Here is a 57,671-nt window from a genome sequence, read left to right as displayed (position 1 = left end):
ATTTTAGGATTAATTTATAACTGCCATTAGTTGCATTTTTGCAATCAAAGACATATAATGGTATTCTAGGAGTGAAATTATATGAAAAATTTATTAAAAATTGAAAGCAAGGAAGATATAGTAAGTAGAGTAAATGTATTAAGAGTAAAGCTAAATGAAGCATATGAAAAACAAGGAAATACAAAGGAAGTAATAAAGATAAGCCAAGAATTGGACAGATATATTTATATTGCACAACAGTTGAAACTGATGGAGAAGATCAAAAAAGAGAATAAAAGCTAGGTTATTGAAGAAAATGTTTGGACACAAGGGGACGGTTCTTTTGTGTTGACATCATCTTTAGTATATGTTAATTTTAACTAGAGGTGATTTTTTATGCCAAGAAGAGCAAGAGATAAAAGCAGTACAGGAATATACCATGTAATGTTAAGAGGAATAAACGGACAAAAAATCTTTTTGCTGTCATGACTTTGACAAATGGAGTATTTAGAGTCCTGTCATAGCATTATTATACAGTAAATCCTAAAGGACTATTATTATTGTAACCAGACTTATACTAATGATATAATGTAGCTATAAAGAGAATGGGAAACAGGGGTAAGTGTAATGGATGATAATATTTTTGGATTACTGGAAAAAATGTATTTTGAGATGCAAAAGGGGTTTAAAGAAGTAAGAGGCGATATTAGGGAAATAAGAGGCGATATTACAGAAATAAGAGGCGATATTACAGAAATAAGAGGCGAGATTAAAGAAGTGAAAAGCGAGCTTAAACAAGATATAGTAAGACTTGAGAATAAAATGGATAATCATTTTAAAGCCCTATATGATGGCTACAAGCAGAATACAGAAAAGCTTTGTCAGGTAGAATCTATAATTACTGATTTGAATAATAAGGTAGAACTGCATGAAGTCGAAATAAAAGTGATTAAAGGTGGAAAATAGTAAAGACAATGATGACCTTCAATAAGAAAAAACCCTTTGAAGAATTCGATTCATCAAAGGGATCTTTGTTGATGAGGGTTTTTGTTGTTGTTAGAAATTGAATAAAAATGATATACTATATGCAAAGAATATGTGTTATAGAAAAGCAATAAGAAGAATAGAGAAAGGTAGGCGATGGAGCTATGGCAGAGAGATATGGACTCAGCAAAAAAACTTTTTACCATATAATTAACATATTAAAGAAATATTCAGTATGTGTTGAAAAAGCCATTTTATTCGGCTCCAGGGCCAGAGGAGATTATAAGAAAAGCTCTGATATAGATATTGCAATAAAGTTTAGGAAAGATGATTTAAGGCTGTACCAAATTAAAGATGAGCTTTTACAGCAAAATATAGTATATACCTTAGATATTATTGATTATGATAAAGTTAGTAACAACAAGCTTAAAAGTGATATTATAAAAGAAGGTAAGGTTATATTTTCTTCAGATGCTGAGGGAGGGATTGTTGTGAATATTAATAAAATTAAAGACAAAATAGATGACTTGGAGAGAGCCATCAAAAAGCTACATGATAGTTTAAGTAGAGATCACACCCAGGATGATATTGTTATAGATGCCACCATTCAGAGATTTGAATTTACATATGAATTATCTTGGAAGTTAATGAAGGCTTATTTGGAGTATAATGGGAACCTGGAAGGAACCAGTCCAAGAAAAGCAATTCAAGAATCCTTTAAGGAAGGTATAATAGAAGATGGTGAAGGATGGCTACAGATGCTTCAAGATAGAAATCAAACCTCCCATACCTATGATGAAGAGACAGCGTTAGAGATTTATGAACACATAAAGCAGAAGTATATATTGTATTTTAATGAATTTCTTAATAATATTAAAAATCAAGTGTAGAACACAAACACAAAGGGACGGTTCTTTTGTGTTGACATCACCTTTAGTTTATGTTAATTTTAACTAGAGGTGATTTTTATGCCAAGAAGGGCAAGAGATAAAAGTAGTACAGGAACATACCATGTAATGTTAAGAGGAATAAACGGACAAAAAATCTTTGAAGATTATGAAGACTATAGAAAATTACTTGATATAATTAAAGAGTATAAAGAAAAGAGCGGCTATGAAATTTATGCCTACTGTCTTATGAGTAATCATATACATTTACTGATAAAAGAAGGGAAAGAAGACTTAGGTATTATTTTTCGAAGAATAGGAGCCAAATATGTATACTGGTATAACTGGAAATATAAAAGAAGAGGACATCTATTTCAAGATAGATATAAAAGTGAAGTGGTAGAGGATGATAGTTACTTCTTAACAGTATTAAGGTATATACATCAAAATCCCCTTAAAGCAGGAATTGAAAAAGATATAAAAAAGTATCTATGGACTAGTTATAAGGAGTACATAGAAGGAGAAGAGCTTTGTGAAACAAAATATGTGTTAACTCTATTTTCGAGGGATAAAAAAAGAGCAATACCATTATTTGAAAGCTTTCATGCACAAAAAAATAATGATAAGTGTTTGGATTATTACGAACAAATTAGATTGAATGATATAGAAGCAACAGAAATAATAAAAAAAACAGCAGATGTTATAGATTTAAATGAAATTCAGAATTTTGAAAGTGAAAAGAGAAATGAGTTAATTAAGCAATTTAAAAATAAAGGATTATCAATAAGACAAATTGAAAGACTAACAGGAATTAGTTTTGGGGTAATAAGAAGATTATGAAGAATTACATGTTTAACACTACGCCAATGCAGCAGGAGGATATTAAATGGAAAAGACAGTTAAAGGAGTTAAAAGAACAAGTAAGGATCAAGCACTGCTGCTTATTAAAGGTATTATTTTAGGTATAGGAATTATAATTCCCGGCATGAGTGGCGGAACAATTTTAGTTATTTTTGGTATATATGAAAGATTAATAAAGGATATATTAGAGCTTCACTTTAAGCCATATCTCACTATGGGGTTTGGTGTAGTGATAGGAGTATTTATGGGGGGGACTATTCTCTCATATTTATTTCAGGTATATAGGGATCCCACCTATACCTTTATTTTAGGATGTCTTTTAATGTCTATTCCCTTTGTACTAAAACGCAGTAACGGCAATAGTGTTGTAAATTTGCTATTATTGATTTTCGGTGGAGTAGTATCCTTAAGTTTAGTAAGCATGCCTCCCTTAATGGAGGGTGGAAGCTTATCTATAGGGAATACTTTTTTGGCTGGTTTTATCTCCAGTAGTACAATGATGATTCCAGGTATATCCGGGAGTGCTGTTTTAATAGTATTGGGAATATATGAAGAAATGCTTTTGTTGATAAAAGAAATACAAATCGCTAATCTTTTAATTTTTGTTATAGGTGCATTTTTTGGAGTGTTTATTTTAGCAAAGGTATTAAATACTCTATTTTCAAAATATCAGTCTCAGATTCTATACTTTTTTTCAGGCTTAATTTTAGGCTCATCGCGACTGCTCTTTCCCAGTGAAATAGGAGTGTTAACTATTATTACCTTTATTTTAGGAGGGGCTATAGTATTTAAGTGGGGGAATTTTAAGTATAAATAAAGAGAAGAAAAGGAACAGATTATGACTATTAGTAAAAAATCAATTTTAGTACTCTCCTGGACAACAGTCATCCTATGGATGGGGTTAATATTCCATCTTTCAGCCCAGCCTGCTGCCCAATCTAGAGAGCTAAGTAAAGGTGTAGTAGATACTGTTGTGGAGACGGTTGAACGGGTTTCCCCAAATAGAGCTGAAAGGCTGGATATATCAAGGTTACATTTCTTAATAAGAAAAAATGCTCATTTCTTTGCATATCTCATTTTAGGAATGCTTACTATAAATGCAGTTGGAAAAAGTGGCATAAAGGGAGCTAAAGGCTTTGCTTTAGCTTTATTAATTTGTGTCCTTTATGCCATTAGCGATGAAATACATCAGATATATGTCCCAGGCCGCAGTGGCGAGCTTAGAGATGTATTAATTGATAGTTCAGGCGCTGCTATTGGTATTGGCATATATTGTATTGCTGGTTTATTGATGAGAAGAAGGAAGGTTAAATTTGATCTATAATTTCATGTAATACTTTTGTAACCTTAAAAAGCTATTGTTAAATGTATTTTGATGATATAATATTTATAGTACAGATGCATTTACATATAAAAATATTAATTATAAAGCTTTGGTGGTGAATATATGAAAAAGAAAATGATAGGGGTTTTCCTTATTGCTTGTGACGTCATTCTTGTTAATCTAGCAATATTTCTTGCCTTCTATTTACGTTTTGATGGAGCTTTTAACACAGGAATTGCATCCCCCTATTGGGATGTGTATAAAGATAATATATTTTCATTAACAATGCTTAAAATATTTATATTTTATGTTTTTGGCATGTATAAAAACCTTTGGAAATATGCAAGTATAGAAGAACTCTTTCAAATAGTATTAACCTCCTTCGTAGCCAATGCCGGTGTTGTAACCTACATGGTTATTTCGCAGCAGGTTCTCCCTAGGGGCATCTACATACTTGCCTTTATTATGGATGTAATTTTAATTGGTAGTATGCGCCTTAGCATTAGAGCCACTAGAGGCATAAAGGAAAACTCTTTATTTAGCTTTGGTAGGAGGAAAGAATTTAAAAGAGTAATGATTATCGGTGCAGGACAGGCGGGGGCTTTAGTTATTAAGGAGCTTAAAAACCATGATAACCTACATAGTAAAGCTGTTGCAATTATAGATGACGATGATTCTAAGCTGGGGGCAAGAATTAATGGAGTTCCTGTTTTGGGTGATAGATATCATATTAAAAAGGTGGCAGAAGCTAAAAAGATTGACGAAATCATTATAGCTATACCTTCCTCTTGTAAAAAAGAAATTAAAGAAATAGTTGAAGAATGTAGTAAAACCAAATGTAGGTTAAAGATCGTACCAGGCATCTATGAGCTAATCGATGGACAGGTAAGCATTAAAAAGATCAGAGATGTAGATATTGAAGACTTACTTGGACGAGATCCTGTAAAGGTAGACCTAGATGAGATAAGTGATTATCTGCAGGATAGAATTGTTCTGGTAACTGGTGGTGGTGGCTCAATAGGTTCAGAGCTTTGTCGACAAATTGCAGGCTTTAATCCTAAAAAGCTAATAATTTTAGATATTTATGAAAACAATGCCTATGATATTCAAAATGAATTATTAAGAAAGTATCCAGACTTAAACCTGGAGGTATTAATTGCTTCTGTTAGGGAAAAAACCCGTATTGAAGAAATCTTTAAACAATATCTTCCCGAAATGGTTTTCCATGCAGCTGCCCATAAGCATGTGCCTTTAATGGAAAATAATCCTCAGGAGGCAATTAAGAATAATGTTTTTGGTACAAAAAATGTAGCAGAATGTGCCCATGAATATGGAGTAAAGCGCTTTGTCTTAATTTCCACCGATAAAGCTGTTAATCCAACCAATATAATGGGGGCAACTAAAAGGGTTGCAGAAATGATAATACAGTCATTAAATATAATTAGTAAAACAGAATTTGTTGCAGTACGCTTTGGAAATGTATTAGGTAGTAATGGAAGTGTTATTCCTCTTTTCCGTAGACAGATTGCAGAAGGTGGACCTGTTACGGTTACACACCCGGAGGTAACCCGATATTTTATGACAATTCCAGAAGCAGTACAGCTGGTTATTCAAGCCGGAGCAATGGCCAAGGGTGGCGAAATATTTGTTTTAGATATGGGAGAACCAGTCAAAATTATTGATTTAGCAAGAAACTTAATCAGATTATCTGGCTTCGACCCTGAAACTGATATGCCTATTAAAGTAACTGGACTAAGACCCGGTGAAAAGCTTTATGAAGAGCTTTTAATGGAGGAAGAAGGGCTTGAGTCAACAAAGCATGAGAAAATATTCATCGGCAAACCCGTGTTCACAGACCTAAAGCTCTTGCATAGGGAATTGGATATTTTAAAGGAACTTATAGGTGAAAATAGAGAAGAAATAAAAGAATACATGGTTAAGATGGTACCGACATATAAAAGAACCAGCTAGATAGTATTTGTGAAATATAAAATGTAAAAGCATCTGATGAATAAAGATGAAGGACAAAGTAGCCCACTATGTTAATGTGTAAATATTTATACATTCACTCAGTGGGTTTTCCTTATTTAAACATTAGAGCTACAGCAGGAAATGATACAAAATTTGTCGAATTATGAAATAATAAGACAATGCTGTTGGTGAAACTGCATTTGTAGTTAAAAACCATTAAGAAAGGAAGAAAAAATTGAAAAAATTAGCTTTTTTCCTTTTAATTATAATTATGCTTGGTTCTTTGATTCAGTTTGCTTATGCAGAAAACAAACCGGAGGCTGTAAACGATAATAAACGCATGCTGATTATAGGAGGAGATAAAAATTTTCCTCCCTATGAGTTTGTAGATGATGATGGAGAATACAGGGGATTTAATGTGGATCTAATGCGGGCTTTAGCCTTAGAGTTAGGTGTTGAAGTAAAGCTTCAGCCTATGGAATGGTTACAGGCACATAGAGCTTTGCAAAGCCAAGAGATAGATGCGGTACAGGGTATGAATTTCAATAAGCAAAGAGAAGAGATTTATAATTTTTCAACTCCTTTCCTTCTAAATTCATCAGTAATTTTTGTTAAGAAAGATACAGAAAATATTTCTCAGCTAAGGGATTTAATGGGGATGAAGGTAGCAGTTCAAAGAAGCGATGCTGCCGCCTATATTTTAGCAGAGATTGGTGAAATTGAAGTTATGTTTTTTTCCGATTTAGAGGTTGCATTTAGTGAATTAACAGCAAACAGAATAGATGCTGTTGTTGGAAATAGATTAACAGGCCTACATATTATGAAACAAAAAAAACTAAATAATATGAAAATTGTAGGTGGTGAATTAAATCAAACTGATTATGGAATTGCTGTAAAAAAAGGCAATGAAGAGCTTTTGAAAGAATTAAATGACGGACTTCAAAGGCTTAAGAAAAATGGAACATACAATAAAATATATGAAAAGTGGTTTGGAAAAGAAGACGTACCTCCATGGAAAAACCTTAAATATATTACTAATTTATTATTTATAGTACTATTGGTTACTGGTTCGATAATATTAATATCCTTTAAGTGGAACCAATCACTGAAGAAAAAAGTAATTCTTAGAACTCAAGAACTGGACTTAATAAATAAAGAACTAGAAACCAAACAGAAAATAATTAAAGATAGCGATGAATTTAAGCAACAAATAATAGATAGTTTAAGAGTCGGTTTAATTACCTTTGATAAACAGTGCAGAGTAACAGCATTAAACTCAATGGCTGAGAGCATCTTTAATATTAATAGAACAGAAATTATAGGTAAAAGCCTTCAGGAACTTGGATTAAATGAATATTTCAATAAAGAGGATATTGATAATTGTATTGAATATAACAAGGGCTCCAGTATGGAAGAGAGGGTTTTCAATATAGGGGGAAGGGAATATATATATAGCTATTTAATATCTCCATTAGAAGGAAACCTTTTATTGCATCAAGGGGGAGTGCTGACATTTAGAAATATTACAGAAGAAAAAAAGCTAAGGGATTCATTGGCACAAAAGGATAAAATGCAGTCTTTAGGAAGGTTAGTTGCAGGCATTGCACATGAAATTAGGAACCCATTAACTTCAATAAAAACTTATATTGAACTTTTACCTACTAAATATGACAACAGAAAATTTAGAGACAATATATCACTGCAAATTCCACAAGAAATATCTAGACTTAACATCCTTATAAGTGATTTGCTTGATTATGCAAAGCCTAAAAAAATGAAGAAACAAAGCTTTCTTTTGAATGAATTGATTATCAATACTGTGGAGCTTTTTAAAGTTGAGTTTGATAAAAATAGTGTTAATATTGCTATAAATTGTGATAGCAGCTTAACTATATATGCTGATAAGCAGCAAATAAAACAGGTGGTAATAAACTTACTTTTAAATAGTGCAGAATCTATAGCCGACAATGGAAGTATAGAAATAAGTGGATTTGAAACCTCAGATAAAACTTATTTAGTTATTAACGATAATGGAAAAGGAATCGATGAGAAGGATGCAGATAAAATACTAGAACCCTTCTATACAACCAAGTCTAACGGAACTGGTCTGGGGTTATCTCTATGCTATCAATATATAAAAGAAAATGATGGAGAGATAACAATAGATAGCAAGAAAGGCATAGGTACAAAGGTAAAGCTTGTATTTAATAAAAAGGATAGAGAGGTATGTGGGTATGAACAAAGTACTTATTATTGATGATGAGTCGGCTATATGTAATTCTTTAGAGTTTGCTCTGGAAGATCATTATGAAATATACGCTGTCCAAGATGTTGCAATGGGTATGGGAATATTGGATGATACAGCTATTGATATTGTACTGCTTGACTTGAAAATTGGTAATATTAGTGGTCTTGAGGTTCTAAAAAAGATTAAAAGTATAAAAGAGGATACTCAAGTAATAATGATGACTGCTTACGGAAATATTGAATCCTCTGTAGAAGCAATTAAAGAAGGGGCATTTCATTATTTAACTAAACCATTAAATACTGAAGAGCTTATTATATATATAGAAAAAGCTTTAAAGTATAAAAGAATGAGTAACTCTTTAACTAATTTAAGGCAGGTAATTGATAAAGAATATTCCATACAAGGGATTGTGGGAAACTCAGCTGCCCTAAAACACATACTGACAAAAATAGAAAAGGTTAAAGACATAGACACCACAATTTTGATTACCGGTGAAAGTGGTACGGGAAAGGATATGATAGCCAAGGCTATACATTTTCAAGGAAAAAGAAGAAATGAGCCACTTGAGATAGTTAATTGCGCTGCAATACCTTCAAACTTATTGGAAAGTGAGCTATTCGGTTATGAGAAAGGTGCCTTTACAGGTGCCGACAAAAAAAAGCTTGGTAAAATAGAATTAGCTCATAAAGGAACACTGTTTCTAGATGAGATAGGGGATATGGATTTACAGCTTCAGGCAAAAATCCTTAGAATAGTTGAAGACATGCAGGTAACTCCTTTAGGTAGTGAAAAATCAAAGAAGGTTGATGTGAGAATAGTTGCAGCCACCAACAAGGATTTACTTCAAGAAGTAAAAAATAATAAATTCAGAGAAGATTTATATTATCGTTTAAATGTTATTTCTATAAAGATGCCTTCTTTAAAGGAACGAAGAGAAGATATTCCAGTACTGTTAAAGTGGTTTATAAATAAATATAATGTAAAGCTAAAAAAATCTATTGAAGGATTTACACCTGAGGCTCTGAAAGCATTGGAGAACTACGAGTATCCAGGGAATATTAGAGAGCTTGAAAATTTTGCTGAAAGGGCTGTTGCACTAGCTGATCAACGGTTAATATCAATAGATGATTTGCCAGAGATAGTCACATTTAATAAGATACCATCCAAGGTAAACTTAAAGGATAGAATTGAGATTAGCATAGGGACTAATCTTAAGGAGTCAGAGAAAATAATAATTCTTAATACACTGGATTATTATGATGGAAATAGAAGAAAAACTGCCAATTGTTTAGGAATTAGTGAAAGGAATCTGCAGTATAAAATTAAGGAGTATAATAATTAGAAGACTCTGCAAAATTTGCACATCTGCAAGGTTTGCAGAGTTTTACTATAAAAGACAATATAAGTGAGCGGGTAGTTTAGCTTAATTGCTGCTATTATTAACTTGGCACTATATTTGCAATAATACAAAGATGAATCGAAGGTACAAACTAAGATTAAAGGGAGGATACTAATATGTTTAAGGAGAAAAAGATAGCTTTAGGATTAGTAATACTATTAATAGTTTCTATTGTTAGCCTTTCAGGCTGTGGCAAGGAAGATGCTGGTGATGCCAGTGCAGTGGACCAAGATGAAAAAGTGATTGAAATAAGCTACGGTCACGGATTTATGCCAGAAACACCTCACCATAAAGCAGCTATAAAATTTAAAGAGGATGTAGAAGCCAAATCTAATAACAGAATAAAGGTAAATCTTTTCCCATCAGGTCAATTGGGTAGTGCCCGTGAAATGTTTGAAGGGTTACAAATGGGGACACAGGAGATTGCTCTAGTACCCACTGCCAGAATAAGTGGTTTTGCACCTGAGTTACAGCTTTTTGACCTGCCTTTTTTATTTCCTACTAGAGAAATTGCATATCAAATAATGGATGGTAAGGTTGGAGATGAATTGTTGCACAATCTAGAAAGTCAACAGGTTAAAGGTATTGCCTTCTACGAAGATGGATTTAAGCATTTTACTGCAAATAATGAATTAAGGAGTATAGAAGATTTTAGAGGTGTTAAGTTTAGAACTATGGAAAGTCCAATAATCATGAATCAGTTTAGGGCTCTTGGGTCAAATCCTGTACCAATTGATTTTTCAGAGCTTTATAATTCTCTACAACTTGGTGTAGTTGACGGACAGGAAAATCCCCTTGTTACTATTTTAAATATGAAATTTTATGAGGTACAAGATTATTTAATGATAAGCTCACATGCTTACCTGGGTCACGTATTAATATTCAGTAACAGCTGGTTTAATTCTTTACCAGAAGATATTCAAGAAATTTTAGTAAGCACAGGAAGAGATGTTGCACAATGGCAAAGGGCAGCTGTTCAAGAGGAAGAAGTAGCTTACTTAAAAACTATTGAAGAGTCAGGTACAACCATTATTCATTTAACAGAGCAGGAGCGAAATGTAATGAGAGATGCTACACGCTCTGTCCATGATGAATATAGAAAGCTATTTGGTGATGATATTCTGGATAAAACATATGAAGAAATCGATAGATTAAATAATTAGATTAAAAGGATGACTGGAGGCATTCTAGTCATCCTTTTTTATTTAATAGGAAAGTCCTACTTTCCTATTAAATACGGGGTTGTTAAGGGGGCGGTCCCCCTTATGATTAATGAGGAGGATACAGCGAAGCGTCCTAAGGAACTCAGGGGTTCCTTTGGAAAACAAAAGCATTTTATCCATTGATAATTAACGCATGAAATGCTTTTGTTCATTACAATAGCCTAGCAAAGGAGGAGAATAAATGAAGTCATTAAATAGGATATTAAGCACGATCGAACAGTGGTTTATTGGATCATTGTTATTAACAATCACATTTATTCTATTTATAAACGTTATATTAAGACGAATAAATATGTCTTTGGATTGGGCTGAAGAATTTGCCAGGTATGGTATTGTATGGGTAACATTTGTTGGTGCCAGTGTATGTATCTATAAAGGAGCACATATAGGAGTAGATGCAATTACGGCTTTTCTACCTAAAAAAGGGAAAAACATACTTTCATCTATAGTTATACTAATTTCAATAATTTTCACAGCTTTATTTACATATCAAGCCTTCAAGATAACCTATAGGGTATATTCTACAGGGCAAATTAGTTCTACTCTAGGAGTACCAATGATCTATATCTATGGGGCAATGCCTTTGGGTGGGCTATTAATGCTTATTAGATATTCAGAAAAATTAGTTGATTCTATTAAGTGTATTAGAGGAGGGAAGGAATAATGGTTACTGCTTTATTTTTGATTTTAGCTTTTTTGCTGGTTTTTACTGTCCCAGTATATATTGCCCTTTCCTTTTCTACTGCTATAACATTGAGCTTGTTTACATCTATTCCGTTGGAGGTAGTTCCCCAGAGAATGTTTGCCGGTATAGATAAGTTTTCTTTGATGGCGGTACCCTTCTTTATATTAGCTGCCAATGTTATGAAAAGCGGAGGATTATCTGCTAGAATACTTAAACTGGCAAATGCTGCAGTAGGACATTTTAAGGGCGGTCTTGCCATGACAGTGGTAGTAGCCTGTATGTTTTTTGGAGCTGTTTCTGGTTCAAGTCCTGCTACAGTTATAGCAATTGGAGGGTTGATGATTCCAGCACTAACTCGAGCAGGCTATGAAGAAAAATTCTCTGTAGGATTAATTAGTTCTAGTGCCGCTGTGGCTGTAATAATACCACCAAGTATAGGAATGATTGTATATGGTTCAGTAACAGGGGTTTCTGTAGGAGATTTGTTTATGGCTGGAATAGGGCCAGGAATTTTATATGGACTTGCATTTATAGGCTATAGCTACTACTATGCAGTTAAAAATAACCTGAAGCCGGAAAAATCCTCTTCTCCTAAAGAGCTATGGCTTGCATTTAAAGATTCATTTTGGGCATTAGGAATACCAGTAGTGATAATTGGTGGAATCTATGGTGGGTTTTTCACACCAACAGAGGCTGCTGCGGTGGCTGCAGTATATGCCATATTTGTATCACTATTTATATATAAAGATTTAAATATTAAATCACTAATGAAAGAAGCTATTGAATCTGCCGTTGGAACAGCACAGGTAATGGTTCTATTAGCTGCAGCCTCTGTATTTGCCTGGTTACTTACTAGACAACAAGTGCCTCAGGCTCTGGCGGAAACTCTAATAAGCATCAGTAACTCTAAAATTGCTATTTTACTTATGATGAATATAATATTATTGATTGTAGGTATGTTTATTGATCCTGCATCATCCACTATGATTTTAGCACCGTTATTTTTACCTTTAGCCTTGGCATTTAGCATTGATCCAGTTCACTTAGGTATAATTATGGTGGTTAATGGAGCAATAGGTATGTTTACACCTCCCTTTGGGCTAAACCTCTTTGTTGCATCAGGTGTTTCAAAACTACCGATAAGTAGAATAGTTTCAGGTGTAATTCCTTTTATCATTCTTAGCTTGATTACACTTATGCTGGTTACATTTGTGCCACAAATATCTTTATGGTTACCTAATATTTTAAGATAAAAAGCAAAGGGAACTATTCAGGGGAATTGAAAAAAATTACTAGTCTATTGATTTTCATGTGATAAAAAGGATCTAATAATTAGGTAAACCTAAACTATTAGATCCTTTTAATGTCTGACGAAGTCAAGTTTATGAATGAAAAGGGTATATATGAATAATTACTGTGCAAAGTCTGTGCAACAATTTGGTATTTTGAAATTTCAGAAGGAATAGTATGCTTAATAAAAGGAGAATTAAAATGAAGGAAAGAGATCGAGAAATTCTAGAGGAAATTCTTAACAAGGAGGGGATGACACTAAAAAAACTACTGGAAATCTTTAAGATTTCTAAACGAACCCTCTACTATTCCATTCAGGAGATCAATGATTATATTAGAGTCGCTGGTATGGTCAAGCGGGTGGATAAAAAAATCACTTTCGTTGGAGATATGAAAAAGCTTAAAGAGATTATAGAGGCACCGCCACAGGATATGTATTTTGACTACGTAAAAAGAAAAGCATTTCTATTGAAGAAAATATTTATGGAGGAAGAGTTTACCATAGATCAAATGGCGGAGGAGCTTCTGGTCAGTAAAAACACCATATTTAATACTATAACTGCTATAAAAGAAGAACTATCCTCCCAGGGAATTACCTTGCGTAACGATGGATATTATCGTCTGGAGGGGGATGAAAATAAGATTCGAGAGCTTTTTATAGTTCATCTGGATACCCAAGACTTTTTTGTGGTTCAAGATCTAAAAATCCTGACATTCGATCATGGCTTTAAGCTCCATTTGACTGATATTTCATTGTTTTATCTATCAATGCTGTTGGATTTTATTTCCCTTAGAATAGAAAGAGGTGCTGCTTTACAAAGGTATGATTTTTGTACTGAAGCTAAAAAATTACCATATTTTCATGATGTTGAAAAACTTTTATATATAGAAATTAATGAATATGAAAAAGCCTATCTATCTGCATATATTAGCTCCCTGTCCAATCGGAATCCCCATATAAAGGAAAATTTAATTATAAAAATCGTTGCAAGGCTGGTGGAGCAATTCAAACAAAAGACTTCCATATATATTGAGAATGAAGAAAAATTAAAGCAAAACTTAATTGGGCATTTTCTTGCCTCCTATAACCGTATACGCTTTCAAATACCGGTGGTCAACCCCCTATTGGAAGAGATTAAAGAAAAGTACCAAAATCTTTTTACAATGACTAAGCTAATTTTGGAAGACTTAGAGTTATTTCCAGAGCTTAAGGGGATTCGAGAGGATGAGATTGCTTATATTAGCACCTACTTTGGAGCCTACTTTAAAGAGGACACCATCAAAGAGAAGAAACAGCAAAAAACAGTATTAATTGTTTGTCATAAGGGAGTTATTCTATCTAAAATTTTAGAAAGTCAGATAAGGGAATACTTCCCCTTTATTCAGATTATAGCAGCAGTACCCATCAAAGATATCATAAGGTATAACAATAAATACGATTTTATTATTTCCACTGTGGACTTAGAGGAGAAGGAAAAGGTAATTGTGGTGAATCCCATCTTCACTAAATATGATTTACAGCTTCTCTATGAAAAGCTAATGGGCTATGGAGGAGAAGGAATCAAAATTGATATTAATTTATTGATGTCTATTGTGGGAGAGTATGCCACCATCCACAATGAAAAAAAACTCAAACAAGAAATTTTACAAAAAATATATAAATTAAAGAAAAAGGAGTCAGAGGAGCCCATGTTAAAAGAACTGTTGACAGCAAATCATATTATACATAGAAAGAGGGCTGATGATTGGGAAGAGGCCATTAAAACAGCAGCAGCTCCCTTGGTTGAAGATAAATCTGTGGACACTTGCTATGTGGATGCCATGATTAAAAGTGTGTATAAACATGGACCCTATATTGTTTTAACAGATTACTTTGCCTTGCCTCATGCAAGACCTGAAGATGGAGTACAGCGGTTAAGCATGTCAATGCTGATATTACAAGATCCAGTAGATTTATTGGGTAAACCAGTGCACATTTTTGTGGTATTGGGATCCATCGATAATTCCTCACATTTAAGGGCCTTAGCTTCTTTGACGGAGTTTATGGGAAAGGAAGAGAACATTAAAAATGTAATTGCCAGCAGGACTACCCAGGAAATTATACATATGATTCATAAAAATGAAGAGGAGGTGTAGTATGAAAATTCTGGCGGTTTGTGGTTTTGGTGTGGGTTCATCAATGGTTTTGAAAATGACCTTAGATCGAGTGTTTAAACAATTGGGAATAGATGCAGAAGTGGAAAACACCGATCTTACCTCAGCAAAAGGCAGCAGTCCTGATGCTATTTTTACCTCAAAGGAAATTGCAAAGGACCTTGAAGGAGCCACAAAGTCACCTGTATACGGTATTACAAAGTATATGGATCAGGAGGAAGTAAAGAAATCTGTGGTGGCATTTTTAGAAAATTATAAATAAAGGGGGAGTATCAAATGAATTATATTATTGATAATGTCTTTCGAAACCCTCCTGTCCTACTTGGACTAATTGCAGCTGTAGGACTGGGTTTACAAGGGAAAAAGATTGGAGATGTCATCAAGGGAGGATTATTGGCAGCCATAGGAATGTTTATTTTACAACAAGGAGTTGGCATTTTAGTAGGGTCAATTGCTCCCATTAATAATCTCTTCCAGGAGCTTGCCGGGGCAGAGGTAGCCGGTGGTCTGAATGATGGCACCTTCACGGCAGAATTTGGCGGGGAAATAGGCATGGCCATGCTATTGGGGCTGGCACTTCATCTTCTCATTGCTCGATTTACCCCCATTAAAACTATATTTTTAACAGGACATTTCCTATGGTGGTTTCCATTCATCTTTGTAGCCGCTGGAGTCGAGGGTAAACTCAGTGGAATAACATTAATAGTGTTTGCTGCAATTTTATCTGCCCTATATTGGTCTATAGTACCCTGGATTTTACGACCCTACGTCAATGCTGTTACAGAGGATAACTCCTTTACCTTAGGCCATCCCTCAGGGATTCTGGCATTAATATCCGGTGTGCTGGCCCGTAGGTTTGGAAATAAAGAAAGGTCAACCGAGAGTCTTAAAATTCCACAGGGATTATCCTTCTTTAAGGAGGTTTCTATAACGGGTGGAATGGTTGTATTTTTAATGTTTGCATTTTTAGGATACACTGTGGAAGGGGCATTTGCAGATGCTGGGCAACCTGTATTCTTTTATGCCATTAATCAGGGATTAATGTTTGGTGCAGGTCTGGTCATTCTGTTGCAAGGGGTACGTATGCTGGTTAATCAGATTTTACCAGCCTTCCAGGGGATTTCAGAAAAGCTTATTCCTAATTCTGTTCCTGCTTTAGATGCTCCTATTTTATTTAACTACAAGCCCAATGCAGCTATTCTTGGTTTTATTACTGCAATGATAGTTTCCACAATAGGTGTGATGCTTGCCAATAGCTTTAATATTTTTGGAATTATGCTTATTCCCTTAGTAATCACCAGCTTCTTTGAATGCGGTGCTGCTGCTGTAATAGGAGAAGGTCAAGGGGGCTTGAGGGGTGCTATTATTGGAACATCAGTCTCTGGAGCTGTTATGGTGGGATTAGTAGGGATTTCTGCTTTAATTTATTCCAATACCATTCAAAACTGGATACTAATATTCGGTGGAAATGATCTTTCCCTATGGGGGACTGTCAGCCAGTATATTGCTAGATTATTAGGAGCTTTTTAAAGGGAGGTTCTGATGAAGGCGCATCTTACTTATTTCAGTAAAATAATAGAAATTCTTGAAAAAGTACAATCAGAAGAAAAGGAAAATATTGAAAAGGCAGTATCATTATTTTGTGAAGCCGTTGAAAATAAACAAAGTATATTTGTATTTGGGGCATCCCACGCAGGAATTCTCACAGAGGAACTATTCTACAGAGCTGGTGGGCTGGCAGTTATTAATCCCATTTTAGAGTCATCCCTTATGCTGAATACTCGCCCAATTACCTTTACCAGTAGGATGGAGCGGCTTATAGGATATGGTGAAGCCATAGCAGAAAAAACTCCCCTTCGGAAGGGGGATGTGATTCTTTGTCACTCCGTATCCGGCAGAAATCCAGTAATGATTGATTTTGCATTAAAGGCCAGGGAGCAGGGTGCTAAGTTGATTGCCATAAGCAATGTGGCCTATTCCTCTGGGGTAGAGTCCAGGCATCCCTCTGGAAAAAAGCTTATGGATTTGGCCCAGGTGGTCATCGATAACCATGGGGAAAAGGGAGATGCTTGTGTAGAAATTAAAGGATTGCCACAAAAGGTAAGCCCAAGCTCTACTGTGGTTGGTGCTGCCATAGCAAATAGCATTGTAGCCGCTGCAGCTGAAATATTAATGGGAAAAAATATCCATCCACCCATTTTATATAGTGCCAATATCGATGGTGGAGACCAACACAATAATAAAATTTTTAATGAATATCGAAATGTAATTTATTATCTATAGTAATTAGAGGAAAGACAGCAGGAATTTGTTAGATAACATAGAAGCCCTTAAGGAATCACTTTCTTAAGGGCTTCTATCAAACTTCTGACTTAAGGTCCCATAATATATTGGTAAAAAATACAAAATAAAGCCACTATTTATTGATACCAATATGGAGTTAATATATAATAAAGCTATATATCATGTTAAATTATAGTAAGAAATAGCGGGGTGCAAAATGGTGAATAAAGATATTAGATGGCGTCAAAGATATGAAAACTTTAATAAGGCCTATATGAAGCTCCATGCTGCAGTAGTCGATATTGAGAAATTAAGTGTACTGGAAAAAGAGGGTTTAATTCAGCGGTTTGAGTATACCTTTGAGTTAGCATGGAAAACATTAAAGGACTACTTAGAAGCTAAAGAGGTAGAGGCTCGGTTTCCAAGAGATGTAATTAAAGCAGCATTCCACTATGAGCTCATTAAAGATGGAGATGTGTGGATGGATATGCTGGAAAAAAGGAACATACTAGCCCATACATATAACGAAGAACGCTTCAATTTTGCATTAAAGAAAATAAAAGAAGAATATTACTATGCTATATCACAAGTGCATGATTACCTAGGAGAGATAAAATGAGCTTTGGAATTTCATTGAAAAGTATGGAAATGATAATTAGTGCTCTTATTGATAAGAAAGAGATTGAAAGTGCCGCCATTTTTGGAAGTCGCAGTATGGGAAACTATAAAAATGGATCAGACATTGATATTGTCATTTATGGTGTAAATATAACATCAGAAATACTTAATAAAATCAGAACAGAATTAAATGAAATATTACCTTTACCATATTATTTTGATATTGTACACTATGAAACTTTAGATCATAATGGCATGAAGGATCATATAGATAAATTTGGGAAAGTATTTTATGAAAAACCAAATCAAAGGGACGGTTCTGTTGATTAGTTACTTGTGATAAAGTATAATAAGAGAAAAAAAAAAGGAGCAATTAGCATGCCACGAATTGCCAGGGAGAAAAGTAAAAGCGGTATATATCATGTGATAATAAGAGGAGCAAATAGACAGGAGATATTTCATGATGAAGAGGATTGCTTAACATACCTTAGAAATCCTAAGTTTTAAAACTATTTAAGGAGTGTACTAAACTATGTTAAAACATGGAAGAAATGAGGTCTGTCACTGTGGCAGTGGTAAAAAATACAAAAGATGCTGCGGTCAAAACAATAATATAATTGAACTTAACCCAAATACTATAACAAAATCCGAAGCAGATAAAATCAGAAGAGGGCTACAACAATTTGTGTTGTCAAAAAAACAGTTGGTGGATAAAGCTATTGTAGATATAGCAAATAAAATAGAAATCAATATAGACAGTGTTATTAACGAGTTATTTGAGTTTACTATGGACTTGATTGTTTTTGACTACCCAGTAAAAGATGAAATGACTTTGTTTGACCTTTACTTAAAGGATAAACAAAGAGAAATAAAAGATAGAGTATTGAGAATCATTCATAGCTGGCGGGATAGCTATTTAAGTGTATATGAAGTTAAAGATTTTTATGAGGATGAAGGCTTAATTCTTATTGATTTACTAACAAAAGAGGAGAAATTGGTTAAAATTTATGGGCTTAATGGGGATGCCAATAAAAAAGACCTACATATTGGAAGATTATTACCTGTGGAGTCATGGAATGAATACTTGAACGGGTGTATTATATTGCCTTCACAAAATAAGGAGGCTTTAATAAATGAAATTAAGTATACTAGAAGAAATAAAGAAATATTTGGTGAAAAGTATAATAATTGGAAAGAGTTCTTAAAAAATGAGGGAGATGTCTTTATAGAGGTTTTATTGGATGAAATAGTAGATGAGACTATGATTCCATTAAATGAAGATTATTATGATGAAGAACTCCATATAAGACAATTTTTAAGTATGCCCCATAGGCTATTGGATGGAATGAGTCCTTTACAAGCCAGCTATAATCCTAAAATGAGTAAAAAACTAAAAAAATTTATTGATAAAATAGAAAAGGGAGAAATTGATAAAGAACTACAAGCCATTGACATTTCAAATCATATAGATATAATAAATTCATTATTATATGGTGAGAATTCCATATTGACAGATATTGAAAGTGTTCCCTTTGATAATGAAACCTACAAAAATGAAGCACTACTGTTCATTAAAAATTGTAAGGGAAAAATATTCTTATATGATATAGAAAAAACAATAGATCTATGGTATCTGTATACCAGTGATATGAAGCCAATAATTAGAAAAAGTGGAAGCTGGGCTTCAGTACTTGAATATATAATGCTGGATGAAGCTTGGTGTCAATATCAGCCTACACAAAAGGAGATAGCGAAAAAATATGGTGTAAGCCATAGTACAGTTTCAAGTAATAGTCAAATGATGATACAATTTATGTATAGGGTCATGTATTCTTATGAAGAGGAACAAAATCAACCTGAATTACTAAGAGCACCAGCTAATATAATAAACAGACCTAAAACTGAAAAAAGCATGTTGGATATAAGTGAAATATTACAAAATCAAGACTTTCACTCAATAGAAGATGCCAATAGCTTTATGAATAGTATTTTGAACAATGGAATGTTAGAGCAAAACAAAAGTAATTTGTCCAAGAAGGATGAAGCAAAAGAATTAATATACTCAGCATGGGACAGCAATAGTAAAAGAGAAAAAATAAGGTTAGCAAATAAGGCATTAAAATTAGATGAAAATTGTATTGATGCATATAATATCTTGGCTGAATTTGAAACAAATACCCTTGAAGAAAAAATTCAATTATTTAAAAAAGCTTTGAGTATCTCAGAAAGAGTATTGGGCAAATCATATTTTCAAGAGAATAAAGGTCATTTCTGGGGTTTACTGGAAACTCGTCCATACATGAGGGCAAAAATGGGACTTGCCCAATGTCTTATTGAGGAAGGAAGAAAAGAAGAAGCTATTAATAATTTCTATGATATGTTGAGTTTAAATCCCAATGATAATCAAGGTGTTAGATATTTATTAGCGCCCTACTTAATGGAAAATGGTAGATTTGCAGATGCTATTGGTATTATGAATGAATATGATGAGGAATCAAGTGACTGGCTTTTTAACAAAGCTTTGTATACTTTTAAATCTAAGGGAGCCAATAAAAGAGCAGAGAATTTACTTAAGAAGGCCATTGAGAATAATAAGTATGTTGCAGATTATTTGTTGCAAATTAAACCTATACCTAAAATATTACCAGATAATATTTCTCATGGAAGCAAGGAGGAAGCGATTAATTATGCCTCCTATGCCAAAAAAGCTTGGGAAAAAACCTGGGGTGCTATTGCTTGGCTAAAACATGTCAATAATAATTAAAAGCCATACACTATTAAAACTCAGATCATTATGCATGCTATGAAGGCTCATATACAGATATATTTGGAAAAATAGTCTATAAAACAATAAGTTATGAAAATAAATACATTAATATTTTGATGAAACCCCTATAATACACATTTGTACTTATGGGGGTTTTAATTATTGTAAACTTCATGGAGTTCATGTAAAATAAAGAAAGAACTAGGTATATTGTCCCTATTATAGCTAGTAAGGTGGTGAAAACTTTGGATCAAGAGGTTTTTAATAGATACGAATTTAAATATATAATTGATCATGAGAAATACAAAAAGGTATACGATGAAGTTAAAGGACGGCTTACGGTTGACCCCTTTGGAAACGGTGAAGGTCACTATCGAATATTAAGCTTTTACTATGATACTCCAGAGGATACCTTTTTCCATGAAACATTAAATGGTACAGTTTTTCGACAAAAGCTTAGATTAAGGGCATATAATAATGTTAATCCAAACAGTGATGTTTTTCTGGAGGTTAAGCAAAAACATGATGGAGTTGTAAATAAAAGAAGAACAAAGCTACCCTTAAGGGAAGCCTATGCATTCTTGAATCAACAGCATAGCAATAGCAGGATAGATCATTTTCAAGCGTCCAATAAACAAATACTAAACGAAATACATTTTTTAAAAAATTTCTATGAGCTTAAGCCTAAAATAATAATTAGCTATGATAGACAAGCCTTTCAGGGGGTAGAAGAAAAGGACTTAAGGGTTACCTTTGATACCGACCTAAGAAAAGATGAAAATTGTAGCAAAATAGAGGATTATAAAAATGGAGAGCCAATTATGGAATCAGGACTTTATGTGCTTGAGGTTAAGGTTAACTCTAGAATACCCTATTGGCTTACAAGAATTTTAAGTGAATGTGAATGCTATAAACAAGGTGTATCAAAATATTGTATAGGGTATGGTGATCCAAATGACGATTTGGAAATGCCAGCATATGAGGCAATTTAGAGGAGGAGTGACATGGAGGGGTTATTAAATGAAACGCTTGAGCTTAATAATCTACTAACATTTGAATTTGTAGGGGATGCAATATTTGCAGTTTTAGTGAGTTTTATCTTTGGAATCATGATTACATGGACCTATCAAAAGACTTATAAAGGAAATACCTACTCTCAATCCTTTGTTCATACCATTGTTATGATGGGGGTTATTATTTCGGTTATAATTGTAGTGATAGGAAGCAATATCGCCAGAGCATTTAGCTTGGCGGGAGCATTATCAATTATTCGATTTAGAAGTGCCATAAGCGACCCTAAGGATGTGGCCTTTATATTTTTTGCGATGGGGGCAGGGCTTGCAGCAGGTACTGGTAACTACCTTATAGGATTTGTATTCGTTGGCATACTTTGTTTATTAACCTATGGGTTATATAAGCTAAACTATGGTGATAGAGTTATAGCAAATAAAATACTAAAAATAACAATTCCTGAAAACCTTAATTTTGAAGGCATATTCGATGATATTTTTCAAGAGCATCTAGAAGAATATAAGCTTATAAGTGTGAAAACTACTAATCTAGGAACAATGTTTGAAATAACATACCAAATAACAAGCAGCAAAGAAAACAGTGATAAGCTATTGATAGATGCAATTCGCTGTAGGAATGCAAATTTAAGAGTAGCTATTTTAATGGATCAACAGGGAATATATATGTAAAGATGTGGTAAGGAGTGGAATATATATGAAGAAAAAAACTACCACTAGAAATAAATCAATACTTTGGATGGTTATTCCCATCCTTTTTGTTTTATTTATATTCACAGCAAAGGGCTGGCATTTTACCGATAGGGTTTATATGAACTCTGGCGGCAATACTGGAATTACAAAAATATTCGATTTAGTAGAGATCACACTAAAGGATATTTACATTGAGGCTGAAGAGGAAGATATAATAACACTTTATAGTGAAAGCTCCAGCTCTGATGAAACTATTTCTGCCTCTTTAAGGTGGGGGGATAATCCATTCGAAAGGGAAGATATACAGCTTGGATTTAGAGGAAACTCTACTAAGCTGCTACCTAAAAAGCCCTTAAGTGTTACCTTTGATAAATCACAGGATATTTTGTATGGAAGTGACCGACTAAACTTGAATGCCATGTATACAGACCCCACCATGATGCAAGAAAGGCTTTCCATGGATCTTTTTAGAGAACTTGGACAGCCAGCTCCAAGAACTCAATATTTTAATCTCTATATTAATGGGGTTTATGAGGGACTATATTTGCATGTGGAAAGGGTGGACAAGAACTTCTTAAGGGAAGCCGGTTTAAACCCAAAAGCAACCTTGATAAGGGATGAATTTAGACATAATATGGACAATGAACATATCGATAGTTTTTCAGTTTTTGGAACGGATTTAAGCGGGCTTGAAGATCCAACGGAAGTCCTAATGAATGCCTCCAGCTACCGTGGAGAACCCAATTGGGATGCATATGCAGAATTTGTGCAGTGGGTTTATGATACTCCTGCAGGTCCAGAATTTCATAAGGGCTTCATGAAACGAGTAGATGTTGATAACTTCATAGACTGGCTAGCAGTTCATTATTTAGTTAGAGATGTGGACTCATATGCCGATGACTACTGGTTATATTTAGACCATGTAGATTCAAAGGCAAAATGGAAGTTTATACCTTGGGATAAGGATTTAACCTTTGGCTCTGGCTGGAGGGAGGACGTAGGTGTTGCAAACCATTATCTCGCCTATGAAAACTCCATAACCTCAAGAGACGTATTAGGTAATGAGCTAATTGTCAAATTTAAAGATACACCTGAGCTTATGAATAGACTCTATCAGCGTATAGATGAGCTGATGGGGGAGGTATTTCCACTTAGTTATTTTATAAATAAAATAAAACATATTTCAGAGGTAATTGAGGATTGGGTTGAAATAACTCCAGATAAAGATAATTTTGTTATTCATCCATATAATCATCATGGTAATGTAGGTGATTTCAGCTATTACCTAGAGAGACTATTAGATTTCATTGAGCTACGATACGCCTTTTTAGAAAGGGAAATAAATACTATTGAAGGCAACACCTATGAAGCCTTTGCTGATTTGTCCGAAGTAGTAGATACAGCTCTATTGGTGGACTCTAATGGTTTTGTAATCGCCAAGTGGACACCCAACCATCTGCCTATCATAGGAATTCTCAAAATTCAAGTGATGGAGAAGGATGGTATAAATGGTATTAATCGCATGTGGATTATAGATTATGATGGTGAAGAAACAACTGGAGAGCTAACATTGTTCTATCGAAACGACTTAGGAAAGGATAGAAATTGGTATAAGGACCTAACCCCAGTGGGCTCTCAATGGAGTCTTAAAATGGTAGAGGTTATAAATGACGACTACAGGCAACTGAAAACCAGAGTAAACCCATACTCCAATAAAGCTACTGCTACAGTAACATTAAAGGGAAATCATACTTTCCTGCTAATTGAATAATATATAAAATTTGACGGATAAAACAAACAGCTCAATTCAGGTATCGAATTGAGCTGTTTGCTTACTGCCTTATCTGACTACTTGTATCTTCAATTATACACTCTGGGCAGTAGAGGGTGCTATCCTTTTTAACAGATTCCTTTCCCTTTCCAACACGGGAAACTAATCCTTTAAAAAGACTTTTGTTATCCTCCTGCTTAGAAATATTAAACTCTTTTCTACAAGCTTTACAATTTCTAATATCTTCTGCCATATTATCACTCCCTTGAGTTAGTACCGCATCACAATTAAATTCATAGAAGTACTAGTCTTTTAAAATGTTATCTCTGAAAAAAACTATCATACCGTAATTAGCCAAAATTTGATAGAAGTCTTTACAGGGCGATGATTCAACTCCGGTAATCTGAGGATTTCTCCTGTATTTTCCTTCATTAACTATAATTTTTTCTTCGAAAACCGCCGCTACTTCTTCACGGGTTGTGCAATCCTTTAATGACTTTATAAAGTAGTCGTACTCCTTTTCCAGCTCTGCCTGTGCAAAGGCATCTAATTCAGGATATCTACTTACATATAGCTTTAATATGTCTTCTTTGCTTTTAAATTGAATCATATAACCCCTCCTCAATCCCCCAATTTTATAGTTAGTATATATATACCCACATTGTAAGAAAATAACACAAGCTTTATAAAAAAGTGCAAATAGAATCTATTTCATGAATACTCGCTTTCGCTTTTTCTCTCCATACATTTTTTCATCTGCACCTTCTATTAAATCATTTAGACTTGAATAATTATTTTGATGTAAACCTGCGATACCATGGCTGGCATTTATTTTATATATTAATATGTGCTGACTGTTAAAATGATCAAACCCATCACTTATACGGGCCCAAATCTTTTCAGCAATGTTTGGCGTAGTATTGTATAAACCAATTATAAATTCATCTCCACCCAATCGGGCAAACAAATCTCCATCCCTCAATTGACTTTGAATAATTTCAACTGCAATTTTAATAAAACGATCCCCTTCAACATGGCCATAGGTGTCATTAATGTATTTTAATCTATCTAAATCGATATAGCATAGGCTAAGGGGCTTATTCTCCTCGGTTGCAAGCTTAAACAGCTTCTCTAACTCCTCTAAACCTGACCTGCGGCTCAATAATCCTGTAAGCTCATCTAGGTTCGCCTTAACCTTAAGGGATTTCTCTTGATCCTTTCTATCCTCAATTTCACGCTTTAGCTTTGACACATTTATTTGCGAAATTTTTCTAAGGCGAAATTCTGCAAAATCTTTTTGGCTGCATAATCTATGATAAAAACAAACCATCAGTATAGTAACAAATGCATTAAAGTACTTAGTCCATTCGAACATGCTCATATCTTTAAACATAACAAAATATGCCACCATAAAGCCTATGGGATATAATACAATCTTAATAGCCATATCCTTTGCTCCCATTGAAAATACCATTATAAAGACACTAAAGCTTAAAAGAAGCTGTGGTCCTCTATAGTCAAATATCCCTTCATGGGTTTGGAACAAGATAATATTAAAGAATACAGCGAAAATCATTCCAATCACAAGACAGTAGCTATAATAACGTATTACTCTTCTGGGGCTTTCTGCATAAGTGGTATAGGTAAATAAAACGTAGGCACAGTAAATAATAATTGTAGCAATTCTAGTTTTATATATTATGGAAGGGTAAAATAAGATTTTAATATCTGAATGTAAAGCTATAAGCATAAGTAATATACCGATTAATATAACAAATCTTCCTAGCCTTTTGGTTTTTTCAGATTCATCAACAATATATTGATATTTAATTCTTCTTTCAGAGCTATTGTATTCAATATCGTTTTTCACAGTTTACCTCCTGTAAAAAAATAACATGATTATAGGAAAATTATATCAATTTCGACAATTCAATACAACAAAATTGTTTTATAATCGGACATAGTTTTTATTTCCATTAATATTTTTTCAAGCTTGCGTTATTTATGCCTGATATAAACTATGGTATAATTGAAAATAATTGTTTAAAAGGGGGTAGCTTTTTGCTAAAGAGAATATTCAACATAATTTTAATTGTATTTATTTTAACTTTGTCGTTTACTGGCGGTTATATTGGTATGGAGGCCACAGCAGCCACAATGGATGGGTCAATTACTAATACGCCTGGGTTCGGAGTAAATATTCTTGTTGCTTATGACGATAATGATAGTTATTTGCCATTATATCAGCAATTGAGTCAAAGTTTGGTGGTAGGGGCTAATGTAGAAACCATAGAAATTAACCAACTGACTCAAAATACACTAAAAAAATTTGATGGTGTATATCTCTACATAACCACTGAAGAGGGGTTACGGGAAGAGCATATAAAAATGCTTATAAGCTACGTAGAAAATGGTGGAGCTTTGATTATAGGTCATTCCAACATAGATAGCTTTCCTAAGGACCTTACCGGTGTTGAAAAGGGAAAAACAATTAATATACTTAATGAGAAATTAAGCTATCCTGAAATTAATAAAGACCTTGAGGGGATTCAAAAGGTGGCTAAAGCCTTTGAAGGTGACTATAGGGCATATGTAAAAACACCATTAGAGGTTAACAGCATTAAAGCAAATTCGGCTACGGCTGTTATAGCCCAGGGAGAAGCTGCTTTGTTTACTATTAATACATATAACAAAGGATTGGTTATGGTATTATCAGATTTTCTTCCTAACTTTTCTAAATATATTACAGCCTTTGATTTTCAGCATAGAGATGAGGAGGAAGGATACTTTCAATTCTTTTATGCTGCTGGGAATTGGCAGTTTTTAAATGAGATAGTTGGGGCAATATCAAAAAATAAGTATGGCTTTTCAATGAAGAAGGTAATGGGGCCCTACGGACGACCCGCTATGGCATGGCAAAACCATTATGAGGTTTTAAGTGCCATTGGAAGTAAGGATATGATAAATTGGATCGACTATTTAAGGAAATATGATCAGGTTCCTACATTCTCCCTCGTTAGAGGCTCCTATGAGTGGGGGCAATGGCATGGAACAATTACATACCACATTAATCAAGGAGATAATAATAAACCAGTATTTTTAGGTGAAGAAGAAAGCTCCTACTATTCAAACGGAATATTCCTAAGAGATAAAAATAATGACTATTTAACCTTTGGTCAGTACCCAGAATACAAAAGCTATTATCAGGAGTTTAATGGAAATTTAAGGCCATACCCATATTTTATTGATTGGGACGGAAACGATGTTATTGATTTAGTTGTTGGTACATATGATGGAAGAATCGGTTTGCTAAGAAATATAGGTACTAATGAAAGCCCACAGTATGATGATATAGAATATCTTAAATTTATAAGAGGTGATGATGTCTCTGTTGGAGAGAATTCAGCACCTACTATTGTTGATTTAAACGGTAATGGTCTTTTAGATATTATAGTAGGAAATAAGGCAGGATGGGTTTTCCTATTAGAAAATAAAGGGGATGGCTTTGCTTTGCCCCAACTAATACATACAAATGATGGTAAAGTAATATCAATGACATCAGATGCTGCTCCCTTTGCTGCCGACTTAGATGGAAATGGAGTAGTAGATTTAGTGTTAGGTGACGGAGAAGGTGGGGTATACATTTATAAGGGCATAAGTGATGAAGTGTTAGTCTTTGATACTCCTCAGCAGCTAATGTTTGCAGGAAACCCTATACCTGTAGATAGATACGCTGCCCCCCATATAGGTGACTTTAACGGCAATGGTATAATGGATATTCTTATTGGGGATGGCAGTGGTTATGTCCATATTTTATTAGGGACGGGAGCCAGCTTCCTTTACGAAGGAAAGCTTTCAACAGAAAGAAAAAATATCTACGGAGAAAACATTCTGTATACAGGCAAGAATGTAGTTCCATTCCTTGTGGATTATAATAATAATGGAAAAATGGATTTGGTTACAGGACAGCTGAGCTTTGCATTAGCTTATGACACTTCTGATGAAGACTTCATATATCGAAAAGAGCTTTTAGAAAGCCTGGAATATGCTAAAAAACACCATATTCCTGTAATGCCTCATATTTATTTCCATAGCCATAAGGATAATCAACTGGAAAAAAGAGAAATTGAGCTTCATATGGAAAACTTTAAAAAACTAGGGCTATCTTGGGGTTACACTGGAACTAACCAGCATACGTGGCGTGTAAATATCGATGACCCAGTACAAAGCTTTAAAAACTTAATGGAGTATAACGTTTGGTATAATTTTGGATTCAAGGCACCAAATGCCCCCACCGACCCAACCTTTGCTTATGATTACCTATGGCCTTTACCATTTATGATGATGGATAAAGAGGAAGCTTTGCCAATGGTATTATTTGAACCAGCCCCATTTATTTCTTACTTTAGGGGTGTTTACTCAAGCTTAGCAGCCATGGATGTACCACTTAGCTTCTTTGAACATATCGAATATAAAATGGAAGAGGGTACAAGTGGCAATGATTTACTTAACCGAATGATTAACTTTGCTCAAGAAATTAGGTATAAGTATAATTATGCCTTTATGACTGAAGATCAAATGGCTAAAACCTTTATCAATAATTTTTATACTGATTATGAGGTGTATATAAAGGATGGAAGCATTAAGCTAGTTGCTGACACCAGTAAGGTACCTCAACATCTTGCCGAAGAGTTCACAGGTACTGGTGGTGTGAAGTTTGAACTTGGTGAAAAATATAAAGCCTCAAAATTAACCACTGATGGATTAATACAATATAAAGGCCAAGATGGAATATATTTAGGAGTAGTAAATGAACTGCAGCTGCAATTAGTTAACGATAATCATTATAGTGTTAATCCTATTAGCATAATTATGGTGAATAGCCCAATTGACTACAAATGGGAAAATGAATCTCTTATTGTAAGCTTGAATAGTAAGGGAATGAAGCAGATTAGACTAGTTTCAGTACTTAGCCTAGAGATATCAGGAGATGATGGATTAGAGGTATTAAATAAGGATGGCATTTACACCATAACCCATTACGGTGAAGAAACAGAGGTTAGAATTAAGATTAACAAAGGGAATTAGTTAAAGAGAGGAGGATTTTAATGCTACAATGGAGTCAAAGCTTTGAAACGGGGATAGTAGATGTAGATAAACAGCATCAGCATTTAGTTAGCCTTCTAAATGAGTTGAATGAGGAGGTTCTTCTACAGCTTCAATATGATAACTATGACAAAATCATGGCTATTCTACTAGACTTAAGGGAATACACAGAGGAGCACTTCAGTATTGAAGAAAAGCTTATGAAGGATGCTATGGAAAGAATTATTGAAGAAGATAAGCTGGCAGAATTCTGGAGCTACTTTAAAAATCACAAAAAGCAGCATTTTGAATTTATAGGCAAAATCAAGGTGATATTTGATAAGGATATAGATGAGCAGCAGGAGGATATTTCTATTGAATTAGTGGCCTTCTTAATGGATTGGCTTAAGGGGCATATATTAAATATAGATCAAAAGCTACCCTTATATTTGAATAGTTAATACTCAACAATAGCTTCAGCTATATTTGAATAGTTAATACTCAACAATAGCTTCAGCAGGCAGATAATCTATAATAGTAGTGTAAATATATCCCCATTAAATTTCAAGGGGATATATTTTTTGTATTAAAAGCATCGGGTTTCTTGCGGCTTTTAATTGTTACACTATTAACTTCGGCACCTGTAAGGATGATTATACTGCTGATATATAACCACATTAAGAGTACAATCACTCCTCCAATGCTACCATAGGTATTTGCATAGTTACCAAAGTGATTTACATAAGTAGAAAAGCCATAGGAAGTTATAAACCAACCTATAGTTGTAAAGGTTGCCCCAAACAAGACATTTTTGAATTTAGGCTTTACCTCTGGAGCATATCTGTAGAAGCATACAAATACAAACCACATTATTGTAAGGGATAGTATGTAACGAATCATAAACCATATTAACTTGAAGCTATCAGGAAGGCTAAAGTAACTAATTAAAAAATTTGCTAGTATTTGACCAAAAACCAATAGTATAAGAGAAAAAAGTATAACTACTGATAATGCTATAGTAAATAGTATTGCCAGCCCTCGTTTTTTCCAGAAGGGTCGTTTTTCCTGTAATCCATAGGATTTATTTATCCCTCTAATAAGAGCACCAACACCATTTGATGCAACAAAAAAAGTGGTTATCATACCTACCGAAAGGATGGTACTGCTTTTTTCGCCAACAATTTGTTGAACTATATCCAATACAATAACATAGGCATCATAGGGAAGAAAATGTAGTAAGCTTTCGAGGGTGGCTTCACTTGTAAGGGGAGTATAGCTGATTAAAGTAATTAAGAATATTAAAAATGGAAAAAAGGACAGAATAAGATAGAAGGTTACCTGAGCACCTAAAGCTGGCACCTCATGATGCTGAAACTGCTGATATAGTTCCTTAAACAGCTTATATAATTTATTAGACTTGAAATTTATAATCATCATGGTGGATGCCTCCTTAAATTGCTTATTAATATATATACACTAATAATATATTTTTTATATTAAATCAGCAAGGTTATATTAAACACTCAACATTTAACATTTATTTAAGAATTTTTTAATGGGTATTTATCAAATTAATAGGTATAATGTTAGTTGACAGAATTAAAAAATCAAATTATGCAGGAATTTTAATAGTTTTATTGAAAATATATAGGGGCAGCTCTGAATATTTTACTTAAGAAAAGAAAGAAGCTGGAGGATATCATGCATCCTATTTTACAAGGATTAATTTTAGGTTTTATAATTGTACTACCAGGAATGAGTGGTGGGACAGTTTTTGTTATTTTGGGTATTTATGAAAATGTTATTAAGGATCTTGTTAAGCTTAATATAAAGCCATATATACCCCTAATGCTTGGTGCAATTGTCGGCATTTTTTTGGGTGCGATGGCTTTTGCGGTATTCTTCGAAAACCATAGGGATGCTACTGCAGCTTTTTTGCTGGGCTGTCTTTTGGCATCTATTAAGCCAGTTTTAAGGAACTGCCCAAAGGTTAATTCAAAGCGTATGATTATATTAGCCATAGGGTTTATAATTGGATACTATTTAGTGGGAGAACCAATCAGCGTTGTTACCGCCAATGAAGAAGTGAGCTGGGTTATTTTATTTATTGGTGGGGCAATAGCAAGTGCAGTAATGATTATTCCGGGGCTACCGGGAAGCTCAGTACTTATTTTATTTGGAATATATGACTCTCTTCTATTTTACATAAAGGAATTAGACATTATTAATTTAGCCATATTTGGTATTGGAGGAGTTATTGGAATTTTTTCCCTAGTTAAGCTTTTAGAAAGACTATATTCAAAGCATCGGGGTCTTATTTCCTATTCCTTTGCTGGGCTAATACTTGGGTCATCCCGCGCCCTATTGCCTTATCGGATGGATATAATTATTCTTATTTTATTTGTTTTAGGATTTGCTGTAGTATGGCGATGGAGTGGTAAGGAATAATAATTTTGGATGTTATCGGTTAGTAGTAGAAGGAGGAGGAGCTAATGAAAAAGAAAGCAATTTTAATAGTACTGGTGATTTTTATAGGCTTTACAATAGTGGCTGCTGCCACCACCATCAACGGAGAGTATCGAGGGTTCCCCATAGTAATAGTAAGGGTTAACGGGGAGGTACTTAAGACAGAGGTTCCTGCAATAAATTTCTTTGGTAAAACTATGTTGCCTGTTCGAGATATAGGGGAAACCTTTGATGCCGCCATAGCTTGGGATGGTCAAACCTGGACTGTAGATCTGGTTAAGCCTGAAGTAGAAATGCTGTTTATTGATCAGCTTACTACAAATGAAGCTGGGGATAGCGTATTGGTGAATCCCTTTAAAGCATCCCACTCAGGGGAGAAGAGCTTTCAACTTTACCTACAAATGGATAAGCTTCCTAAGGGTAGACACACCTACCGAATTGTAGTTATTGACCCTAAGGGAGATACCATAAAAAGATCTGAAGAGTTTAATTTAGCTGTTAATGAGGATAATAAAGTAGGCTTCTATCAAACAATTGACTATGAAGATTTTGAATTAAAACATGAAGGAGAATATAGCTTCCAATTTCAACTGAAGATAAGGAATGAATTTAAGACGGTATATGAAAAGGCTTTAATGGTTATTGAAGGTCAGTAGTTAATAGTTTTAAAAAGGACAAGTAATCAAAAATAACTAATAAGGCAGATTATTTTTGCCTTATTTTCTTTTATAGTCTATGCTGCTTATATTTGAAAAATATTACAAAAGAATCATTAAAAATGCAGGAAATAGCAAGAGAATGTAGAAATAGTATAAAAAACCATGAGGAGGAGTTTTGCCATGCACAAAAAACATTTAACTTTAGTACTAGCATTTGTAATGATACTGGTCAGTAGTATCTCTGCCCTTGGACAAGGATTAGTATTTACTGATATAGAGGGTCATTGGGCAAGGGAGTATATTGAAGACATTTATAGCCGCAAGCTCACAACAGGATATGTTGATGCCACCTATAGACCTAATAATTCGATAACTGGTTTAGAGGCTGTAGTAATGCTGGCAAATCTCTTAGGTTATGATGCTCAAGCAAACCAAGCCTCCGCCTCTCAAGTAAAGCTATATACTGATAACAAAATACCTGCTTGGTCTCATGGGTATCTTGCATATCTTATGGACATGGATATCGTTATGGAAACTGAGCTATCAGGATTTGTATTAAATGGGCTAAATACCAATATTAAGAGATTTGAATTTGCAAACTTTATCGGCAGAATACTTGTTAATTATGCTGGAGAAGCTGTAAGTAGAAGCTATTTACTTCCTTATAAGGATGAGATGTCTATTCCAGCTGATACAAAACCCTATGTAGACCTAATGCTGAAGAAAGACCTATTAAACGCTGCCAGTAACGATGGCAGATTTTTACCAAATAATGAAATAACTCGTGGAGAAATTGCAAAGTTAGTTTCTTTAACTGCAGACATTCTAGATGGTGTTATTGACGATATTGTTAATAAAAAACCAAATGAAGAAGAAAAACCAAAAGAGGAAGAAAAACCAATAGAAAATCCAAAACCTGATAATGAAAACGAAAATGGTCAGGTAAGTAATGGGAATGTTACCTATAAGGAAGGTATGCTTGAGAACCTTGCTGTGGCAGGTAACAGAACCAGCATAACAATAAAATCAAACAATACTGTATTAATATATGATGTTAGAAGTGATGTCATTGTATATCTTGATGAGGTTAAATCAAATTTAGAAGCTCTAAAACCTGGACAGGATGTAAAGCTAAAGCTGGTAAGCGATTTGGTTGTAGAAATTGAGGCGGTTGATCTTAAAGAGTTGTACCAGGGCTATTTTGAAAGATTTCATAAAGGTACAACTAATACAGTACTAAGCCTAAGGGATTTAAATGGTGAAAACAAAGTCTTTACACTTCCTGACGATATTGAGATATATTTAGATAACAAGGAAGCAACCCTAAATGATTTTAAGCTCGGCGATGTAGTTAGGGTTATGGCTAAAGACGATCGATTGGTTGAGATACGAGGAAAAAGCAAGCTTGAAACAGTTAAAGGAGTAATATCTTATCTTGGCACACCAAATAACCCAATCGTTGAAATTACAAAAAGTGATGACACAGTTGTTAGAGTAGAGCTGGAAACTGATTCAACTATCCGTAGAGATGCCAGAACAGTTGGATTCACAAGGCTCAGACTTTCTGATGAAGTTACTGTTCAACTGGAATATGATCGAGTTAAAACCTTAAGTGCAACTACTGTACGTAGAAAGGTAGAGGGATATTTAAGAAAGATTGTTATTTCAGACGAAGAAGAGTATATTGAGTTGGAAACAACCTCTAATGAAAAAGAACAGTTTTTTATTACTGTAGATACAAGAATATGGGAGAAAAATAGACTAATATCAATAAGTGATTTAAGAATAAACCATTATGCTGAACTAGAAATAGAAAGTAATGAGGTTGTGCGGTTGACTACCTCCGAGAGACTTGAACAGGCTACGATGATAGGTACCATTTCATACATTCATAAGGACCTGAACATAATTGAGGTGATTCAAACAGTAGACGGAGAAGATATTGCTAAGAATGTTAGTGTAAAGACTAACACTATTTATATCAGACAAATATCTGGGAATACTGCTATGACAAACTTTACATCACTTAAAGTAGGGGATGTTTTAAGCATAACTGGACAAACTAATAAGGGTGTATTTACAGCGGATATCATTATTGTGACTAGTGCAAGTCCAAACAATAATTAACAGGAAATGAGGTTTCCTAATGTCAGTCAAGACAACATTGTGTAAAGGATTAAATAGGTTGTTCCCATTGCCGGTGCATCCCTTTAATCTACAAAATCAGGGTTTGAAGAGCTATGCCCAATGGCAGTATGAACGGGGGGAAGAAACCCTTCGATTTTACCTTGAGAAGGCCTCTAAGAAGGAAATTTTAGAGGATAAGGTCATATTGGATATTGGGTGCGGAGCTGGCGGAAAGACTTTATATTATGCCTCCCAGGGAGCAAAAAAAGTCTATGGAATTGATGTGGTGGCAAGGTACGAAGAGGAAGCCAATGCTCTTGCACAGGAGAAAGGCCTAGAGGACCGTTTCCAATTTATACTGGGAGATGCTGCTAAGCTTCCCTTTGAAGAAAACTCCATTGATACTATCATAATGAATGATGCTATGGAGCATGTTGACCAACCATTGGTTGTTTTGAAGGAATGCTACCGGGTATTGAAACCGGGTGGAAAACTATATGTTAACTTTCCTCCCTATTATCATCCCTTCGGAGCACATCTGAGTGATGCTATAGGATTTCCATGGGTGCATCTATTCTTTGATGATAAAACCCTTATAGAGGTTTATAAAGAAAGAGTAAAGGAATTGCCAGATGGAGATGAAAGAATAAGCTTTAGGATTGCCAAGGATAAGGAGGGAAATGAGTATTTCTCCTATATCAACGGTATGACTATTAAATGGTTTAACAGATTACTTAAGGAAACTAAATATAAGCTGGTCTATTATCGTGAAGTACCCCTTAGGTCAGTGTTTATTCCATTTACAAAGCTACCTCTGTTTAAGGAGGGTTTTGTGAAAATGGTGGTGGGGATACTAGAAAAATAAAGTAAAATAATAAGGCTATCTCAAATAGATAAATCATCTAGGCGAGAAGCCTTTTTTTTATTTTTATTAGTTAACATTTACAAAATTACTATAGCTGTATAATTGTTAACAAACAAATGGGTAAATTTTTCATAAAGATTACTAAAAGGAGAATTGTTTTGAAAGTCTAATTATATACAAACAAACAATGCAAGTTATATTAAATAAATTGCAATTCAAATTATATATAAATAGAGAAGGGAGATGGTTGCGTGGAAGAAATAAGAAGGAAGCTAAATAAGCTTGATGAGTACGCTGAAATCTTATCCGTTGCCTCCACCTATAGTAAAGAAGACTTTATAAATAATCCTTTGATTTATGGAGGTGCAGAACGATTTACAATTTTGGGTTATCAAAATATTCTTGAGGTAAGCACCCTAGTCATAAAGCACTGTCAATTTCCCAATACAAAAAACTTAATAAAAACCCTTGAAAGTAATAGAGTATTTCCCAATTGGTTATCAGCTAACATAAATGGAAGAATTAAGTATATTTATACATTGGAATATGACTACCTAAAACTTATGAATAAGGATGAATTGTACAATCTACTGCCAGAAATAGTAAGTGATTTAAGGCATTTCAGAAAATATGTGTTGGAGTATGTAGTTTAGAAAACACATAAGGCTCCATATTATTGCTGTTGTTTATTTATAAACAAGTAACAACAGGTGAAACAAGGATATGTTAAGGTTTACAAACTTTAGTTTTTACACAAAACACAAAGAAAAAAAGTCTTAAAACGTTGAAATGTAATTATGCATATATATAATTTATACATATTATTATAATTACAAAGATTAAATAAAGGAGGGTGTAGGTTTAGTTTTTGCAATCGTTATCATTAACCAACTAGAGAAAAGAGAGGGTGTAAAGATTTTGGGAGGAAAAAAGTGGAGAAGTATTAGTTTTTTATTGGTTTTTACCCTTGTGTTAAGTAGCTTTTTTACATTTTTTGATGGACATATTGTACATGCTGAAGCACCACAGGTATTTACAGAGACATTTGATAACTTAGGGGTTTCTGGTACAAATTATGTTAATGGTTCTTTTAAAGGAGATAATGGTATTACATGGCATTATACTCATGTGACTGGGGAGCAATCCTATCCTATTGATGGAGCAGGGATGTTACTGAGGAGATCTGGAGATGGAAGTAAAATTATTTCGGACCCAATTCCGGGAGGGATAGGAAACTTCTCAGTTGATATGAGAAAGGCATTTACTAGCACTGGAGATAGACAAATAGAAGTATTTATAAATAATATATCAATTGGCCAATCAATAGCATTCGGCAGTGGTAGTGGTGCAGATGATACTATTCACACATTTGAGGTAAAAGATATAAATATTACTGGTAATGTGGTAATAGAAATCCGTCATATTACTGGTGGCTCATCAAATAGACAGTTAACCATAGATAACATAACATGGACAAGTTATAGCGGTACTGGCGGCGAAGTACCACCTCAAGCTATTTCTATATCCCATACACCTGTTGAATCAACAGTAGCAGGCAGTGATATAGAGATTAACTTTACAACTAAAAATGAACAAGGTACTGTAACTGCTGCTGTTTACTATAGGCCTGCAGGTGGATCAAATTATACAATTATTAATCCAACAGGTAATTTCCTGGCAGTTATACCAGGTTCTGAAGTTACAGAAGATATGGAATATTACATAATAGCACAGGACGACAATAATACTGCAAGAAGTCCTAAAGCAGGAACTCACGAAATTAAAGTAGAGACAAAGGTTTCAGATATAATAGCAACACCAGCAGCAGGAGCAGTTGAGGCTGGAACAAAAGTTGAATTAACAACATCTACAGATGGTGCAACTATCTACTATACAACTGGAGATGATGAGCCTAATACTGTATATACTGAAAAAATAGAAATCCTTGAAGCTACAACAATTAAGGCAAAAGCTGTTAAAGCAGGCTTAGACGATAGTATTACCAGTACATTTTCCTATACCATGAAGGAGGATGAAGTATTATCTATCCTTGAAGTCAAAAAGCTTTCTGAAAATACTTCAGCAATTGTTAGTGGAGTGGTAACTGCATTATCTGGAAATAGAGAAGCATATATTCAAGATGATGTTGCTGGATTGCAAATTAACATATCCAATATTAATACTAAGGTTAAAGCTGGAGACTTCATTACTGTTAAAGGAAAAGTTGATGAGTATAATGGAGAGATACAATTTGTTCCAGACAGTCTAGATGATATAACGATTGAAAGTAGCGATAATAAATTACCAGAGCCATTACAAGTAACTATACAGGATGTTGATCATACACGAGGTCGTGTTAATGTTACAACGGCATTAGCTAATTATTTAGGCAACGATAGAACTACCACTGTAAGAGGCGTTATAACAGATAAATTGCCTAATAAAGAATTTGCAATACAGATAGCAGATACTGCTGATCCAACTAAAACTATAGATGTAGCATTACCTGGTGGTTTCAGAAAGGACTTTAGTATAACACTAGAAAACAACCCAGCTGCCGAAGGCAGAATAGTTATTGTTACAGGACAAGAAAAAGATTATTTTAGCAAGCCAGCAATAAGACAAGTTGATAAGTATGACCCAAATACTGGCATAAATACAAAAGGGAAGTATCACGTTAGCTTTGATGTTGAGGGAATGCTTGTTACAACCGAGCCCTTTGAGGTAGTAGGTAAAGACAGTAATGGATTTACTGCAAAGTCAGGTGACTTTGAAACATATATTTATACTGGACGAGCAGCTAACTTTAATCTAGTAGAAATTGAAGTGGGAGATTGGTACTCGGCTACAGGTGTAGTTGCATATTTTAATAGGCCACAGCTAAAGCTTGAAAATGGCGCTGATTTAAAATTTGAAGTGCCACCAGGACAACAGGACCCAAGGGAGCCACTTGTATTAGATATAAAGCCGGGTAATTTTGTGTCAACATTTGAAAGAAGCCCGTTAATATCAGCTAGACTAGAAAGAACAGAAGCAGACATAGATTATGGCAATATAAGACTACTTGTTAATGGTCTTAGAGTAGATCATACTTTAGATCAAGATAATAATCGTATATACTATCAAGCAGAAAATTTACCTTATGGAGAGCATGATGTAGCAATTTATGTTCCAGATGTTGAAGATAGGCTTAAAGAATTTAAATGGTTCTTCAGAGTAGAAAAGGAAAATCCAAGCTATAACTTCTATTATGGTATACCCCATGCCCATACAGCATATTCAGATGGAGCAGGTACACCAACTCAAGCATTCGATTATGCAAAAAATAATAAGTTAGATTGGCTATTTATGTCTGATCACTCCAACTGGTTGGATGGAGTTTCAGATGGCAACTTTGAATTTAACGCCAGTGCCAACGAGTACATCGAAGTAGATGGTTCACAGTGGTACAAGACTAGAAAAGAAGCTGAGGCAATTAATGCTAAATATAATGGAGAATTTTTAGCAGTTAGAGGGTTTGAGATGACTTCCAGTATATGGGGGCATACAAACACTATAAATAGTGACACCTATGTCGAAGCTAAAAAGCAAATGGTTCCCCTAAGGGAATACTATGACTGGGTGGTTGATGTATCGACAAGATCAGATGCAAATGTGTTTAACATGTTTAATCATCCAAACTGGCCAGATGACTCCTTTAATAATTTGGCATATGTGCCTAATCTGGACAGATACTTTAATGGAATAGAAGTAGCCAATGGGGCACCGCCATATAGCTATTCAAGGGCAGAAAGTCATTATTGGAAGTCTCTTGATAATGGTTGGAGAGTTGGTGCAATGAATGGACAGGATAACCATGCAACCAACTGGGGAGATCCTGATAATTTAACAGTTGTTATTGCTGAAAAGCTAGATACAAATAATATTATTGATGCAATGAATGCCAGGAGAATGTACTCAACTGAAACTCGAACCTTAGAGCTTACAGTTAAGGGTAATGGACATTGGATGGGTAGTGTAATTGATGTATCAGCTGGAGATGATGTAAATATAGAGATACTAGCTGAAGATTCTAAAGTATCTATTGATAAATTACAGTTAATTACCAATGGTGGACATATTTTAGAAGAAAAGGTATTTGACGGTGGAACCAACAAAGCCGAATGGAACTTAACAGTTGAAGCTTCTGGTGGTGCCCAGTGGTTTGTAATTAAAGTAATCCATAGTAATGGAGCCTGGGGTCATGCATCACCAATCTTCACAGTAGCTGGTGAAAACGATGTGAAGCTAACAGGTATAAATGTAAATCCTGATCCTACACTGCCAGGCTTTGAAACCAAAATAGAAGCTACAGTAACAAATATGGGTGTTAGAGGTGTTGAAGGAATAGAAGTTAAATTTTATGAGGGCAGCATCCATGAGTCAAACTTAATTGGTACAGTTGAATTAGAGGATAGTTTAAATGCTGGTTCCAGTAAAACTCTTAGTGCAACATGGTTACCACAAACTCATGGAGAAGTAAGAGTATATGCTGTACTAACCTATATCGAAGGTGTAACAACTGTAACAGAAATATCGAAGGCAGTAAAAGTTGTAAAACCAATAGGTAAGAAAATACTATTTGATGGGGCCCATAATAATGCCGATGTACCGGGAACCGTAGTGCAAATAATAGAAATGCTAAGGCTATATGGGTACGAAGCAACTATAAATACACAAAGATATACACCACAACTATTAGATGATGTAGATGTGCTAATTATTAATATACCATTAACTAAAGCAGCCTCATTTACTGCTGCTGAAGAGGATGCCATAGCCGATTGGGTTAATGCCGGTGGATCCATAATGCTGGCTGGTAAATCTAATCACGGTCAAGATAGTACATTATTCAATGGCTTAATGGAAAAGATGGGAAGTGGTATACGTTTTAATGATGATAATATATATGAGCTAGAGGGTTCGGGTAAGTATAGTGGATATGTATGGTCAATTATCATGAGTAACCTGCCACCGACAAAAAGTGGGTTAAACGCTAATATGGACTCAATCAGAATTTTCAGTGGGGCTTCCCTAATAAATGCAAATGGTGGGCCATTAGTAAATAATCCAGCATCGGAATTGGAGATACTACTATTTGCCAATGATACATCCTATACAGCCAATCCAGGGTCAAAGGCACATAGATATAATCTTGAAGGAGGGCTAGACGGGGATACTATTCCAGTTATAGCGAAAGAAAAAGTTGGTAATGGTAGAATTGTAGCAGCCGGTAGACATTTCTATTCAGACTTTGAAATTGGGAATGACAATAGCAATACTGCCTTGACGTTACAAACAATTGACTGGTTAGCAAATTATGATCGAATTAGAACAATAAAGGATGTTAGAGATAATGCTAATTCCGGTGATATTGTTACGGTTAGGGGTATAGTAACTGCACCAACAGATCACTTCTTTGATGTTATATATATTCAAGATGAGACATCAGGCTTAGCAGTATACGGTTCTCAAACCAAGAACAATTTACCTCTGGGAACTGAAATAATTGCTACAGGAAGAGTAACATACTTTGAAGGAGAATTAGAACTAGCCTTTGAAACATACGATTATGAAGTAATGTTTGTTGGGCCAGTTGGTGAAATTGAAACAACTGCTTTATCTACAAATAAAGCGATGTCACAGGATTATGCTGGAATGCTTATTACAACAGAGGGAGTTATAACTGATTATAATCCAATTGATGGAAACTTTACTATAAATGATGGTAGCGGTCATGCTCTTGTTCAAATAGATGGTTATTTAGGTCTTGGCATGGAACGATTTACAATAGGGGACAGAGTATCTGTGACAGGTATTTCCTCCTATGGTTCAAAGGGACCAAGAATAAGGGTGAGATACTATAGTGATTTAAGCTTTGCAGATGCGTCTACGTTTACATTAACATCAGTAAGTAAAGTAGCAGTAAATACACAATTTAATATTACAATTAATAATGCTAAAGATAAGGACAATAATTTATTGCAAGGTCCAACTACTGTTACAACTGAGGTTGGAAGTGAAAAAATAGTAGACACATATGACTTTATAAATGGTAAGGTATCGATTCCATGGACATTTGACACCACAGGGGAAAAATTGCTTAAAGTAACAGTAGATGGAGTAACAGAATCCAAAACATTAATTGTAACTGTTTTAGCAGCGAAGGTAATAACTTTTACTGAAGATCAATACGATGAAAATGGTAAAGCAACAGTAGATTTAGGAGATATAACTGAAGATACTATAGTAATAGTAACCTATGCAAAAGGAGAAGGTGAGAATAGAGTAGAAGTTCCTATTTCTATAACTGTACCTTCGGGTAGTAGCTCCTTAAGTATCTCAAATGTCGAAAAAACAAACAAAAACTTAGTTCTTCAATTGGAGGTTGGTGGACTAAATGGTAGAAAGGTTACACTAAAACTTCCAATACCAGAAGATGTTTCTACAGAAAGAGCTGGTGGATTTCATAAAAATGGTGATATGTGGGAATTTAGAAGTGTAATTGGTGTTGATGCTGATGCTAGAGAAGTTGAATTTGAAACAGATTTAAGTGCAATTGCAGTAGCTGAATTGGTTGACGTACCTACACTTAACACAGCAGCCATCAATCAAAACAAAGTAACATTAAGCTGGAATTTAGTAAATGGTGCAACCTTTGAATTAATACGTAAAGCCGGCGCATCAGAGACTGTTATTCAAGTAGAAAATAATCAGTATATAGATACAGTAAGCTATAACAGTACTTATGAATATCAGGTAAGGGCTGTTAAGGATGGTTATCATTCAGATCTTTCTAACAATGTATTAGCAACTACTGGTACGGCTCCAAGCAGTGGTTCTAGCGAAAGAGAAAGAGATGAAAATTCAGGTTCTACACCAAGTACTGGTGGTTCAGGTTCTACACCAAGTACAGGTAGTACAAAACAACCTCCTGTGTCATCAACAGAAGAAGTAATTGAAACAGAGGTAATTGATGAAGAGCCAGCGAGAGAAATAAAGGTTAATTTAACAGACATTGCTGGACATTGGGCAGAAGATTATATCAAAGAACTAGTCGCTCTAGGAGCAATCGGTGGTTATAGCGATGGAACATTTAGACCTGAAAACAACATAACAAGAGCTGAATTCGTTAAAATTATTGTTGAGGCCTTTAAATTAGAGGCGAAAGTTGGTAAGGTGTTTGAAGATACAAAGGATCATTGGGCTAAGGATTATATAGCTACAGCACAGGCCCATGGTATAATTAACGGCTATAACGATACAACATTTGGTCCAAATGACTTTATTACCAGAGAACAAATGGTGTTAATCGTTATTAGAGCAGCAAAACTAGACATAGTAAGTGGTGAAAATAAATTCACGGATAGTGAGGCAATTTCATCGTGGGCTAAGGATGTCATTTATACAGCCAACATAAATGGTATCGTTGGTGGGTATCCAGATAACAGCTTCAAACCTCAAGGAAATACAAAAAGGGCAGAGGCAGCTAAAGTAATAATTGAAGCCTTAAGAAAAATGAAGTAATATAAAATCAGGAATAATTGAAAGCTCTTCAGTAAAACTGAGGAGCTTCAACCTATTCTTATTCAACCTATGGAGGGTACATATGAAAAACAAAATCAATATTTTATCATTTACTTGTATAGCTTTAATTGCAATTGCAGTAATCTATTATTCGGGGATTTTCTATAGAAGCTTTGATTTTCGGAGAATGGATATAGATTTTGAAAAAGCAAGAATATTGGAGGTGTATTCAGAAAATCTGAATGCAGATAGAACAATAAAGGATATGTACCTAGGACATCAAGATGTACAGATAGAAATCACTACTGGAGACTTTAAGGGTGAAATTCATAATATACGAAACCCAATGGGAAGAACCTATAATGTTCATACGGATGAAAATATGGAAGTGGTAGTTACCATTTACAGGGATGGTAATAACATAGAAAGTGTCAGGATTTATAGCTATGAAAGAAGCAAAATAATTTACTTTTTAGTGGGACTCTTCATACTAGCAATAGTTGCTGTAGGTAGAATGAGGGGACTAAAATCAATTATTTCTTTAGTTTTTACTGGAATTATGATTATTTTCTTTTTAATACCCTGGATTTTAAGGGGATATAATCCAATATTAATTGCTATTATAACAGCCATATTATCAACTATAGTTACCTTTTATATGACCAGTGGATGGAGCAAAAAAACTCTAGCTGCCTCTACAGGTACAGTTTTAGGGGTAACAATTGCAGGAAGTATATCTTATTTGGCTGGCAGGATGGCACAGCTATCTGGAATGACCATGGACAAGGCAGATCAGCTAATTTATATTGCTGATGAAACCGGTATGCAGGTGCGGGGGCTTATGTTTGCAGCAATTCTAATAGCTTCCCTGGGTGCTGTTATGGATGTTGCAATGTCAATAACCTCATCGGTATTTGAAATAAACAGTGTAAATAAGGAGTTATCTAAAAAAGGACTATTCCAATCTGCTATGAATGTTGGTAGAGACATTATTGGTACAATGACCAATACTCTTATTTTAGCCTTTACAGGTGGACTCTTAAATATGTTAATTATTGTTATGGCATATAGAATGCCCTATGTGCAATTTATAAATCTTGATCTTTTTTCTATAGAATTTATACAGGCATTGGCGGGAAGTATTGGAATAGTTTTAACTGTACCAATAACTGCCATAGTAGCCGCATTGCTGGCGAAGGAGTTTAATAAAGCTAGTATGGAAAACAAAAAGGCTAAGGTAAAATAATATAAAAATCCAGCGAATATTAACTCGCTGGTTTTTTACTATAATTCTCTAATTACTCATTGCTTTTTCCATAGTCTTTAAGCTATAGTGACCTTCACTTTTGAAAATACCCACAATTTCATCAATTAAAGAGAACATATTATGACGATCAGAATGCTGGGTTATGTACTGGTGAAGGTTCTTAACCTTAACAATAGGTATGTTACTATTGGTGTGAATCTCTGCATCCTCATTTCTAATAACAATTATAGATTGAATGGGAATATATCGGATATTATTTCTCATCAACAAATCATGAATGATGTCATGGGTTTTTTGATGGAAATGAACAGGATTTCTTATAAGCTTTTGAGTAATATCATAGGGCCCTGTAAGCTTAGTGTAAGACCAAGTGTCTTCACTCTCGTACCCTTTAATTGTACCCTCAAAGTCAAGGGCACGTATATTAAAGATTCCCTTTGGTGATATAACAATAAAATCTGAATATCCCTTTGAAGCTTCATTTTGAAGTGTAACAGCAGATAAAAGTGTGTATTCTTGATTGAAGCTACTAAATTGATCCATCGCTTGCTTGTGGAGGGCTTCTGCCTTATCAATATATAGATAATAAATTGCTACAATGGTAAAAAGCAATAGAATTGAAGCCAGCATATAGCCAGAGGAGCTCTCTGCAAGGATAAATCCAAAGAATGAAATCCCTAAAAAATATAACCAGAGAGGATCTTTTATAAATCTCTCAATTGTTTTTTTGCTTCCCCTATTCTTTGTATTTAACATACAGTCAACTCCTTCCTTTTCTAATACAAAAATCCCTGTAATTAATTCTTTAAAGATCTGAATTCTATCATATTAATCTTTAATTTTATATTTATTTTCATGGATTTTAACTCTTACCAACATTCAACATTAAACATTAAACATTCAACATTCAACATTTAATATACTATTTACTATCTTTTTCATTTAATACCCACTATCATAAAATTTATGCATGTAGTTATGAATTTGTACTCGACACATATTGACGAAAAACCCTATGCTATTCATTATATTAAAGCAAACCCATTTAAATTTAGAACTATGACACTGGTCATCTTTATAGGATAATATCATCAAAGTCGCCAACAACAAAAGCTCCCCAAAAGGGAGCTTTAATTGTTTAATTACTCAGCACATATAAATTTTTCACAGCAGCTGCCGGAATGTCCACTCATGATAGCAGCCGTAATTGATTCTAAGAAAGATGGTGTATGCTGCCTATCAGAGCAGCCTAAAATGTAATCGTTTAACTCATTCAATTTAATAATTGGAATATCTGTATCACATTTTACTACTGCATGTTGATTTTTAACGATAAATATAGATTTCAGAAATAAATAATTTATATGATTTTTTTTCAATAGACTTTCAAGTATTTTTTGGCTCTTTTCCAGCTTGAAAATTGGGTTTCTAATACGTCTATGCTGTGGCTGATAGGGAAAAGAGTAATCGGTGTAATTCCAAACACCATCCTTTTCTTGCCCTTCTAGAATTCCGGTAAAATCCAACACCTTAATATTAAAGACTCCCTTCGGAGATATTACAACAAAGCTAGTACATCCATGCTCATAGCCATCAGTAATTTTCATGGAGGGGAGAATTATAAATCCTTCATCCAGCTTGCTTAAGTGTCTGAATATCCGGTTATGTAAATTAAGCTCTTCACCAAAATAAGCATAAGCAAGAATGGAAAGGCTCAAAACCAATAGGCAAGTGGACATGATATACATTGCAACACTGTTGGCTGCAATAAAGAAAATCACACAAATACCCAGTAAAAACATCCAAAATGGATTTCTGAATAAATCAGAATAGTGTGAATATTTAGTCTTTTTGTCGTAGCTCTTTACGATTGCCATATATATCACTCCATTTAAAAAAGGATTTGATTGTTTAGTATATGATGGTTTCAATGAAAAGTATATCATTTTTTATAATTATCATTATTAATTATATTACCACACTTTTTGCAATTTTTCTAATATTTTTTACTGGAAACCAAGCATTCAAATTTTTATAATTTTTTATATTGACAAATAAAAGTAAAAATATTAGAATAGACAACATATACTTTAATAGTTTAGCACTTTAATTAATTAAAGCAATGGAGTGAGATTATGGTATCGAAAAAAGTTTTATTACCTGAGGGAGTACAGGATTTATTGATTGATGATTGTATCTACAGAAGAAAAATAGAAAATCAGTTAAGTAGCTACTTTATGAAATCTGGATATATGGAGGTCAGTAGCCCAACATTAGAGTATTACGATTTGTTTTCCTATGAATACCTGTCAAAGTACGGAGATAAAATGTTTAAGCTTATTGATACCAATGGTAGCTTAATGGTATTAAGGCCCGATTGCACTATTCCTATTGCAAGAATGGTTGCCACTAAAATGAAGGATTTTATTTATCCCCTCAAACTATGCTACATACAGAATGTTTTTAGAATGGATCAAGAACAATCGGGGAGAAAAAGAGAATATCGGCAAGCTGGAGTAGAGCTATTTGGAGTTGAATCTTTGAATGCTGATGTAGAGGTGATTATTACTGCTATTGAAAGCTTACTGGAACTAGGACTGAAGGATTTTCAAATTGAAATAGGTCAAATAAAGATCATCAAGCATTTATTAAGAAACATTAATTTACCTGAGGAAAAGGAAGAAAAAATTTTATTGGCAATGGCAAATAAAAATTTAATTCTACTTGAGAGGGAGGTAGATGCATTAGAAATAGATGAAGCTACAGCAATTATATTAAAAAAACTCCCTACTTTATTTGGTGATGTTGATAAGGTTTTGGAGGAAGTAGAATTGCTCCCTCTAAATAAAGATATGAAGGCAGCTGTAGTTGAACTAAAGTCAGTGTGTAATATCATTAAGGAATGCGGCTACGGAAGCTTCATTACCGTTGATTTTGGTATGGTTGCACATTTAGGCTATTATACCGGTATTACATTTAAAGGTTATACCAAGGAACTTGGCGCTGTTGTCCTCAGTGGAGGACGCTATAACAAGCTTATGGAGACATATGGGATGGAATGCCCTGCTACAGGTTTTGCAATTATTGTTAATAAAGTTACCAAGGCATTAAAGCTTCAAGGGTGCCAGGTGAAAAAAGCAGAAAAGCATTACTTAATAGTAGCACCACAGAGTAAATATAAAGAAGCCTTTCAATTGTCTGCTGAGTTAAGGAAAAGTGGAAATATTGTAGAAATATCCTTGCTCGATAAAGGAGAGGAAGGGGATTATTGCAGCAGAAGGAATGTAGATGAGGTAATATATATAGACCATGAAGATAAGAAATTAGTTGAAGCATTATAGGGGGAAGCTACAATGGAATGGATTAAAATAGGCCTAGCGAAGGGTCGTTTATTAGAAGAAGAGATTAAATTATTAAGAAATATTGGAGTCGACTGTAGCGTTTTAACATCCAAAAGCAGACAGCTGGTATTTGAGATTCCTGAAAATAACCTACAGGTTGTTATGCTTAAGGCCCCTGACGTTCCTACATATGTGGAGCACGGAATTGTAGATATGGGTATTGTGGGGAAGGATGTACTTCTAGAGCAGGAAAAGCAGCTCTATGAGGTGGTTGATTTAAGGCTTGGCAAGTGCCGTTTATCTGTAGCGGGGAAGGACGGGGATACAATGGAGGGTAAAAAGCATTTAAGGGTTGCAACTAAGTATCCCAATATAGCTAAACGGTATTTTGCAGAGAAGGTTCAATCGGTTGAGATTATTAAGCAGGAGGGATCAGTGGAGCTTGCTCCAATACTTGGACTTTCAGATGTTATTCTAGATATTGTTGAGACAGGAAACACCTTAAGGGCAAATGGATTAATTGTTATGGAGGATGTTATGGAAATAAGTGCAAGGCTAGTACTAAATAAGGTCAGCTATAAAACTAAGAAGGATATGGTACGGAAGCTAATAGAACGAATTAATACAGAGGTTGATAAACAAAGCTTTAATGTTTAGGAGAGCCTCCCCTAAGAAAGGGAAATATTTGTTGAAGTAAAACACAAGGGGGAAATATGATGAAAATAATAAATGGAGATAGAAATAATATTTGTGAAATAAAAGAAGAGTTTAGAAAAAGAAATGATACAGATTTTAAAAAATATAACAGTACAGTGGAAAAGATATTGCAGGATGTAAAGGATGATGGAGACAAGGCCATTATTAAATATACTAATAAATTTGATGGAGTAGACCTGGTAAAGGCTGGAATCAAGGTTACCCCTGAAGAGATAGAGGCTGGTTGGAAGAAGGCTGACAAAAAGTTTATAAAGGTCCTGAGGAAGGCTATTGAAAATATAAGAAGCTTTCATGAAAAGCAGAAGGAAAACTCATGGTTTACCACTGTAGCTGGTGGGGGAATTTTAGGGCAAAGGGTAACATCCTTAGAAAAGGTAGGCTTATATGTACCAGGTGGAACGGCTGCATATCCCTCGTCGGTTCTAATGAATGCAATCCCAGCAATGGTGGCAGGAGTAGAGGAAATAATAATGGTTACTCCACCATTAGCCAACGGAGGTGTTAATGAAGGGGTTTTGGCAGCTGCTAAGGAGCTTGGAATAAATGAAATATATCGTGTCGGTGGAGCTCAGGCAATAGGTGCATTAGCCTTCGGAACTGAATCCATACCAAAGGTAGATAAAATAGTAGGCCCTGGTAATATTTACGTTGCAACAGCTAAAAGACAAGTATATGGCTTTGTAGATATAGATATGATTGCTGGACCAAGTGAGATTTTAGTTATTGCAGATGAGTCGGCAAACCCAACTTATGTAGCAGCCGATCTGTTATCACAGGCAGAGCATGACACCTTAGCCTCAGCTATTTGCATTACCACATCTGAAGAGATGGCTTTGGCAGTAAAGGATGAAATAGTAAAGCAAACTGAACTATTAGAACGCAAGGAAATTATTAGAGAATCTCTGAAAAACTATGGAAGTATTATAGTAGTTTCTACCCTTGAGGCTGCAATAGAAATCTCTAATGAAATTGCGCCAGAGCATCTTGAGCTATGTATAGAAGATCCCTTTATATGGCTAGACAAAATTAAAAATGCTGGTGCCATTTTCATAGGAAATTTTTCGCCGGAGCCCCTAGGAGATTACATGGCTGGACCCAATCATGTATTACCCACCAGTGGAACGGCACGTTTCTTCTCACCATTATCAGTTGATGATTTTGTAAAGAAGAGTAGTATAATCTATTACTCAAAAGAAGCGTTGGAAAAGTCAAAGGATGACATCATGATATTTGCAGAGCTGGAGGCATTAACAGCCCATAAAAATGCAATAAAAGTGAGGTTTGAAAAATGATTGAAAAGCTGATTAAAAAAAGTGTAAATCAATTATCAGCCTATGAGCCTGTTGAACAAGGAGAAGGCATTAGGCTGGATTCCAATGAAAATACCCTTGTACCCTATTTACTAAATCAAAAGATAGCAGCAGCTCTACTTAAGCTTAATGTAAATAGATATCCTGATCCAAACTCATCGGAGCTGATAAAGCTAGTAGCAGCAAAAAACAGAGTTGGTTTAGATGAGGCTATTATCGGTAGTGGATCTGACCAATTAATTGGTATGATTTTAAATGCTTTTATTAATGAAGGTGATAGAATAGTCACTCAAGCCCCTACCTTTTCCATGTATAAGATTTCTAATCAGATTATGGGGGGAGAAACTGTAGAAGTGGATATGGGCAGTTCCTTTAGCTTTGATTACTATAGCTTTATTAAAGTAGTTAAGCAGGTACAACCCAAGGTTGTTTTCTTAACTAACCCCAATAACCCAACTGGGGGAATAATTCCAAGGGAGCAAATCATTAAAATTATTGAGCATTCCAACGGAATTGTAGTAGTGGATGAAGCTTATTATGAGTTTTATGGAACCACTGCTGCAGACCTTATTCATTATTATCCTAATTTGATAGTTTTAAGAACCCTATCAAAGGCATATGGTTTGGCTGGGGCTAGAATTGGATATGCCATTGCCTCTAAGCAATTAATATCTACACTTAAGAAGGTAAAGCCCCCTTATAATATTAGTAGTCTCGATCAAACAGCAGCAAAGATTTGTCTTGAAAATCAAGAGTTATTCAATGGAGCAATTAATGAGATTATAGAGCAACGAAAAAGCTTAATGGATGGCTTGAATGAAATTCCAGAAGTTGAATCTTTCGAGAGCTATGGTAATTTCATATTATTAAGGGTTGACTCCGCTGAAAAGCTTTATGAATATTTAAAGGACAGAAGGATATTTGTTCGCTACTATGAAGGGGAAGGTCTATTAAAAAATTGTATTAGGGTGACAGTGGGTACGGCTACAGAAAATCAAGGCTTTATGGAGGTAGTAAGAAGATACTTTGGATTACAGAAGGAAGCACCACTTAAGATGGCAAGATAAAGAACTGCTCATTACTCATTACTAATTATTAGTTGCTTCTAGATAGGAGGTTATTATGGAAAGGCGATATACTGGAAAAAGAAAAACCAACGAAACTGAAATTGAAATCACTTTAGATATAGATGGTGAAGGAAATGGTACTATTGAAACGGGTATTGGTTTTTTTGATCATATGCTGGAGCAGGTGGCTAAACATGGCTTAATAGATATAGAGCTAAAGGCAGTCGGTGACCTTAATGTAGATTTTCATCATACAGTGGAAGACGTTGGCATTGTATTAGGCGAAGCTATTAAGGCAGCAACTACAGATAAAAAGGGTATAAAACGATATTCAACTATTTATACTCCTATGGATGAAGCCCTCTCAATGATTTCAATAGATGCTAGTGGAAGGCCATTTATTTATTTCGATGTAAAATATACAGGTGAAAGGGTTGGCTCCTTTGAAGTAGAGCTAGTGGAGGAGTTCTTTAGAGCTGTAGCAATGAAGGCAGAAATTACCCTCCATATAAATAATCTCTATGGAAGGAACAACCATCATATTATTGAAAGTATATTTAAGGCATTTGGTAGAGCCGTGAGAGAGGCCTACACCATAGATGATAGAATAAAAGGTGTTATGTCAACAAAAGGGATTCTATAAGGCTAGAAGTTTGGAGGTTAGATTTATGATTGCGATATTAGATTATGGAATGGGAAATCTACGAAGCGTTGAAAAGGCCTTTGGCTATATAGGGATTAATGCAATAGTTACAAATGAAAAAAGACATTTAATGGATGCCAGAGCCATTATAATACCCGGTGTGGGAGCTTTTTACAATGCCATTGAAAATCTTAAAGAAAAGGGATTAATTGATTCAATTATAAATGAAGTAAATAAAGGAAAGCCCCTTCTTGGAATATGTCTAGGTATGCAAATATTATTTCAGCGGGGAAGCGAAACTGAGGCATGTAATGGACTAGGCTTACTAGAGGGAGATGTAATTAAAATACCACCTAAGTTTAAAATACCTCATATGGGCTGGAATAAGCTGCATAGAAGGCAAGACAGTAGACTGCTGCAGGGCTTAGAGGAAGATGAGTACGTTTATTTCGTTCACTCCTTTTATGTTAAAACAGATGCTAATGATATTGTTAAAGGGGTTACACAGTATGGTGTGGAAATTCCTGCTGTTATTGAAAAGGATAATGTTTTTGCAATGCAATTTCATCCAGAAAAAAGCGGTGATATTGGTTTGAAAATACTTCGAAACTTTGGGCAGGTGATAAAATGATTATTTATCCAGCAATTGATATAAAGGATGGAAAATGTGTACGCTTAACACAAGGTTTAATTGATCAAGAAAAGGTGTATTTTCAATCTCCTCAGCAGGTTGCAAGACTGTGGCAGAAGCAGGGGGCAGAGTGTCTTCATTTGGTTGATTTAGATGGTGCTTTCACTGGAAGCACTAAGAACTTAAAAACTATAGAAGCAATAATTAGTGAGGTGGATATTCCTGTACAGGTAGGAGGGGGGATTAGAAATATTGAAACAATTCAAGCCCTTCTTCAGATTGGAGCAGAAAGAGTTATTCTAGGAACAAAGGCATTGGAGGATAAAGCAATGCTTGTCAATTCTATTGAAAAATATGGGAATAGAATTGTCGTCTCCATAGATGCAAAGGATGGCATGGTTGCCCTGGAGGGCTGGGTGAAGCTTAGTAATGTGAAAGCAGTTGACTTTGTTAGGGAACTGGAAACTATGGGAGTAGACCACATTGTCTATACTGACATTAGTAGGGATGGAATGCTTGAAGGACCAAATCTTAATGGCATTAAAACTATAAAAGAGGCTTCAAAGATAAAACTTATTGCCTCTGGAGGGGTTTCTTGTTTACAGGACCTAATTAGCCTAAAGGAATTAGATGTTGAAGGTGCCATCGTGGGTAAAGCTCTATACGAGGAAAGGTTTACTTTGAAGCAGGCTAGAGGGGTGATAGGATGATAGCTAAAAGAATTATACCCTGTCTGGATGTGGATGGAGGTAGAGTGGTAAAGGGTGTGAATTTTGTTAATTTGGTGGATGCAGGAGACCCTGTCGCCATTGCACGGGAATACAATCGGTTTGGAGCAGATGAATTGGTTTTTTTAGATATATCAGCCTCCCATCAAAATCGAGGGCTAATACTGGATATTGTCAGAAAAACGGCCGAAGAGGTATTCATTCCCCTTACAGTAGGTGGTGGTATCCGTAGTATCGACGATTTTAGAGAAGCTTTGAGGGCAGGAGCAGACAAAATATCTATGAATTCGGCAGCTGTTGAAAACCCATCCCTTATATATGATTGTTCCAAAAGGTTCGGTAGTCAGGCGGTGGTGGTGGCAATAGATGTAAAGCTACAGCAGGATGGAAGATATAATGTGTATGTAAAGGGAGGCAGAGTGAATACTGGAATTAATGCCTTAGACTGGGCTAAAAAGGTTGAAGCTTTAGGGGCAGGAGAAATACTCTTGACCAGTATGGATCGAGATGGTACGAAGGCAGGCTATGACTTAGCCATAACAAGGGATATTAGCGAAGGAGTAAATATACCTGTAATTGCTTCAGGAGGCGCAGGAAGCTATCGAGATTTCTATGATGCCTTTAAAGCTGGAAGCGCTGATGGCGCCCTTGCAGCATCACTCTTTCATTTCAAAGAGGTTGAAATACCAAAGCTAAAGGAGTATCTTGAAACGGAAGGAATCGAAGTAAGAAGGTAGGGGACAAAATGGAAAAAATAAAAGAACTAAAATTTGATAAGGCAGGCCTTATACCTGCTGTTATACAGGATATAGATACGATGCAGGTTTTAATGATGGCATATATGAATGAGGCTTCACTATTAAAAACAATAGAAACAAAGGAAACCTGGTTTTGGAGTAGAAGTAGACAAGAGCTTTGGAATAAAGGTGCCACTTCTGGTAACATCCAAAAAGTAATTTCAATTGACTATGATTGCGATGGCGACACACTGTTAATTAAAGTTAGGCAAAAGGGAAATGCCTGCCATACTGGAGAAAAGAGCTGTTTTTTCAACCAGCTGGAGGCTTTTACAGAAAACAATGATTCATCTAATTATAATGAAGAAAAACATATTTTAACAAAGGTTTATGAAACTATTACTGAAAGAAAAAGGAATCCGAAGGAAGGATCATATACCAACTATTTATTCGATAAGGGCCTGGATAAAATCTTAAAAAAGGTAGGAGAAGAAACCGCAGAAGTAATTATTGCTTCAAAAAATACTGATAAAGAGGAATTAGTATATGAGAGCAGTGATCTAATATATCATCTCTTGGTATTGCTATGCCATAAGGATGTAAAACCAGAAGATGTATTTGGTGAATTGGAAAAACGATATGCCAAGTAACCAAAGCAATTATATGGTTTGGTTACTTGTGCAAAATATTAAATATTAAAAACAATGGAAGGATTTTTAATAAATATTTTATCAAGTATTTCCTGAGAAAAACCACTGTCCTTCAATAGGAGCATTAAATCCTTAAAAACCCAATCCATAGATTTCTTGCATATTTTTTCATCAAGATCATAAATACAATGGTCTTGGGAAATAAGCAATCTACCTATTAAGCCTGACTCATTCATGGAATTTATCATTTCAATATACCATGTAAAGTCATTAGCTCTGGCTAAGGTATAATCGAAGGACACCCACATACCCTCCTGTGCTAATTTTTTGATTAACCTGGTATTTTTTTCAATATCACAATGAAGCCAAACAAATTTATTAAGTGGAAAATTCTCTTTTTCTAACATATGAGATATTTCCTCTATTACCTTTGAAGACTCACAGTGACAGTGAATAGGAAGGTTAGTCTTTAAACTTGTCTCAATGGCAGCTAGGAGGATTCTAAGTTGGAAGTCGGTTAGAAAGCCGGAGTCTCCTAAGGCTATCTTTATAAAGCCGGGTTTAACAGAAGTACCATTAATTCCATTAAAAAACTCATTACTCCAGAAATCAACAATTTCTTCAGTAGACATGTTTTTAATGGTGGATGGTATGTATTTACCATCAAATTGAAGTCCATCCCAACCGCCAGTGCATGTAATGAAATTAATTCCTGACTTTGATGAAGCTTCAACAAGTAAATCTATATTCCTTCCTAGACCATTGGGAGTAGCATCAACTATGGTATTACATCCTAATTCTTTCAAATAACTTAAAAAGGGTAGAGTAGTAGCTATAATTTCTTCTCTATTATAGTGGGTAGGAGTATCAGCACCACCGAAGTCCACAACAAAATGCTCATGACAGAGTGTTAAACCTAATTCATTATTTTTGATAGTTCCTAATACTGTATTAATCATTTATATACCTACCTCCTATATTGTTTGATAAATTATATATAATTTAATATAATTGTAATGTACAAGGCCAATATTAACCAGTAGTTTTTTTAATAGTACCTAGTACAAAATTTTGCACCATGTTGGAGGAGTGAAGGTGGAAATAAAAAATATTAAGTGTCCTCTTGAGATAACCCATAATATTATCAATGGCAAGTGGAAAATTTCAATAATATGTCTATTAAAGAATAGTGTTATGAGGTTTAACGAATTACAAAAAGCTTTACCAGAAATTCAAAAAAGTTATCTAACTCAACAATTAAAAGAGCTTGAGGAATATGGAATTGTACATAGACAGGCATATTTAGAAGTTCCACCAAAGGTGGAATATTCCCTTACAGAGATAGGAAATGAGTTTTTAAAGGTTATGGATGTTATGAATAGATGGGGTGAATATTATATTAAGCATATAGAAAGAAAATAAATTTAGGGAGTATTTGAGCCGGATACGTTAAGTACGGTTCTGTGATAGTAAAAAAACAGGATTAACTAATCCTGTTTCAGACTGTTGAAAATCCTCCATCTTCTTCGTTGCTGCAAAAACCCAGCACCCTCACGTATTATGTATACGCTACGTTCGCTGGGTTTTCTTGCGCCTCGAATCTGAAGAATTTTGAACAGTCTGGACATTGTTGGCTTTTTCAACAACCTAAAACAGGATTAACTAATCCTGTTTTTTTTAACGAGCTGGAGGCTTTTTACTGAAAACAATGATTCATCTAATTATGGACTTTATTGAGTTTTAGTATGAGGATGAGTAACTTTATTTGATTCATATTCCTATATATGGTAAAATTTATAAAAAAAGTTAATTTCAATTTCATTTTTTAAACAAAATAAACTTTAGCATATGCTATCAATGGAGTACTTGAATATTAGGAGGTAAATATAATGAGAAAACATATTGTCAAAGTGTTAATTGTTCTATTGCTTTTATTAGGGATTTATTCTTTACGTATTACGCTTCTTTACAACAATAACATTTTGGTTACTAATGCATTAAAACAGGAAAAGGTAGAACTGACATCTGTGATTGAGGGTTTCATACAAGAAAATACGAATGTTATCGACATTCTCAACCTCGCTAGTTTATTCATCAGAGCCCATACAAATGGTGAAAAAGAGGAATTAGAAAAACTATTGTCGGATGAATTTCGCTTAGAAGAAAGAAATGGTGACCTTTTTCTCTTTTATGAATATGCAAATGAAAAAATTCAAATGCCTTTATACCGATCTAATTCTAACTATGAGTTTGATTATTATTATATCAAGGGGTTTGATTATGACATTGAAAATAAAACTGCAAAAGCTTTTATACGAGAAATTTATATTGATGAACAAAGAGAGGTAGCATCACCACCAACATTCTTAAAATTAGGGTTCAAATTAATTAATAAAGAGTGGCAGATCATATCTGTAGAGTTTGATGTATAGTCATTAAATATTATTCATTGTATGTGAAACTTATTGATGTGTTATTGAACAATAGTACATGAGAAATACCAGAAAATATTACAAACTATAGAAGAGTATCTATAATAAAAAAGATCGTTTATTATAGATACTCTCCTAGTACATGCTATAAGCTTTTACGCTTAAATTGCTTTATTTGATGCTTTTTTTAAATTTCTGTCTGAAAAAGTACGTTTAGGATCTAAGCAAAGTACTCTTCCAAACCTTTTAAGATGCCAGCAGCAAAGTCTAAAGAAGCTTCATAAAGTGGGTAATCTAATCTATTCATAGCTGTTTCATTGCTAATGAACTCTACTTCCACTAAAGCTCTAGGGTAACTAGTACTTGAAGGATATCTTAACACACCTAAAAAACCAAGAGCAGATTTTGTGTCATCTTTAACACCACGATTTTCTGTACCCATCCATTCAATCACTTTATTTTGAATAGTTTGAGCAAAAGCCATGTCTTGAGGACGATTTTGTGCATAATATGTTTCGGTACCTTTAGCAGATCCACTTCCAGAATTCCAATGAATACTAACTACAGCATTCACGCTATTATCTCGTCCCATTTCCCAACGGTCATTAATACCAATATACTCATCAGAGTCTCTGGTCATAATGACAGTGGCTCCAGCATTTTCTAGGTAACTTTGCGTCGATAATGCAAACATTAAAGCAAGGTCTTTTTCTAAAATTTGATTTCCTTTTAAAGTACCAACTGCTCCTGAATCCCAACCACCATGGCCAGGGTCGATTAAAATTTTTTTGCCTTGTAAGCTCATAGTATCAATCCTTTCTCTTTTGAAATATTTTTATCGTTATCCTTTCATAATAAGACTTCACTTCAATGGCCATTTCGTTTTGTCTTACACTTAATAAGAAGAAAATAAAATAGATTTTGTAAACCATTTAACAAAAAAATTAGTAATTAATGATTTCGTTACAAGAACTAAATTAATTTTAACTTACAAGGGGGTAGTGGGAGCATACCTGTTATTATTGTGTTTTTGTTTTCAGCAATTTTAGAATGTTTTCTTATTTCTTTCGAAATGGTACTTGGATCTTTACCTATCTTTCTGGCAATAGCCGCAAAAGAATCTCCAGCTAAAAGACTTTTCTCGATTTCAATTCGCTGTGATAATGTTAAATGTTTTTGATTGCCTCTTGGTTTCTTATTCATGTTAACCTCATT

General features: G+C 34.6%; 52 protein-coding genes. 43 read left to right on the top strand and 9 right to left on the bottom strand.

What is annotated here, in order from left to right; genetic code table 11:
• The first annotated feature begins 81 nt into the window (after window positions 1-81).
• The 23 genes from BLP68_RS00545 to BLP68_RS00435 all read left to right on the top strand — a co-directional run bounded on the left by BLP68_RS00545 (window position 82) and on the right by BLP68_RS00435 (window position 24,165).
• Complete coding sequence (locus tag BLP68_RS00545) at window positions 82-282, top strand: Spo0E family sporulation regulatory protein-aspartic acid phosphatase (protein WP_091538727.1); 201 nt, start codon at window positions 82-84, stop codon at window positions 280-282.
• A gap of 324 nt (window positions 283-606) precedes the next feature.
• Window positions 607-945 carry a hypothetical protein gene (locus BLP68_RS00540; protein ID WP_091538724.1) on the top strand — a complete coding sequence of 113 codons (339 nt, stop codon included), beginning with the start codon at window positions 607-609 and terminating at the stop codon, window positions 943-945.
• Between the two features lie 182 nt (window positions 946-1,127).
• Window positions 1,128-1,853, top strand: a complete 726-nt coding sequence (locus tag BLP68_RS00535) for an HI0074 family nucleotidyltransferase substrate-binding subunit (protein WP_091538720.1) — start codon at window positions 1,128-1,130, stop codon at window positions 1,851-1,853.
• A 78-nt stretch (window positions 1,854-1,931) separates the two neighbouring features.
• Window positions 1,932-2,690 carry a transposase gene (locus BLP68_RS00530; RefSeq protein WP_091538718.1) on the top strand — a complete coding sequence of 253 codons (759 nt, stop codon included), beginning with the start codon at window positions 1,932-1,934 and terminating at the stop codon, window positions 2,688-2,690.
• A 46-nt stretch (window positions 2,691-2,736) separates the two neighbouring features.
• Window positions 2,737-3,528: a DUF368 domain-containing protein gene (locus tag BLP68_RS00525; protein ID WP_091538716.1), complete on the top strand. Its 792-nt coding sequence runs from the start codon at window positions 2,737-2,739 to the stop codon at window positions 3,526-3,528.
• Between the two features lie 21 nt (window positions 3,529-3,549).
• Window positions 3,550-4,035, top strand: coding sequence for a VanZ family protein (locus BLP68_RS00520; protein WP_091538714.1), 486 nt, complete (start codon window positions 3,550-3,552; stop codon window positions 4,033-4,035).
• A 123-nt stretch (window positions 4,036-4,158) separates the two neighbouring features.
• Entirely contained in the window at window positions 4,159-6,006 is a 1,848-nt protein-coding gene (locus BLP68_RS00515) for a polysaccharide biosynthesis protein (protein ID WP_091538712.1), read from the top strand.
• A 235-nt stretch (window positions 6,007-6,241) separates the two neighbouring features.
• Entirely contained in the window at window positions 6,242-8,263 is a 2,022-nt protein-coding gene (locus tag BLP68_RS00510; protein WP_091538710.1) for a transporter substrate-binding domain-containing protein, read from the top strand.
• Window positions 8,241-9,596 carry a sigma-54-dependent transcriptional regulator gene (locus tag BLP68_RS00505; protein ID WP_091538707.1) on the top strand — a complete coding sequence of 452 codons (1,356 nt, stop codon included), beginning with the start codon at window positions 8,241-8,243 and terminating at the stop codon, window positions 9,594-9,596. Before BLP68_RS00510 ends, BLP68_RS00505 begins: the two co-directional genes overlap by 23 nt.
• A 173-nt stretch (window positions 9,597-9,769) precedes the next feature.
• Entirely contained in the window at window positions 9,770-10,816 is a 1,047-nt protein-coding gene (locus tag BLP68_RS00500; protein WP_091538705.1) for a TRAP transporter substrate-binding protein, read from the top strand.
• A 241-nt stretch (window positions 10,817-11,057) separates the two neighbouring features.
• Complete coding sequence (locus tag BLP68_RS00495; RefSeq protein WP_091538702.1) at window positions 11,058-11,540, top strand: TRAP transporter small permease; 483 nt, start codon at window positions 11,058-11,060, stop codon at window positions 11,538-11,540.
• Complete coding sequence (locus BLP68_RS00490) at window positions 11,540-12,814, top strand: TRAP transporter large permease (protein ID WP_091538699.1); 1,275 nt, start codon at window positions 11,540-11,542, stop codon at window positions 12,812-12,814. The genes BLP68_RS00495 and BLP68_RS00490 overlap by 1 nt, the downstream gene beginning before the upstream one ends.
• 238 nt (window positions 12,815-13,052) lie before the next feature.
• The gene (locus BLP68_RS00485) at window positions 13,053-14,987 is read left to right on the top strand and encodes a BglG family transcription antiterminator (RefSeq protein WP_176758795.1); all 1,935 of its coding nucleotides are present in this window, start codon (window positions 13,053-13,055) and stop codon (window positions 14,985-14,987) included.
• A 1-nt stretch (window position 14,988) separates the two neighbouring features.
• Entirely contained in the window at window positions 14,989-15,267 is a 279-nt protein-coding gene (locus BLP68_RS00480) for a PTS sugar transporter subunit IIB (RefSeq protein ID WP_091538695.1), read from the top strand.
• 14 nt (window positions 15,268-15,281) lie between these two features.
• Window positions 15,282-16,535, top strand: a complete 1,254-nt coding sequence (locus BLP68_RS00475) for a PTS ascorbate transporter subunit IIC (protein ID WP_091538693.1) — start codon at window positions 15,282-15,284, stop codon at window positions 16,533-16,535.
• A 12-nt stretch (window positions 16,536-16,547) separates the two neighbouring features.
• Window positions 16,548-17,288, top strand: a complete 741-nt coding sequence (locus tag BLP68_RS00470; RefSeq protein WP_091538691.1) for an SIS domain-containing protein — start codon at window positions 16,548-16,550, stop codon at window positions 17,286-17,288.
• Between the two features lie 217 nt (window positions 17,289-17,505).
• Window positions 17,506-17,907, top strand: coding sequence for a nucleotidyltransferase substrate binding protein (locus BLP68_RS00465; RefSeq protein WP_091538689.1), 402 nt, complete (start codon window positions 17,506-17,508; stop codon window positions 17,905-17,907).
• On the top strand, window positions 17,904-18,236 hold the full coding sequence (locus BLP68_RS00460; RefSeq protein WP_091538686.1) for a nucleotidyltransferase domain-containing protein: 333 nt from the start codon (window positions 17,904-17,906) through the stop codon (window positions 18,234-18,236). The genes BLP68_RS00465 and BLP68_RS00460 overlap by 4 nt, the downstream gene beginning before the upstream one ends.
• Before the next feature lie 48 nt (window positions 18,237-18,284).
• Window positions 18,285-18,413 (top strand): hypothetical protein, encoded by a 129-nt coding sequence (locus BLP68_RS00455; RefSeq protein WP_330389001.1) that lies wholly within the window; start codon window positions 18,285-18,287, stop codon window positions 18,411-18,413.
• Between the two features lie 25 nt (window positions 18,414-18,438).
• Window positions 18,439-20,670 (top strand): SEC-C metal-binding domain-containing protein, encoded by a 2,232-nt coding sequence (locus BLP68_RS00450; RefSeq protein WP_091538684.1) that lies wholly within the window; start codon window positions 18,439-18,441, stop codon window positions 20,668-20,670.
• Window positions 20,671-20,918: 248 nt separating this feature from the next.
• On the top strand, window positions 20,919-21,665 hold the full coding sequence (locus BLP68_RS00445; RefSeq protein WP_176758794.1) for a polyphosphate polymerase domain-containing protein: 747 nt from the start codon (window positions 20,919-20,921) through the stop codon (window positions 21,663-21,665).
• 12 nt (window positions 21,666-21,677) lie between these two features.
• Window positions 21,678-22,373 carry a DUF4956 domain-containing protein gene (locus tag BLP68_RS00440; protein ID WP_091538681.1) on the top strand — a complete coding sequence of 232 codons (696 nt, stop codon included), beginning with the start codon at window positions 21,678-21,680 and terminating at the stop codon, window positions 22,371-22,373.
• Between the two features lie 25 nt (window positions 22,374-22,398).
• A complete protein-coding gene (locus BLP68_RS00435) occupies window positions 22,399-24,165 on the top strand; it encodes a CotH kinase family protein (protein ID WP_091538678.1) in 1,767 nt (588 codons plus the stop codon).
• 61 nt (window positions 24,166-24,226) lie between these two features.
• Here the strand turns inward: BLP68_RS00435 and BLP68_RS00430 are convergent, their stop codons facing one another.
• From BLP68_RS00430 to BLP68_RS00420, 3 genes are all read right to left on the bottom strand, one after another.
• Window positions 24,227-24,418, bottom strand: coding sequence for a hypothetical protein (locus tag BLP68_RS00430; protein ID WP_091538675.1), 192 nt, complete (start codon window positions 24,416-24,418; stop codon window positions 24,227-24,229).
• Between the two features lie 51 nt (window positions 24,419-24,469).
• Complete coding sequence (locus BLP68_RS00425; protein WP_091538672.1) at window positions 24,470-24,775, bottom strand: hypothetical protein; 306 nt, start codon at window positions 24,773-24,775, stop codon at window positions 24,470-24,472.
• A gap of 96 nt (window positions 24,776-24,871) precedes the next feature.
• Window positions 24,872-26,035: a GGDEF domain-containing protein gene (locus tag BLP68_RS00420; protein WP_091538670.1), complete on the bottom strand. Its 1,164-nt coding sequence runs from the start codon at window positions 26,033-26,035 to the stop codon at window positions 24,872-24,874.
• Window positions 26,036-26,226: 191 nt separating this feature from the next.
• Here BLP68_RS00420 and BLP68_RS00415 point away from each other — a divergent pair, with 191 nt between their 5' ends.
• Together BLP68_RS00415 and BLP68_RS00410 are read left to right on the top strand one after the other, a co-directional pair.
• A complete protein-coding gene (locus tag BLP68_RS00415) occupies window positions 26,227-29,253 on the top strand; it encodes an FG-GAP repeat domain-containing protein (protein WP_176758793.1) in 3,027 nt (1,008 codons plus the stop codon).
• Window positions 29,254-29,273: 20 nt separating this feature from the next.
• The gene (locus BLP68_RS00410; RefSeq protein ID WP_091538666.1) at window positions 29,274-29,711 is read left to right on the top strand and encodes a bacteriohemerythrin; all 438 of its coding nucleotides are present in this window, start codon (window positions 29,274-29,276) and stop codon (window positions 29,709-29,711) included.
• Between the two features lie 103 nt (window positions 29,712-29,814).
• Here BLP68_RS00410 and BLP68_RS00405 read toward each other — a convergent pair whose 3' ends face one another.
• Window positions 29,815-30,687, bottom strand: coding sequence for a YihY/virulence factor BrkB family protein (locus BLP68_RS00405; protein WP_242876866.1), 873 nt, complete (start codon window positions 30,685-30,687; stop codon window positions 29,815-29,817).
• Between the two features lie 264 nt (window positions 30,688-30,951).
• Here BLP68_RS00405 and BLP68_RS00400 point away from each other — a divergent pair, with 264 nt between their 5' ends.
• The 7 genes from BLP68_RS00400 to BLP68_RS00370 all read left to right on the top strand — a co-directional run bounded on the left by BLP68_RS00400 (window position 30,952) and on the right by BLP68_RS00370 (window position 44,179).
• The gene (locus BLP68_RS00400; RefSeq protein ID WP_091538664.1) at window positions 30,952-31,698 is read left to right on the top strand and encodes an undecaprenyl phosphate translocase family protein; all 747 of its coding nucleotides are present in this window, start codon (window positions 30,952-30,954) and stop codon (window positions 31,696-31,698) included.
• Between the two features lie 44 nt (window positions 31,699-31,742).
• On the top strand, window positions 31,743-32,372 hold the full coding sequence (locus BLP68_RS00395; protein WP_091538661.1) for a stalk domain-containing protein: 630 nt from the start codon (window positions 31,743-31,745) through the stop codon (window positions 32,370-32,372).
• 183 nt (window positions 32,373-32,555) lie between these two features.
• Complete coding sequence (locus BLP68_RS00390; protein WP_176758792.1) at window positions 32,556-34,502, top strand: S-layer homology domain-containing protein; 1,947 nt, start codon at window positions 32,556-32,558, stop codon at window positions 34,500-34,502.
• A gap of 19 nt (window positions 34,503-34,521) precedes the next feature.
• Complete coding sequence (locus BLP68_RS00385) at window positions 34,522-35,367, top strand: class I SAM-dependent methyltransferase (RefSeq protein ID WP_091538655.1); 846 nt, start codon at window positions 34,522-34,524, stop codon at window positions 35,365-35,367.
• Window positions 35,368-35,618: 251 nt separating this feature from the next.
• Complete coding sequence (locus tag BLP68_RS00380; RefSeq protein WP_091538653.1) at window positions 35,619-36,020, top strand: hypothetical protein; 402 nt, start codon at window positions 35,619-35,621, stop codon at window positions 36,018-36,020.
• Window positions 36,021-36,285: 265 nt separating this feature from the next.
• Window positions 36,286-42,933: an S-layer homology domain-containing protein gene (locus BLP68_RS00375; RefSeq protein ID WP_091538650.1), complete on the top strand. Its 6,648-nt coding sequence runs from the start codon at window positions 36,286-36,288 to the stop codon at window positions 42,931-42,933.
• Window positions 42,934-43,015: 82 nt separating this feature from the next.
• Window positions 43,016-44,179 carry a YibE/F family protein gene (locus tag BLP68_RS00370; RefSeq protein ID WP_091538649.1) on the top strand — a complete coding sequence of 388 codons (1,164 nt, stop codon included), beginning with the start codon at window positions 43,016-43,018 and terminating at the stop codon, window positions 44,177-44,179.
• Between the two features lie 48 nt (window positions 44,180-44,227).
• On the opposite strand, the gene BLP68_RS00365 is transcribed toward BLP68_RS00370, so the two are convergent.
• Window positions 44,228-44,956, bottom strand: a complete 729-nt coding sequence (locus BLP68_RS00365) for an NERD domain-containing protein (protein ID WP_091538646.1) — start codon at window positions 44,954-44,956, stop codon at window positions 44,228-44,230.
• 386 nt (window positions 44,957-45,342) lie between these two features.
• Window positions 45,343-46,077, bottom strand: a complete 735-nt coding sequence (locus tag BLP68_RS00360) for a nuclease-related domain-containing protein (protein ID WP_176758791.1) — start codon at window positions 46,075-46,077, stop codon at window positions 45,343-45,345.
• 258 nt (window positions 46,078-46,335) lie between these two features.
• Here BLP68_RS00360 and hisZ point away from each other — a divergent pair, with 258 nt between their 5' ends.
• The 9 genes from hisZ to hisIE are packed head-to-tail and all read left to right on the top strand — an operon-like array spanning window position 46,336 to window position 54,024.
• Window positions 46,336-47,541 carry an ATP phosphoribosyltransferase regulatory subunit gene (hisZ, locus tag BLP68_RS00355; RefSeq protein ID WP_091538641.1) on the top strand — a complete coding sequence of 402 codons (1,206 nt, stop codon included), beginning with the start codon at window positions 46,336-46,338 and terminating at the stop codon, window positions 47,539-47,541.
• 12 nt (window positions 47,542-47,553) lie between these two features.
• On the top strand, window positions 47,554-48,198 hold the full coding sequence (gene hisG / locus BLP68_RS00350) for an ATP phosphoribosyltransferase (protein WP_091538640.1): 645 nt from the start codon (window positions 47,554-47,556) through the stop codon (window positions 48,196-48,198).
• A 59-nt stretch (window positions 48,199-48,257) separates the two neighbouring features.
• Entirely contained in the window at window positions 48,258-49,550 is a 1,293-nt protein-coding gene (gene hisD, locus BLP68_RS00345) for a histidinol dehydrogenase (RefSeq protein ID WP_091538637.1), read from the top strand.
• Window positions 49,547-50,635, top strand: a complete 1,089-nt coding sequence (gene hisC, locus BLP68_RS00340; RefSeq protein ID WP_091538634.1) for a histidinol-phosphate transaminase — start codon at window positions 49,547-49,549, stop codon at window positions 50,633-50,635. Before hisD ends, hisC begins: the two co-directional genes overlap by 4 nt.
• A gap of 55 nt (window positions 50,636-50,690) precedes the next feature.
• Window positions 50,691-51,278, top strand: coding sequence for an imidazoleglycerol-phosphate dehydratase HisB (gene hisB, locus BLP68_RS00335; protein WP_091538632.1), 588 nt, complete (start codon window positions 50,691-50,693; stop codon window positions 51,276-51,278).
• 25 nt (window positions 51,279-51,303) lie between these two features.
• Window positions 51,304-51,909: an imidazole glycerol phosphate synthase subunit HisH gene (gene hisH / locus BLP68_RS00330; protein WP_091538630.1), complete on the top strand. Its 606-nt coding sequence runs from the start codon at window positions 51,304-51,306 to the stop codon at window positions 51,907-51,909.
• The gene (hisA, locus tag BLP68_RS00325; protein ID WP_091538628.1) at window positions 51,906-52,619 is read left to right on the top strand and encodes a 1-(5-phosphoribosyl)-5-[(5-phosphoribosylamino)methylideneamino]imidazole-4-carboxamide isomerase; all 714 of its coding nucleotides are present in this window, start codon (window positions 51,906-51,908) and stop codon (window positions 52,617-52,619) included. Before hisH ends, hisA begins: the two co-directional genes overlap by 4 nt.
• Window positions 52,616-53,374, top strand: coding sequence for an imidazole glycerol phosphate synthase subunit HisF (gene hisF / locus BLP68_RS00320; RefSeq protein ID WP_091538626.1), 759 nt, complete (start codon window positions 52,616-52,618; stop codon window positions 53,372-53,374). The genes hisA and hisF overlap by 4 nt, the downstream gene beginning before the upstream one ends.
• An 8-nt stretch (window positions 53,375-53,382) precedes the next feature.
• On the top strand, window positions 53,383-54,024 hold the full coding sequence (hisIE, locus tag BLP68_RS00315) for a bifunctional phosphoribosyl-AMP cyclohydrolase/phosphoribosyl-ATP diphosphatase HisIE (protein WP_091538623.1): 642 nt from the start codon (window positions 53,383-53,385) through the stop codon (window positions 54,022-54,024).
• A gap of 38 nt (window positions 54,025-54,062) precedes the next feature.
• Here the strand turns inward: hisIE and BLP68_RS00310 are convergent, their stop codons facing one another.
• Window positions 54,063-54,983: a phosphotriesterase family protein gene (locus BLP68_RS00310; RefSeq protein ID WP_091538622.1), complete on the bottom strand. Its 921-nt coding sequence runs from the start codon at window positions 54,981-54,983 to the stop codon at window positions 54,063-54,065.
• 136 nt (window positions 54,984-55,119) lie between these two features.
• On the opposite strand from BLP68_RS00310, the gene BLP68_RS00305 reads away from it, so the two are divergent.
• On the top strand, window positions 55,120-55,446 hold the full coding sequence (locus BLP68_RS00305) for a winged helix-turn-helix transcriptional regulator (RefSeq protein ID WP_242876865.1): 327 nt from the start codon (window positions 55,120-55,122) through the stop codon (window positions 55,444-55,446).
• Between the two features lie 467 nt (window positions 55,447-55,913).
• Window positions 55,914-56,456 carry a hypothetical protein gene (locus BLP68_RS00300; RefSeq protein ID WP_091538616.1) on the top strand — a complete coding sequence of 181 codons (543 nt, stop codon included), beginning with the start codon at window positions 55,914-55,916 and terminating at the stop codon, window positions 56,454-56,456.
• Window positions 56,457-56,676: 220 nt separating this feature from the next.
• On the opposite strand, the gene BLP68_RS00295 is transcribed toward BLP68_RS00300, so the two are convergent.
• Both BLP68_RS00295 and BLP68_RS00290 read right to left on the bottom strand, forming a co-directional pair.
• Window positions 56,677-57,261, bottom strand: a complete 585-nt coding sequence (locus BLP68_RS00295) for an N-acetylmuramoyl-L-alanine amidase family protein (protein ID WP_091538614.1) — start codon at window positions 57,259-57,261, stop codon at window positions 56,677-56,679.
• A gap of 167 nt (window positions 57,262-57,428) precedes the next feature.
• The gene (locus BLP68_RS00290; RefSeq protein WP_176758789.1) at window positions 57,429-57,659 is read right to left on the bottom strand and encodes a helix-turn-helix domain-containing protein; all 231 of its coding nucleotides are present in this window, start codon (window positions 57,657-57,659) and stop codon (window positions 57,429-57,431) included.
• Between the last annotated feature and the right edge of the window lie 12 nt (window positions 57,660-57,671).

Source organism: Alkaliphilus peptidifermentans DSM 18978, from assembly GCF_900101495.1.
Lineage (GTDB): Bacteria > Bacillota > Clostridia > Peptostreptococcales > Natronincolaceae > Alkaliphilus_C > Alkaliphilus_C peptidifermentans.
The sequence above is the reverse complement of the archived record's forward strand: the minus strand, read 5'-3'. Positions and strand labels throughout refer to the sequence as shown.

Excerpts from the sequence above, each read along its gene's own strand:
- BLP68_RS00545 (WP_091538727.1), top strand. The coding sequence starts at position 82 with ATGAAAAATTTATTAAAAATTGAAAGCAAGGAAGATATAGTAAGTAGA.
- BLP68_RS00540 (WP_091538724.1), top strand. The coding sequence starts at position 607 with ATGGATGATAATATTTTTGGATTACTGGAAAAAATGTATTTTGAGATG.
- BLP68_RS00535 (WP_091538720.1), top strand. The coding sequence starts at position 1,128 with ATGGCAGAGAGATATGGACTCAGCAAAAAAACTTTTTACCATATAATT.
- BLP68_RS00530 (WP_091538718.1), top strand. The coding sequence starts at position 1,932 with ATGCCAAGAAGGGCAAGAGATAAAAGTAGTACAGGAACATACCATGTA.
- BLP68_RS00525 (WP_091538716.1), top strand. The coding sequence starts at position 2,737 with ATGGAAAAGACAGTTAAAGGAGTTAAAAGAACAAGTAAGGATCAAGCA.
- BLP68_RS00520 (WP_091538714.1), top strand. The coding sequence starts at position 3,550 with ATGACTATTAGTAAAAAATCAATTTTAGTACTCTCCTGGACAACAGTC.
- BLP68_RS00515 (WP_091538712.1), top strand. The coding sequence starts at position 4,159 with ATGAAAAAGAAAATGATAGGGGTTTTCCTTATTGCTTGTGACGTCATT.
- BLP68_RS00505 (WP_091538707.1), top strand. The coding sequence starts at position 8,241 with ATGAACAAAGTACTTATTATTGATGATGAGTCGGCTATATGTAATTCT.
- BLP68_RS00500 (WP_091538705.1), top strand. The coding sequence starts at position 9,770 with ATGTTTAAGGAGAAAAAGATAGCTTTAGGATTAGTAATACTATTAATA.
- BLP68_RS00495 (WP_091538702.1), top strand. The coding sequence starts at position 11,058 with ATGAAGTCATTAAATAGGATATTAAGCACGATCGAACAGTGGTTTATT.
- BLP68_RS00490 (WP_091538699.1), top strand. The coding sequence starts at position 11,540 with ATGGTTACTGCTTTATTTTTGATTTTAGCTTTTTTGCTGGTTTTTACT.
- BLP68_RS00485 (WP_176758795.1), top strand. The coding sequence starts at position 13,053 with ATGAAGGAAAGAGATCGAGAAATTCTAGAGGAAATTCTTAACAAGGAG.
- BLP68_RS00480 (WP_091538695.1), top strand. The coding sequence starts at position 14,989 with ATGAAAATTCTGGCGGTTTGTGGTTTTGGTGTGGGTTCATCAATGGTT.
- BLP68_RS00475 (WP_091538693.1), top strand. The coding sequence starts at position 15,282 with ATGAATTATATTATTGATAATGTCTTTCGAAACCCTCCTGTCCTACTT.
- BLP68_RS00470 (WP_091538691.1), top strand. The coding sequence starts at position 16,548 with ATGAAGGCGCATCTTACTTATTTCAGTAAAATAATAGAAATTCTTGAA.
- BLP68_RS00465 (WP_091538689.1), top strand. The coding sequence starts at position 17,506 with ATGGTGAATAAAGATATTAGATGGCGTCAAAGATATGAAAACTTTAAT.
- BLP68_RS00460 (WP_091538686.1), top strand. The coding sequence starts at position 17,904 with ATGAGCTTTGGAATTTCATTGAAAAGTATGGAAATGATAATTAGTGCT.
- BLP68_RS00455 (WP_330389001.1), top strand. The coding sequence starts at position 18,285 with ATGCCACGAATTGCCAGGGAGAAAAGTAAAAGCGGTATATATCATGTG.
- BLP68_RS00450 (WP_091538684.1), top strand. The coding sequence starts at position 18,439 with ATGTTAAAACATGGAAGAAATGAGGTCTGTCACTGTGGCAGTGGTAAA.
- BLP68_RS00440 (WP_091538681.1), top strand. The coding sequence starts at position 21,678 with ATGGAGGGGTTATTAAATGAAACGCTTGAGCTTAATAATCTACTAACA.
- BLP68_RS00435 (WP_091538678.1), top strand. The coding sequence starts at position 22,399 with ATGAAGAAAAAAACTACCACTAGAAATAAATCAATACTTTGGATGGTT.
- BLP68_RS00430 (WP_091538675.1), bottom strand. The coding sequence starts at position 24,418 with ATGGCAGAAGATATTAGAAATTGTAAAGCTTGTAGAAAAGAGTTTAAT.
- BLP68_RS00425 (WP_091538672.1), bottom strand. The coding sequence starts at position 24,775 with ATGATTCAATTTAAAAGCAAAGAAGACATATTAAAGCTATATGTAAGT.
- BLP68_RS00410 (WP_091538666.1), top strand. The coding sequence starts at position 29,274 with ATGCTACAATGGAGTCAAAGCTTTGAAACGGGGATAGTAGATGTAGAT.
- BLP68_RS00405 (WP_242876866.1), bottom strand. The coding sequence starts at position 30,687 with ATGATGATTATAAATTTCAAGTCTAATAAATTATATAAGCTGTTTAAG.
- BLP68_RS00400 (WP_091538664.1), top strand. The coding sequence starts at position 30,952 with ATGCATCCTATTTTACAAGGATTAATTTTAGGTTTTATAATTGTACTA.
- BLP68_RS00395 (WP_091538661.1), top strand. The coding sequence starts at position 31,743 with ATGAAAAAGAAAGCAATTTTAATAGTACTGGTGATTTTTATAGGCTTT.
- BLP68_RS00390 (WP_176758792.1), top strand. The coding sequence starts at position 32,556 with ATGCACAAAAAACATTTAACTTTAGTACTAGCATTTGTAATGATACTG.
- BLP68_RS00385 (WP_091538655.1), top strand. The coding sequence starts at position 34,522 with ATGTCAGTCAAGACAACATTGTGTAAAGGATTAAATAGGTTGTTCCCA.
- BLP68_RS00370 (WP_091538649.1), top strand. The coding sequence starts at position 43,016 with ATGAAAAACAAAATCAATATTTTATCATTTACTTGTATAGCTTTAATT.
- BLP68_RS00365 (WP_091538646.1), bottom strand. The coding sequence starts at position 44,956 with ATGTTAAATACAAAGAATAGGGGAAGCAAAAAAACAATTGAGAGATTT.
- BLP68_RS00360 (WP_176758791.1), bottom strand. The coding sequence starts at position 46,077 with ATGGCAATCGTAAAGAGCTACGACAAAAAGACTAAATATTCACACTAT.
- hisZ (WP_091538641.1), top strand. The coding sequence starts at position 46,336 with ATGGTATCGAAAAAAGTTTTATTACCTGAGGGAGTACAGGATTTATTG.
- hisG (WP_091538640.1), top strand. The coding sequence starts at position 47,554 with ATGGAATGGATTAAAATAGGCCTAGCGAAGGGTCGTTTATTAGAAGAA.
- hisD (WP_091538637.1), top strand. The coding sequence starts at position 48,258 with ATGAAAATAATAAATGGAGATAGAAATAATATTTGTGAAATAAAAGAA.
- hisC (WP_091538634.1), top strand. The coding sequence starts at position 49,547 with ATGATTGAAAAGCTGATTAAAAAAAGTGTAAATCAATTATCAGCCTAT.
- hisB (WP_091538632.1), top strand. The coding sequence starts at position 50,691 with ATGGAAAGGCGATATACTGGAAAAAGAAAAACCAACGAAACTGAAATT.
- hisH (WP_091538630.1), top strand. The coding sequence starts at position 51,304 with ATGATTGCGATATTAGATTATGGAATGGGAAATCTACGAAGCGTTGAA.
- hisA (WP_091538628.1), top strand. The coding sequence starts at position 51,906 with ATGATTATTTATCCAGCAATTGATATAAAGGATGGAAAATGTGTACGC.
- hisF (WP_091538626.1), top strand. The coding sequence starts at position 52,616 with ATGATAGCTAAAAGAATTATACCCTGTCTGGATGTGGATGGAGGTAGA.
- hisIE (WP_091538623.1), top strand. The coding sequence starts at position 53,383 with ATGGAAAAAATAAAAGAACTAAAATTTGATAAGGCAGGCCTTATACCT.
- BLP68_RS00310 (WP_091538622.1), bottom strand. The coding sequence starts at position 54,983 with ATGATTAATACAGTATTAGGAACTATCAAAAATAATGAATTAGGTTTA.
- BLP68_RS00300 (WP_091538616.1), top strand. The coding sequence starts at position 55,914 with ATGAGAAAACATATTGTCAAAGTGTTAATTGTTCTATTGCTTTTATTA.
- BLP68_RS00295 (WP_091538614.1), bottom strand. The coding sequence starts at position 57,261 with ATGAGCTTACAAGGCAAAAAAATTTTAATCGACCCTGGCCATGGTGGT.
- BLP68_RS00290 (WP_176758789.1), bottom strand. The coding sequence starts at position 57,659 with ATGAATAAGAAACCAAGAGGCAATCAAAAACATTTAACATTATCACAG.